At 40.7% G+C, this 57,671-nt stretch carries 50 protein-coding genes and 1 pseudogene; 35 read left to right on the forward strand and 16 right to left on the reverse strand.

The features are described from left to right. The first annotated feature begins 238 nt into the window (after positions 1-238). The 9 genes from A3775_RS06575 to A3775_RS06615 all read left to right on the forward strand — a co-directional run bounded on the left by A3775_RS06575 (position 239) and on the right by A3775_RS06615 (position 10,883). Positions 239-394, forward strand: a complete 156-nt coding sequence (locus A3775_RS06575) for a microviridin/marinostatin family tricyclic proteinase inhibitor (protein ID WP_066379786.1) — start codon at positions 239-241, stop codon at positions 392-394. Positions 395-678: 284 nt separating this feature from the next. Continuing rightward, a complete protein-coding gene (locus tag A3775_RS06580; protein ID WP_066424310.1) occupies positions 679-1,665 on the forward strand; it encodes an MvdC family ATP-grasp ribosomal peptide maturase in 987 nt (328 codons plus the stop codon). A 134-nt stretch (positions 1,666-1,799) separates the two neighbouring features. Next, positions 1,800-2,825: an MvdD family ATP-grasp ribosomal peptide maturase gene (locus A3775_RS06585; RefSeq protein WP_066379781.1), complete on the forward strand. Its 1,026-nt coding sequence runs from the start codon at positions 1,800-1,802 to the stop codon at positions 2,823-2,825. A gap of 241 nt (positions 2,826-3,066) precedes the next feature. Further along, entirely contained in the window at positions 3,067-5,022 is a 1,956-nt protein-coding gene (locus A3775_RS06590; protein ID WP_066424312.1) for a patatin-like phospholipase family protein, read from the forward strand. Positions 5,023-5,194: 172 nt separating this feature from the next. Beyond that, positions 5,195-5,596 carry a hypothetical protein gene (locus A3775_RS06595; protein WP_066379775.1) on the forward strand — a complete coding sequence of 134 codons (402 nt, stop codon included), beginning with the start codon at positions 5,195-5,197 and terminating at the stop codon, positions 5,594-5,596. Positions 5,597-5,770: 174 nt separating this feature from the next. Then, complete coding sequence (locus A3775_RS06600) at positions 5,771-7,792, forward strand: ABC transporter ATP-binding protein/permease (protein WP_066424313.1); 2,022 nt, start codon at positions 5,771-5,773, stop codon at positions 7,790-7,792. 43 nt (positions 7,793-7,835) lie between these two features. After that, the gene (locus A3775_RS06605; RefSeq protein WP_066379771.1) at positions 7,836-8,369 is read left to right on the forward strand and encodes a GNAT family N-acetyltransferase; all 534 of its coding nucleotides are present in this window, start codon (positions 7,836-7,838) and stop codon (positions 8,367-8,369) included. Positions 8,370-8,481: 112 nt separating this feature from the next. Beyond that, positions 8,482-10,221 (forward strand): GUN4 domain-containing protein, encoded by a 1,740-nt coding sequence (locus tag A3775_RS06610; protein ID WP_066379768.1) that lies wholly within the window; start codon positions 8,482-8,484, stop codon positions 10,219-10,221. A 248-nt stretch (positions 10,222-10,469) separates the two neighbouring features. Further along, the gene (locus tag A3775_RS06615; RefSeq protein WP_066424314.1) at positions 10,470-10,883 is read left to right on the forward strand and encodes a hypothetical protein; all 414 of its coding nucleotides are present in this window, start codon (positions 10,470-10,472) and stop codon (positions 10,881-10,883) included. A gap of 11 nt (positions 10,884-10,894) precedes the next feature. On the opposite strand, the gene A3775_RS06620 is transcribed toward A3775_RS06615, so the two are convergent. Both A3775_RS06620 and A3775_RS06625 read right to left on the reverse strand, forming a co-directional pair. After that, entirely contained in the window at positions 10,895-13,999 is a 3,105-nt protein-coding gene (locus tag A3775_RS06620) for a hypothetical protein (RefSeq protein ID WP_231866959.1), read from the reverse strand. 71 nt (positions 14,000-14,070) lie between these two features. After that, entirely contained in the window at positions 14,071-14,868 is a 798-nt protein-coding gene (locus A3775_RS06625; protein WP_066424316.1) for a metal ABC transporter ATP-binding protein, read from the reverse strand. Positions 14,869-14,963: 95 nt separating this feature from the next. Between A3775_RS06625 and A3775_RS06630 the strand changes: the two genes are divergently transcribed. The 4 genes from A3775_RS06630 to A3775_RS06645 all read left to right on the forward strand — a co-directional run bounded on the left by A3775_RS06630 (position 14,964) and on the right by A3775_RS06645 (position 18,685). Continuing rightward, a complete protein-coding gene (locus tag A3775_RS06630; protein ID WP_066424319.1) occupies positions 14,964-15,941 on the forward strand; it encodes a metal ABC transporter substrate-binding protein in 978 nt (325 codons plus the stop codon). A 163-nt stretch (positions 15,942-16,104) separates the two neighbouring features. Beyond that, a complete protein-coding gene (locus tag A3775_RS06635; RefSeq protein WP_066379753.1) occupies positions 16,105-16,452 on the forward strand; it encodes a hypothetical protein in 348 nt (115 codons plus the stop codon). Between the two features lie 296 nt (positions 16,453-16,748). Beyond that, on the forward strand, positions 16,749-18,095 hold the full coding sequence (locus A3775_RS06640; RefSeq protein WP_066379751.1) for a GTP-binding protein: 1,347 nt from the start codon (positions 16,749-16,751) through the stop codon (positions 18,093-18,095). A gap of 311 nt (positions 18,096-18,406) precedes the next feature. Further along, positions 18,407-18,685 carry a Calvin cycle protein CP12 gene (locus tag A3775_RS06645; protein ID WP_066379749.1) on the forward strand — a complete coding sequence of 93 codons (279 nt, stop codon included), beginning with the start codon at positions 18,407-18,409 and terminating at the stop codon, positions 18,683-18,685. Here A3775_RS06645 and A3775_RS06650 read toward each other — a convergent pair. Beyond that, entirely contained in the window at positions 18,682-19,500 is an 819-nt protein-coding gene (locus tag A3775_RS06650; protein ID WP_066379747.1) for a TlyA family RNA methyltransferase, read from the reverse strand. The two genes, A3775_RS06645 and A3775_RS06650, sit on opposite strands and share 4 nt — an antisense overlap. A gap of 61 nt (positions 19,501-19,561) precedes the next feature. On the opposite strand from A3775_RS06650, the gene A3775_RS24055 reads away from it, so the two are divergent. Next, positions 19,562-19,714, forward strand: coding sequence for a hypothetical protein (locus A3775_RS24055; RefSeq protein ID WP_156481573.1), 153 nt, complete (start codon positions 19,562-19,564; stop codon positions 19,712-19,714). Here the strand turns inward: A3775_RS24055 and apcB are convergent. Further along, positions 19,683-20,192 carry an allophycocyanin subunit beta gene (apcB, locus tag A3775_RS06655; RefSeq protein ID WP_066379745.1) on the reverse strand — a complete coding sequence of 170 codons (510 nt, stop codon included), beginning with the start codon at positions 20,190-20,192 and terminating at the stop codon, positions 19,683-19,685. The genes A3775_RS24055 and apcB overlap by 32 nt on opposite strands. 357 nt (positions 20,193-20,549) lie before the next feature. Here apcB and glnA point away from each other — a divergent pair, with 357 nt between their 5' ends. Then, the gene (gene glnA / locus A3775_RS06660; protein ID WP_066379743.1) at positions 20,550-21,965 is read left to right on the forward strand and encodes a type I glutamate--ammonia ligase; all 1,416 of its coding nucleotides are present in this window, start codon (positions 20,550-20,552) and stop codon (positions 21,963-21,965) included. A gap of 103 nt (positions 21,966-22,068) precedes the next feature. Here glnA and A3775_RS06665 read toward each other — a convergent pair whose 3' ends face one another. Then, positions 22,069-22,272, reverse strand: coding sequence for a hypothetical protein (locus tag A3775_RS06665; protein WP_066379740.1), 204 nt, complete (start codon positions 22,270-22,272; stop codon positions 22,069-22,071). 246 nt (positions 22,273-22,518) lie between these two features. On the opposite strand from A3775_RS06665, the gene A3775_RS06670 reads away from it, so the two are divergent. Then, the gene (locus A3775_RS06670; protein ID WP_066379738.1) at positions 22,519-23,577 is read left to right on the forward strand and encodes a class I SAM-dependent methyltransferase; all 1,059 of its coding nucleotides are present in this window, start codon (positions 22,519-22,521) and stop codon (positions 23,575-23,577) included. 450 nt (positions 23,578-24,027) lie between these two features. Here A3775_RS06670 and patX read toward each other — a convergent pair whose 3' ends face one another. From patX to A3775_RS06695, 4 genes are all read right to left on the reverse strand, one after another. After that, the gene (gene patX / locus A3775_RS06680; RefSeq protein ID WP_066379735.1) at positions 24,028-24,258 is read right to left on the reverse strand and encodes a heterocyst-inhibiting protein PatX; all 231 of its coding nucleotides are present in this window, start codon (positions 24,256-24,258) and stop codon (positions 24,028-24,030) included. A gap of 111 nt (positions 24,259-24,369) precedes the next feature. Further along, complete coding sequence (locus A3775_RS06685) at positions 24,370-26,136, reverse strand: FAD-dependent oxidoreductase (protein ID WP_066379732.1); 1,767 nt, start codon at positions 26,134-26,136, stop codon at positions 24,370-24,372. Between the two features lie 90 nt (positions 26,137-26,226). Beyond that, a complete protein-coding gene (locus A3775_RS06690; RefSeq protein ID WP_066424320.1) occupies positions 26,227-27,687 on the reverse strand; it encodes a serine/threonine-protein kinase in 1,461 nt (486 codons plus the stop codon). 118 nt (positions 27,688-27,805) lie between these two features. Further along, positions 27,806-28,882, reverse strand: a complete 1,077-nt coding sequence (locus A3775_RS06695) for an RNA-guided endonuclease TnpB family protein (protein WP_066424321.1) — start codon at positions 28,880-28,882, stop codon at positions 27,806-27,808. Positions 28,883-29,119: 237 nt separating this feature from the next. On the opposite strand from A3775_RS06695, the gene A3775_RS06700 reads away from it, so the two are divergent. The 4 genes from A3775_RS06700 to A3775_RS06715 all read left to right on the forward strand — a co-directional run bounded on the left by A3775_RS06700 (position 29,120) and on the right by A3775_RS06715 (position 34,786). After that, on the forward strand, positions 29,120-29,299 hold the full coding sequence (locus A3775_RS06700; RefSeq protein WP_066379720.1) for a hypothetical protein: 180 nt from the start codon (positions 29,120-29,122) through the stop codon (positions 29,297-29,299). A gap of 65 nt (positions 29,300-29,364) precedes the next feature. Continuing rightward, positions 29,365-30,411 carry a zinc-dependent dehydrogenase gene (locus tag A3775_RS06705; protein ID WP_066424322.1) on the forward strand — a complete coding sequence of 349 codons (1,047 nt, stop codon included), beginning with the start codon at positions 29,365-29,367 and terminating at the stop codon, positions 30,409-30,411. A gap of 179 nt (positions 30,412-30,590) precedes the next feature. Next, positions 30,591-31,871 carry an inorganic phosphate transporter gene (locus A3775_RS06710; RefSeq protein ID WP_369817209.1) on the forward strand — a complete coding sequence of 427 codons (1,281 nt, stop codon included), beginning with the start codon at positions 30,591-30,593 and terminating at the stop codon, positions 31,869-31,871. Positions 31,872-32,476: 605 nt separating this feature from the next. Beyond that, a complete protein-coding gene (locus A3775_RS06715) occupies positions 32,477-34,786 on the forward strand; it encodes a DMT family transporter (protein WP_066424323.1) in 2,310 nt (769 codons plus the stop codon). Positions 34,787-35,562: 776 nt separating this feature from the next. On the opposite strand, the gene A3775_RS24950 is transcribed toward A3775_RS06715, so the two are convergent. After that, a complete protein-coding gene (locus tag A3775_RS24950) occupies positions 35,563-35,754 on the reverse strand; it encodes a hypothetical protein (RefSeq protein WP_066379713.1) in 192 nt (63 codons plus the stop codon). Between the two features lie 419 nt (positions 35,755-36,173). Between A3775_RS24950 and hetR the strand changes: the two genes are divergently transcribed. Further along, entirely contained in the window at positions 36,174-37,073 is a 900-nt protein-coding gene (gene hetR, locus A3775_RS06725; protein ID WP_066379710.1) for a heterocyst differentiation master regulator HetR, read from the forward strand. A 453-nt stretch (positions 37,074-37,526) separates the two neighbouring features. Then, a complete protein-coding gene (locus A3775_RS25365; RefSeq protein WP_369817210.1) occupies positions 37,527-37,694 on the forward strand; it encodes a hypothetical protein in 168 nt (55 codons plus the stop codon). Between the two features lie 181 nt (positions 37,695-37,875). Here the strand turns inward: A3775_RS25365 and A3775_RS06735 are convergent. Continuing rightward, a pseudogene (locus A3775_RS06735) lies at positions 37,876-38,196 on the reverse strand (RNA-guided endonuclease InsQ/TnpB family protein); the annotation flags it as partial. Between the two features lie 344 nt (positions 38,197-38,540). Here A3775_RS06735 and A3775_RS06740 point away from each other — a divergent pair. From A3775_RS06740 to A3775_RS24580, 7 genes are all read left to right on the forward strand, one after another. Further along, positions 38,541-39,035, forward strand: a complete 495-nt coding sequence (locus A3775_RS06740; RefSeq protein ID WP_066379705.1) for a hypothetical protein — start codon at positions 38,541-38,543, stop codon at positions 39,033-39,035. Between the two features lie 241 nt (positions 39,036-39,276). Further along, positions 39,277-39,924: a pentapeptide repeat-containing protein gene (locus A3775_RS06745; RefSeq protein ID WP_197480101.1), complete on the forward strand. Its 648-nt coding sequence runs from the start codon at positions 39,277-39,279 to the stop codon at positions 39,922-39,924. 158 nt (positions 39,925-40,082) lie between these two features. Further along, positions 40,083-40,907 carry an SDR family oxidoreductase gene (locus A3775_RS06750; RefSeq protein ID WP_066424328.1) on the forward strand — a complete coding sequence of 275 codons (825 nt, stop codon included), beginning with the start codon at positions 40,083-40,085 and terminating at the stop codon, positions 40,905-40,907. A 22-nt stretch (positions 40,908-40,929) separates the two neighbouring features. Continuing rightward, positions 40,930-41,865 carry an alpha/beta fold hydrolase gene (locus tag A3775_RS06755; protein WP_197480102.1) on the forward strand — a complete coding sequence of 312 codons (936 nt, stop codon included), beginning with the start codon at positions 40,930-40,932 and terminating at the stop codon, positions 41,863-41,865. A 288-nt stretch (positions 41,866-42,153) separates the two neighbouring features. Further along, a complete protein-coding gene (gene atpD, locus A3775_RS06760; RefSeq protein WP_066379693.1) occupies positions 42,154-43,602 on the forward strand; it encodes a F0F1 ATP synthase subunit beta in 1,449 nt (482 codons plus the stop codon). Between the two features lie 94 nt (positions 43,603-43,696). Then, positions 43,697-44,110 (forward strand): ATP synthase F1 subunit epsilon, encoded by a 414-nt coding sequence (atpC, locus tag A3775_RS06765; RefSeq protein ID WP_066379690.1) that lies wholly within the window; start codon positions 43,697-43,699, stop codon positions 44,108-44,110. A gap of 324 nt (positions 44,111-44,434) precedes the next feature. Then, entirely contained in the window at positions 44,435-44,596 is a 162-nt protein-coding gene (locus A3775_RS24580; RefSeq protein ID WP_197480103.1) for a WD40 repeat domain-containing protein, read from the forward strand. 162 nt (positions 44,597-44,758) lie between these two features. Here A3775_RS24580 and A3775_RS06770 read toward each other — a convergent pair whose 3' ends face one another. Beyond that, positions 44,759-45,058, reverse strand: a complete 300-nt coding sequence (locus A3775_RS06770) for a 30S ribosomal protein PSRP-3 (protein ID WP_015141290.1) — start codon at positions 45,056-45,058, stop codon at positions 44,759-44,761. Positions 45,059-45,213: 155 nt separating this feature from the next. On the opposite strand from A3775_RS06770, the gene A3775_RS25220 reads away from it, so the two are divergent. From A3775_RS25220 to A3775_RS06780, 3 genes are all read left to right on the forward strand, one after another. Further along, positions 45,214-45,339 carry a hypothetical protein gene (locus tag A3775_RS25220; RefSeq protein WP_255363854.1) on the forward strand — a complete coding sequence of 42 codons (126 nt, stop codon included), beginning with the start codon at positions 45,214-45,216 and terminating at the stop codon, positions 45,337-45,339. An 83-nt stretch (positions 45,340-45,422) separates the two neighbouring features. Then, on the forward strand, positions 45,423-46,229 hold the full coding sequence (locus A3775_RS06775; RefSeq protein ID WP_066379687.1) for a TIGR01548 family HAD-type hydrolase: 807 nt from the start codon (positions 45,423-45,425) through the stop codon (positions 46,227-46,229). Positions 46,230-46,492: 263 nt separating this feature from the next. Then, entirely contained in the window at positions 46,493-47,725 is a 1,233-nt protein-coding gene (locus tag A3775_RS06780; RefSeq protein WP_066424330.1) for a DUF4336 domain-containing protein, read from the forward strand. Between the two features lie 34 nt (positions 47,726-47,759). Here A3775_RS06780 and A3775_RS06785 read toward each other — a convergent pair whose 3' ends face one another. The 4 genes from A3775_RS06785 to A3775_RS06800 all read right to left on the reverse strand — a co-directional run bounded on the left by A3775_RS06785 (position 47,760) and on the right by A3775_RS06800 (position 51,184). Further along, entirely contained in the window at positions 47,760-49,013 is a 1,254-nt protein-coding gene (locus tag A3775_RS06785; protein ID WP_066424332.1) for a GTPase family protein, read from the reverse strand. A 288-nt stretch (positions 49,014-49,301) separates the two neighbouring features. Beyond that, positions 49,302-50,033 (reverse strand): DNA repair protein RadC, encoded by a 732-nt coding sequence (radC, locus tag A3775_RS06790; RefSeq protein WP_066379679.1) that lies wholly within the window; start codon positions 50,031-50,033, stop codon positions 49,302-49,304. A 110-nt stretch (positions 50,034-50,143) separates the two neighbouring features. Next, positions 50,144-50,458 (reverse strand): GNAT family N-acetyltransferase, encoded by a 315-nt coding sequence (locus A3775_RS06795; protein WP_255363858.1) that lies wholly within the window; start codon positions 50,456-50,458, stop codon positions 50,144-50,146. A gap of 267 nt (positions 50,459-50,725) precedes the next feature. Beyond that, the gene (locus A3775_RS06800) at positions 50,726-51,184 is read right to left on the reverse strand and encodes an SRPBCC family protein (protein WP_066380066.1); all 459 of its coding nucleotides are present in this window, start codon (positions 51,182-51,184) and stop codon (positions 50,726-50,728) included. 828 nt (positions 51,185-52,012) lie between these two features. On the opposite strand from A3775_RS06800, the gene A3775_RS06805 reads away from it, so the two are divergent. The 3 genes from A3775_RS06805 to A3775_RS06815 all read left to right on the forward strand — a co-directional run bounded on the left by A3775_RS06805 (position 52,013) and on the right by A3775_RS06815 (position 57,632). Beyond that, a complete protein-coding gene (locus tag A3775_RS06805) occupies positions 52,013-55,081 on the forward strand; it encodes a peptidase domain-containing ABC transporter (RefSeq protein ID WP_066424335.1) in 3,069 nt (1,022 codons plus the stop codon). A 66-nt stretch (positions 55,082-55,147) separates the two neighbouring features. Continuing rightward, positions 55,148-56,692 carry an HlyD family efflux transporter periplasmic adaptor subunit gene (locus A3775_RS06810; protein WP_066424336.1) on the forward strand — a complete coding sequence of 515 codons (1,545 nt, stop codon included), beginning with the start codon at positions 55,148-55,150 and terminating at the stop codon, positions 56,690-56,692. Between the two features lie 187 nt (positions 56,693-56,879). Further along, positions 56,880-57,632, forward strand: coding sequence for a peptidylprolyl isomerase (locus A3775_RS06815; protein WP_066424337.1), 753 nt, complete (start codon positions 56,880-56,882; stop codon positions 57,630-57,632). Positions 57,633-57,671 lie beyond the last annotated feature (39 nt).

Raw genomic sequence — 57,671 nt, forward strand, 5'->3', positions numbered from 1 at the left:
CTCTAAAGTATCCTTCTGATTTTGAAGATTTCTAAATTCGAGCCAACTGCATCGGAATGCAAGCAGTATTGGTCATACTGTTTGTTGATGTAGGTGGCTTGTTGTAGCCATAGATGCACTTAATTCTCAACTGTAGAGACTTGAGATTTTACTTGCATCGGAATTAAAGAAGTAGTTTTCAGTTATCAACTAACTGAAAGCTACTCCTAACGATCAACCAATATTCATACATGATACCATGTCTAGCAATAAAATAAGAGGATTAGATATGCAAGCAGTGCCATTTTTCGCACGCTTCTTGGTGGAAGAAGAACCACCACAAACACCAGAGCCAGAGCCAGTTCCCCCACCAATCTGGACTTTAAAGTGGCCTTCTGATTGGGAAGATTCGTAAATAAAAATTAGCAATTATTAAATCTGTTTGTGTTGACTGATGGCTAATAATTGTCATCAGTCATTAGTAAAAGACGTTATCCAAATTGATGTTTGGCTAAGTAAGTTGGTGTAAATAATTTCACGTTTGTAGTAAGGACTTTAGTCCTTGTCTTAGGGCTAGGGCGACTTAATACGAACATAATCACAAGAATTTGACATTGTAAAACCCGTAGATTTATGTATTCTTACTGACTTACTTAGTTACTAACGTCTATTTCTACAATTCAAAAAAGAAAATTTATCATGCACCTATCGCGTAATGTTGTTTTATTAATCACTCATAGTGGTGATTTTTTCACGATAGATAAAGTTGCAGAAGCCGTATTAAAAAAAGGGGCGCAACCATTTCGCCTTGACACTGATAAGTTTCCCCTAGAAGTGCAATTAACAGCACATTTTGAGCAAACTAAAACTTATCACACTATCGAATATGGCGACCAGTCTATCAGTACAGAACAGGTGCAAGCTGTCTGGCTGCGACGGATATGGGAGCCACAACTGAGTGAAAAATTAGCTCCTCAGTTCCGCGAAGCTTGTCTGAGAGAATCAAAAGCGACTTTGGCAGGTTTTTGGGATAGTCTCAGAGAAGCTCGTTGGATAGATCATTTAGAGCGGATAAATGCGGCACAAGATAAATTGCGCCAACTGCGGGTAGCTGCGGAGGTTGGTTTTATCACTCCTCGGACTCTTGTCACCAACAAAGCAGAAGCAGCAAGGGAGTTTTTCCACCAAGTCAACGGCAAGATGGTGAGCAAGTTATTAACTGCTCTTTCCCACAGTATGCAAGCCACCTCTTCTTTTTTTATGTACACCAGCACCGTCAAGGAGGAAGACTTGCGAGATGCTGAGTCACTGCGCTACTGTCCAATGGTGTTTCAAGAGCAAATTCCTAAGCAGTTGGAATTACGGGTGGTGTATGTGAATGGTAAAGCGTTTGTAGGTGCGCTAGATGCCAATGTTTATGCAGGTGCAAAAGCTGATTGGCGTAAACCGGGTGTTGAGGTGGGCGCATGGCAACATCATGAGCTACCTGAGCAACTGCTGCGTCGTCTGCAAGTGTTTATGACTAGGTTTGGGCTGACATTTGGCGCATTAGATTTCATCGTCACACCATCAGGGGAGTATGTGTTTTTGGAAGTTAACCCTGTAGGTGAGTGGGGAATGTTGGAGAGAGATTTGGACTTACCGATAGCGAGTGCGATCGCAGATACTCTACTGCAAACTGAATAATAAGGCACTGACTCCCCGATAAATTGTAGAAACTTACCATACTTAGTCTCTACTTATGCACCCATTCCAGCTAACTTGACAAACAGCCTCTAACACATCGTACTTAAATCAGATTTATTACACAACAGATAATCATGACAGTTTTAATACTTACTTTTAGCAAAGATAACGAAAGCATTCCTCTAGTCATGGAAGCAATCAAGGCGAGAGGCGAAAAAGCTTTTCGTTTTGACACAGACAGATATCCCACCGAAGTAAAACTAGATATTTACTACGGCGATAGGGAACAGATAATTATTACTGATGGTAATCAGCAACTAGATTTGAGTGAAGTAACCTCAGTTTGGTATCGCCGAATGCGCTATGGGCATCAAATCCCCCAATCAATGGATAAGCAATTTAGAGACGCATCAATTAACGAATGTCGCGCCAGTGTCAGGGGAATGATTGCTAGCTTGAAAGCTTTCCACTTCGACAGAATGTCAAATGTGGATGTAGCTAATAATAAACAACTACAGTTGCAAGTAGCGAAAGAAATCGGACTGATTACCCCTCGTACTTTGACTTCCAACAATCCAGAAGCAGTCAAGCGATTTGCCCAAGAATGTCAAGAGGTAGGTATAGTTACAAAAATGCTGTCTTCCTTTGCCATTTTTGACGAGGGGGGACGAGAGAATGTTGTCTTCACCACGCCAGTTACAGATGATGATTTGGCAAATATGGAAGGACTGCGTTTTTGTCCAATGACGTTTCAAGAAAACATACCCAAGGCGTTGGAATTGCGGACAACTATTGTTGGCAAGCAGGTATTTACAGCCGCAGTAGATTCTCAACAGTTGGCAGGATCTACGTTTGATTGGCGCAAAGAGGGGAGAAACTTAGTGAAGAATTGGCAACCCTACAGTTTGCCCAACGATGTAGAGACAAAGCTGCTGCAACTGATGGCGCGGTTTGGCTTAAATTATGGGGCGATTGATATTATTGTCACTCCCGATGGTCGCCATATCTTCCTTGAGATTAACCCAGTAGGCGAATTTTTCTGGATGGAGGTGTATTCACCATACTATCCGATTTCACAGGCGATCGCAGAAATGTTGCTCACTAATAAAAATCAGAATCAATTCACAGTCAACTCCTTGGCAGTCACTTCCAATAGATAGGACTTACGCAAGTATCACACTAAATATCTATATGTCGGGTGCATCAGCCAGCATCAATCCTGCCAATCAACTTATGTTTGCCATCTGACACACCCTACCAATGTGCCAGTTGCGTAACTTCCAATAGATGAGAGTAGCCGCCACCCTGTCTACAACCCCTACTGAAATCAGAAAAAGTTCGTAGTAAGGACTTTAGTCCTTTCTCATTCTTGTCAAGCAGCGATTTGGAGATAAAAATGTTGTGACAAACAAGGTATATACCCAATCAGTTTTGACATTTGATGGTCAGGATGATTATATAAATTTTGGTAAAAATGATATTGGAGGTGTTTTTGCTCAGGGAAGTTCAGCCTTTACAATTTCAGGATGGGTAAAACCTGATCAACTCACAAATCAAGCCACTACTTATGGAACACGCAATGTATTTTTTGCCTGTGCTTCAGACCAATTTAGTGATAATTTTGAGTTTGGCATCAGTGAAGCAGGAAATCTAGATGTTTACATTGATGAGACTCATCAAAAATTTATTAAAACCTTTGGGAATAGAGAATTAACTGTTAAAGAATGGCACTTTTTCGCTATTATTTTTAATCAAGGTCAATTGACCATATATTTAGATGACCATGAATACACAGGGACTTTTACAGGTTCGGCTTTAAATAAAGCCACCAGTGCAGTCACCCTGGGCGGAACGTTACACAATAAAATATTTTTCGCGGGACAATTGGCTCATATTAGTGTTTGGAATTATCCCTGTAGTCAGACGGAAATCCAAACGCATCGCGCTGGGTTGATAGTTGGGAATGAATCAGGATTAGTTGCTTACTGGAAATTAGACGAAGGGGAAGGAAAAACTGTTAAAAACCAGACGGGAAATAGTTATAAGGGAAATTTGCGTGGTAATCCCACTTGGGATTTAGCAAATATTCCATTTGTGAATATTTCACCATCCGTGAATCAAATGCAACCACCAGAACCACAGACATCAGAACAACAAGAATTACCAACAACTATTGAAGACATCCAGCCAAATGAAGAAATTACAACCGAGCTAATTAGCGCAAGTGAAATTTCACTGAATATTCTCCCACCAGAACCACCAACATTAGAACAAGAGGAATTACCAACAACTATGAACACAACAGCCAATACTAAATATAAAATACTTGCCATTGATGGCGGCGGTATTCGTGGTATTATCCCGGCAATTATCCTAGCAGAAATAGAAAAGCGCACACAAAAGCCAATTTTTAGTTTATTCGATTTAATTGCTGGGACTTCTAGTGGAGGAATTCTTGCACTGGGACTAACTAAACCGAAATTAAATTTAGATGAACCTGATAGTCCGATAGTTGCTGAATACAGTGCAGAGGATTTGCTGCAAATATTTACCGAATATGGGGCGGAAATATTTTACGAACCATTTTTTGAAAAAGTTCTCGGCCAGCTAGAAGATATATTTGCCCAACCAAAATATTCTTCTGAGGGACGAGAGGAAATTTTACAGAAATATTTTGGTGACACTCCTCTAGAAAAGAACCTCAAAGAAGTTTTTGTCCCTAGCTACGATATTGAGCAGCGAATTCCGGTATTTTTTACGAATAAAGCTGAAAAACAACAGACTGAATCGCGCAAGTTTCGTAAGTTATGTTTAAGTTTTACAGTCACAGATGCGGCTTTAGCAACGAGTGCTACTCCTACTTATTTTGCTCCCCATCGGATTCCTACTTCCCATAATACCAACGGCTTTTATACTTTAGTTGATGGTGGATTAATTGCGAATAATCCAGCCCATTTAGCTATGTTAGAGGCGCAAATTAGTAGACAAGAAAACCAACAAACTCTTAATACTGAAGATATCTTCTTACTGTCTTTAGGTACGGGTTCACTAACGACTGTCTATCCTTACAAAGAAGTGCAAAATTGGGGACTTCTGCAATGGGCGAACCCACTTTTAAATATGGTACTGGATGGTGGTAGTGAAGTAGTAGCCGGAGAATTAGAAAGACTGTTTGAGACTGGAAATACAGCCGCTACAAAGTCTTATTATCGGTTTCAAACATTCTTAAATGGGGAACTGGAAGCAATAGATAACCCCAGACCTGAAAATATACGTCAGTTGCAAGCAATCACCAATAGATTGATTGTCGAAAGAAGTCAGGAAATCGATGAATTGTGTAGTCTGCTGACTAGCTAAATATGAGAGCGACTTTGATACCCATTCCTCACATTAGCAAGAGATAGCAACCGGAAAACCTCAAGCTAATCTTAATTTCTTGATTAAGAATTAAGTATGAAGAATGAAGAATTGGTATTAGTAGTTTTTAGTGATGTTTAACCAAATAATGTCAGGATTTTAGGTAACTCAAATGGACGAAATCGTTAAAAAACTTGCTGGTTTAGGTCTTCCTGGTATACTGCTGGTGATTGTCACGGCTGCATCAGGAGGAATAGGTAGTTCCGCCGCCGTTGTAGCTGCTCTGACGGGTTTAGGCGGCCCCTTTGGTTTGATAGGAGGTTTAGGCGTGCTTGGTTTAATAGCCTCTGTGGGGGATGTGATAGCCGGATATGGAATTGAAGCTATTCTTTTGAACATCTATGCAGAACGGAGCAAAACCGAATCTGTGCGCTATCTGCTCAAAGAAATTAAAGATTTACCGATTACGGATGAGCTAAAAGCCAAATTGAAAGATCAACTAAGTCCAGAAATCAACACCGAGCCTGAAGAAGTTCAGCCACCAAAAACTATTGAAATTGTGGAAGAGGAATAATCACACGGTGACATTCGATGATATTCTAGGTCGAGTGTGATGACTTTAGCGATATATCGCACCCAAAAATTTTAATAAGCGAAAAAATGGCCTCTGAGTCTGATTGTAGTCTCAAAGGCCATCATGCCAATTTGATAATTTTCACTTTTTTAAAAACGACTATATATCTAGAAAATGTCAACTCCAGTTGTTAGTGATCAAAGCACAAAGAACCCAGTTGCAGTATTTACGCAATTTTGGGAGGATATCAAGGTAGTCGCTCAACCTTATTGGTATCCCACAGATATAAGCGGACGAGCATTTGCAGAGGTAATTCGCTCGTGGGGAATGCTCGCTCTTTTAATATTGTCCATTACAGCAGTTGTAGCGATAAGCGCGTTAAATAGCTTCTGGAATCGCTATGTACTGGATATCATTATTGAAGAGAGAGACCTGACTAAATATCTGAATACTTTGTGGGTTTCTTGCTTGGCTCTGGTAGTGACAGTTTTATCGGTAGGAATTTCCAAATATTTAAGAAAAAGAATTTCTCTCGATTGGTATATTTGGCTAAATAATTACACTGTAGAAAAATATTTGAGCTATCGAGCTTATTATAAAATAAATTTTCAATCTAATATTAATAATCCAGATCAACGACTAGCCCAAGAGATAGAACCAATTACCAGCAACGCCTTAAACTTTTCAACGGTTTTTTACGAAAAAGTGCTGGAAATGGTAGCTTTTTTAGGGATTCTATGGACTATTTCGCCACAAATTACAATATATCTAATTATTTATACAATTGTAGGGAATATAGCTGCTGTTTATTTGACGCAAAAACTGAATAAGATTAATCAAGAAGCACTGGAATTTAAAGCTGATTTCAATTATTGTCTGACTCATGTGAGAAATCACGCGGAATCGATAGCTTTTTTTCAGGGAGAAGCGGAAGAATTAAATATAATTAAACGCCGATTTGATAATGTGATCAAGAATGCGGAACGCAGACTGAGTTGGGAAAGAGGACAGGATATTTTTAACCGAGCTTATCAGTCTGCTATTGGTGTGTTTTCGATGTTCATCCTCACACCGTTATTTATTCAAGATAAAATTGATTATGGCGAAATTAGCCAAGCAAGTTTAGCTTGTATGATGTTTTCTAATGCTCTGGGACAATTAATCACTGAATTTGGGGCTTTAGGGCGGTTTTCTAGTTATGTTGAACGGTTGGCGGAATTTTCAGATGCTTTAGCAGAGGTGATTAAACAACCAGAGAATGTCAGCACTATTCAATTCATCGAAGACAAGCATTTAGCTTTTGAGGGTGTGACGGTACAAACACCAAATTATGAAAAGCTGATTGTAGAAGATTTATCAGTGTCGGTGGAAGCGGGACAAGGGTTATTGATAGTCGGGCCGAGTGGTCGAGGTAAAAGTTCTCTGCTGCGGGCGATCGCTGGTTTGTGGAATGCGGGCAGTGGTAAGTTGGTCAGACCGCCCCTAGAAGAAATGTTATTTTTACCCCAACGTCCTTATATCATTTTGGGGACTTTGCGCGAACAGTTACTTTATCCGCATACTGACCGGAAAATGAGCGATCGCGAACTGGAAGACATTCTACAACAAGTAAATCTACAAAACTTACTCACCCGTGTAGAAGGCTTAGATACAGAAGTGCGTTGGGAAAATATCCTGTCCTTGGGAGAACAACAACGTCTAGCTTTTGCACGCCTCTTAATTAGTCGTCCTAGCTTCACCATATTAGATGAAGCCACCAGTGCTTTAGATTTAAATAACGAAGGTAATTTATATCAACAATTACAAGCAACGCAAACAACTTATATTAGCGTTGGACATCGAGAAAGTTTGTTTAATTATCATCAATGGGTATTAGAACTTTCAGAAAATTCACAGTGGCGACTCCTCCCGGTGGAAGATTATCGACGACAAAAAGCCATCGTTATTAATGTAAATGAAAACCCTCAAATCACCATAGATACTTACCCTAAAAAAGAACTCGAAATCATCCCACAAACATCAGCAACAATAGCCACAATTGTCGGGCTTTCTCATAAAGAAATACAGTCATTAACCGACTATTCCCTGTCCACAGTTAGAAGCAGGGCTAGCTTAGGAAAGCCTATCACTACAAAGGATGGCATGACCTACAGATATAACAAAGACCCAAAAGTATTAAAGTGGCTGAAAGAATAGCAGCTATTGAGAATTTGGCAATGCAAATTAGGAACCCAAAAACATGGATAATATTGTCACCACAAGATTAAATTTATTACCCTTGAAGCTGGAAATAATCCAAACTGCAATTACAGGTAATGCTGAATTAGCATCAGTTCTAGGGGTAAAAGTTTTACCCAATTGGCAAGATGAAGAGTTTCTTCATGCTTTGCCAGAACTTGTAGATATACTATGCAAAAATCCGTTACAAGCTGCATGGGGCTGGGGAAATTTAGTCATTCATCAAGCCGAAAATACGCTCATTGGTCACGTTATGGTGAAAATTATCCCAGATTCTACAGGTTCACCCACAGGTGCATTAGAAATTGGCTATTACATCGCCCCATCATATCGACAACAGGGATACGCAACTGAAGCCACAAAAGCGATAGTAGATTGGGCATTTTGTCAACCAATTGTGCAAAGCGTGACGGCTGGATGCGATGTAGATAATATAGGCTCAAAGCGGGTACTAGAAAAAATTGGAATGCAAATGATAGCATCACGGGGTAATATGTTGATATGGAAATTAAGCAAAACAGTGACCGTTCAATAATTATGTTTTGATACCTACTAACCATAGGTTGACTTAAACCTATAACAACAATCTCAAGGTGGAGAAATGAGCAATAATTTAGCGGCTACTCATACTTTTTAAAATCAGGGTGATGCTAACTAGAAAGCAAAGACAACTTCTTAATTATGAAAATGTTAAGATTTATGAAATAACTTATAAATTACCCATTGTAAAAAATCGCAAATTAAAAAAAGTTCAAAAAAGAATTATAGAATGTCAAATACTAATTAAAGAAGGAATTAAATATCATTCCTATCTTTGGGGACTAATTAGACGAAAACAAGAAATTAGTCAAGGACAAATTTTTGCGGAAATCAAATTTTTAGTCAGAGATTATACCCAAATAATTGATTTTTTAGAAAATTATACAGCTAGTTATCAAGATTTTTTATTACAATTTACAGATAACTGGAAAAATTTGTTTACCCAAAAATATCTAGAAATTAAAAAAATTAACGCAGAACGAAACAAACTAGAAATAAAAAATCAGCATAATCCGCAAATTATTGAAAAATTACAACGGGAACAACAAGAAAACATCAAATCAATTTTACTTTTAAGTCAAACTAACTTGTTAATGTTAGAAAAAGTAAAATTGCTGAGTGCAGGAATTAAAAATTTAGCGGAAGACACAAAAATTCAAAAACAAAGTATTCAGAGAATCGTTAAAGATTTAGATGTATATCAAGAAATTTATGAATATCAAATAAAAGCGACGAAAATCAGGCAAGAAATCGCCAAAATAGCCGAGACTGCACTCAATTTAGAAAATTATTTACAAGATTACTTTAATCCTTTTCAATCCTTAATCGATGAAGTCGTCAAAATCGATGCTAATTTTTACGCAACTGTTGGAGAAATTCAAAATTTAGCCAATAGTAGTTTAAATTCGCAGGCGAATTTATTACCGTTAGCTGACACTAACACAACTTCAGAAGAATTACTTGATTTATTAGTGGCTAGTTATGAGAAAAGAGAGAGATTAAACGATGCTTTCTTACAGTCACAATTATTAGATTTATCTGTTGATAATTTTGATTTGATCAATGACGGCATGACGTTAGATAGAGCGATTTACTTAATATCTAATTATATGTCTACTCAACTGGTTGATCAAAGAAAAATATTAGGGATAGCAGAGACAGATGTTGTTTCTCCCCATTCTCCCGTTGTGGATGAACTGGGGAATAAGAAATGGGAAGATTTAGTGAGGGAAGACTCACCGCGCCCATTGGAACAAACAAAATTAGTAGAATTAAGTAATGATGAGATTAAGTTTAAAAAAGAAATAAAAACCAGCCACCAGATAGATTATAGTCTCCTGCAAAACCTGCTTGCACAGTCTGAATGGCAAGAAGCGGATATTGAAACGGCTAGATTAATGTTACAGGTGATGGGAAAGAGTTATTGGAATGAAGTTTATCAGGAAGATATTCTAAATTTTTCTTGTCAAGCATTCCATACCATTGATCAACTGTGGAAACAATACAGTCATGGTTGTTTCGGGTTTAGTGTTCAGCAAAGTATCTGGGAAGAAATGGGGGGACAAGTAGATTATGAAACAGACAAGAAATTAGGCGATCGCCTGGGTTGGCGACAACAGGGAAAATGGTTAGAATATGACCAACTAACTTTTAATTTGTCCCCTCAAACACCCATAGGACACCTACCCGTCAAATGGTTACACTATGACGAAGATATTTTTGAATTATACCCCAATTCATCAGCCGAACCCTTATCAATGGGTGCATGGCGAGTTGGTTCTTGGTTAATTTGGCAGATGCACTTATTTTTTACTCGTGCCAAAATTTGTAATGAAAATTGCTCATGAGTTACAGGGACTTTCAGCTAAATGAACCACAAAATCAACTTTCAAAACCTTGTAGAGACGTTGCATGCAACGTCTCTACAGTCATGCAACGTCTCTAAAGTATAGTCTAATTAGCCCACAAATGCTGTAATTGTATATAGTGTTTTCTCATCTAATAACTTACCAATTTATCTGCGTCCATCTGCGTCCATCTGCGTTTAATTCTAACTGATTGCTATATTTCTCAATAACAAACAACAGTAGAACCAATGAATAACATCAATTTGTTGTCCGATACTGAAATAGAGAAGCTACTTTTGGGAAAATGGCGTTTTGACACAGATAGCGAAAAAATTTTCCTAGAATTTAGACAGGATATGACCTATGAACAAACCAGAATCCAAACGTTTTTGTTATCTAAACCAAAAGAATATATAACAGGTCATAAATTTACTGGTGTCTGGCACGTCAATGAGAGCAAGTTGTGTCTAATTGTCAAAAATCTGCCAAAGTCCATGCTCAATTTACATTTATCAGTATTATTTAAAGTTTCTGTGGCAGATATAGTAGCAAGTTTCATTTCTCTGTTTGTCTGCGAAAGTTATCAAGTTGTCAAAATTGATAGTTCTACATTCATCATCCAAGATGGAAAGCAGCCAATTATCGGCACAAAATTAAATTAGATTAAATTAAATTACATCTTGTTATCTGACGTTTTGCGACTTTTTAACTTTATTCCTAAAACTTTTAAAATCGCTCTTTTATTGTAGACATTAATTGAGCTTAACTCGTTACCTAACAGATAACAACTACCCGAAATCCTCACAGCATTGTATAATCCATTCTCGGCTTTGTTCAGCGTTATCTTGGCATTTTTCTGGTTTTTCGCGCCTTTGAGGATAAAAATACCTCCAAAATTGAAGCAGCCAGACGCAGTTAATTGATTACTATTGACACTGGCATTGATATCAGCGAAATCGTAACCTAAAAACTTAAGATTACCCTCTATACTGGCAGAATTATTGATATTACCATTATCCCCTGTGGTGAGAGTGACTGTAGCACCATTGAAAGCTACAATGCCAAAATTGAAATTACTGCTAGCTTGAAAACCACTTTCATCAAGGTTGATACTTAACGAAGTAAATTCTTTACCTAAGAGGGTAATATCGCCTAAACCCAAAAGCTTTTGATGCGTCAAGTCAAGATGGAAATTCGGAACATTCAATTTCATCACATTCCCTAAACTAAGAGAAGCATGATCAATGGTGACACTCTCAGGGTTAAATGATAATATCCCCTTACCCAAAGATTGATTAAAAGCAGTAATATTAGCTGTTCCCGTCGCACTTTGATTTTTTAAATTTACTGTGAGTAAATCAACCTCAACGGTGAGGAAACCAGCTAAATTCAGCTTAGTATTCTTTAGCGTCACACTATTGCTAGTCACATCAAAGGTAATACCTACTAAGGTATTTCCCAAAACGGAAATTGTTCCTGAACCACTACCAATTCCTGATTGATGTTCTATACTCAGGTCATCAACATCAATAGTTAAGAGATTAGCTAAACTCAAGTCAAAGTCTTTGAATATAGCATTAGTCGGGGTAATTTGAAATTCTACATTAGCAACTTGATTGTCGAAAATCTCAACATAACCATCACCCGTGAGATACTGGTCATCAGGTGTTACCTTCAAGGCTAAATCTAAACTATCGTCATCTGTTCCGGTAATTTTCAAAAATCCTAAATCAATCTCTGGAACTTTTAACGAACCTTCAATTTTCCGAAAAGTTTTATCACTTTGAAGAATTAAGATGGCTTCATGTCCCCAAGCGGTCATCTTACCATTAATTTCTAAACCTTCTGATACAGGTTGACCGGCAATTGTCGTTGAGAAAGGAACAAATTTAATTAAAGGGTTGAGTTCTCCGTTATCATCGCTATCAACGGATGTGATATTTAAGTCGAGAAAATTATTTAAAAAATCTAATGCTTTGTTAACTACATCAATTGAGGAATTGGCTTGTTTAAGTACAAAACCTGAAACTGGCCCTTGCCATAAATCTATTAAATTAATTGGCTGATTAGTTGTTAAAATAAACGCTAATTTTTCCGGGTCGTTAGTATCTATCAAGAATGCAACTGCAAGGTCTATTTTTTCCCATCTCAAATCCCCAATAAAGCCAAAGTTATCAAAATAAGGAGGTAAATAAGTTCCTCCTCCCTGAAAACCAACATTACGCAGTTCAGTTCCTACCAACCCATAGGGATTATACCAAGAGTTTTCGCCTTGTTGAGAGAATAATCCGGTTAAAGATTCGGGTTCGAGAGAAAGTTTACCACAGAGGTATAACGTAGGTTCATCATCTTGTGTAGGGTCGTAACCTTGAACCGCCAAATTTCCAGTTAATCCAAAACTGGGTTCTAAATCAACCCCAACATCTAACCCAATCAGCAGATTACTAAAAGTAGCATTAAATCTGTCAATAGAAAATAGCTGTACATTGCCTTGAATATTACCAGTTAAACTGACAAAGCCACCAGGATCAAAGCTAATCAGCACTCCTAAACAACCAACATCTAATTTATTTTGAATAAAATCGCCGAAATTAGTATTGAGTTGGGTAAAATTAATATCTCCGATAAAGTTGAACCCTCGGCAGAAATTAATCCGACCTAATTTTTCATGCTTGTAAGCATAGCCAATGTTAGTTATAATTAATTCGGCATTGGTTAACTGCAAATCCTGAATTACAGGAATTTCATTTGTTAAGGAACTAAAATCAATATCGCTAGGCAATTGATAATGTAATGTAGTTTGGTTGCCAAATGTCAACGCCAAATTTTGGTTATTAAGTATTCCTTTAAAACTAATATCCACACCTCGCTTATTTTTAATAATTCCCAATTTTGGGGCAGATATGGTTAGTTCAGGATTGCCAAAAATGCCGCTAATCATGCCATTAATGGCGGTTTCCATGTAGGGAACAGCAGCATCAATACTAAAGATATCTTCTAATTTTAGCTGCAAATCATTGGCAATGTTTAAGTAAATTCCTGTCGGCGATAAAATTAAACCTACCTGTTCTAAAGACTCTAGTTTTGATTTCAGCCCATCAGGTAAGTTAATTCCTGCCAAATTGTTGAATAAAGTAGTAAGATATTCTGGATTCAGTTCGGGAATGATAACTTGATAGGAAATACTTTGATTTCCCAATACCTGAATATTGATGGTAGGATTAGCAACTATAAAAGCACCAATAGCCGCCTTGACTTTTTTTAAAGCTAAGTCAGAACATAAATGCTTGACAATTTCCTGAATATCAATTTCTCCCACGCAGTGGAAATTTATCAAGTCATTGCTGAGTTGAATTTCCAGACTATCTAGTTGACTAAATATATCTTTGATAAATTTGGGTAATTCAGAAAAGCTATCTAATAGTGTAGCGGCTTCGGTTGGGGATACTTGGGGAATATTAATATAAAAAATTGGATTACTGGTTTGAAAATCTTGAATGGTAATAATTGAATTGTTAATCAGGGGTAAATGAGTAGATATATTTAAGGTTTGCGTCAGACTGGCTAGTTTTGGTAGAGTTGGCCATAACTGGCTAGACTGTATGCTTTCTAAATAAGCTAGGGTAATGCTACTTTCTGAGATGTTTTGCAGGATGATGGGTGGTAAAGTTTCATTTTTGGGTTCAATGATGGATTTTTTTAGGGCTGAGGAAATTTTATATTTTTGGGATTTTAAATGTACAAATAATTCTTGCCATGATGTAAAAGTGTTAGACATATAGTACAACCTAGTTTTGCTAGTGGTTGATAGGTTGGGAATAAGGACTAAAGTCCTTACTACCAACATATTTAGGCTGCATCAGAGAAGTACATTACCTTGCCACCATAAGCACAACGCAGATTTTCTTCTGTGAGTACCTGTTGTCTCGAACCTGTGGCGATGAGTTCGCGGTTGAGTAAGATTAAATCATCAAAGTGGCTGATAGATTCGCCTAAGTCGTGGTTAACTACCAGCACAATTTTATTAGCTGACGCTAATTGATGAAAAACATCAAAAATTACTGCTTGCGTTTTTTGATCTATACCCACAAACGGCTCATCAAAACAGAAAATTTCGGCTTGCTGTGCTAAAGCACGGGCTAAAAATACTCGCTGTTGCTGTCCCCCGGATAATTGTCCTATGGGGCGATCGCTTAATTCTATCATCCCTACGCGCTCTAATGCACTTTTTGCCACCTGACGACTCACATTAGAGAAACTACGCAACCACCCAGTCTTTTTTACTCGCCCCATCATCACTACATCCCACACTGTCGCCGGATAAGTCCAGTCAATTTGACTACGCTGGGGAACATAAGCCACTTGTTGTAATTGCTGATTTAGGAGTTTCCCTTGATACAACACTCTCCCACTACTAGCGGGAACTAAACCTAACATCGCCTTCATTAAGGTACTTTTCCCCGCACCGTTAGGGCCAAAAATCCCAGTCAGTCGTCCCGGTTTGACAATACAGTTAATATCCCGCAAAGCTTCCTGTGTCCGGTAGTGTACCCCTAGATGGGCAATGTTAATATTTGTTGTGGCTGTCACAGTATTAACCCTTACTAGATGGGAATTACCTTCTAAAGAAAAATCAGCAGTTCTCATGGTGTCATTTCCGAGACAGGGACAAAAATGAAAAGAATATGAAAATATAGTATCGTAAAAAATGAGAAAAATATGAAAATTAAGATAACAAGTTTATGACAGCAATCACTCACTCAAAAGCGGGAGATTACGGTAAAGCAATCTGCGGTGTTTTTGTGGCACTTTTGATACAGGGATGTACTCAAGTAAACTCTAACAGTACCGCCAACGTGACGGATGGTAAACCGCAAGTAGTAGCAACAAACACCATCATTGCTGATTTAGCTGATGAAGTTGGGGGTGAAGAAATTCAGCTAACTGGGATACTGCAACCCGGTGCTGATCCTCATGTATACGAACCAGTCCCCGCAGATAGTAAGTTGTTGGAAGAAGCAGACTTAATTTTGTATAACGGCTACAACTTAGAACCGGGACTGATTAAATTAATGAATGCGTCTGGAGGGAAGGCGCGAAAATTAGCGGTGGGGGAAGTTGTCAAACCGTTACAATTGGAAGAAGGAAAAGGTGAAGTAGTTCCAGATCCCCACGTTTGGGGTAGTGCAGAAAATGCGATCGCAATGGTAAATGCCATCCGGGATGAGTTAATTAAATTATCACCGGAAGATAGGGAAAAATTTACGCAAAATGCAGATCAACTCACACAAGAATTAAAACAACTGCATAGCTGGATTAATCAACAAATTCAAACGATACCCGCAGATAAACGCCAACTGGTGACAACACACGACGCTTTCCAATATTATGGCAGAGCTTACGGACTAGCGATCGCTGGCACATTAATCGGAATTAGTACCGAAGAACAACCCAGCGCACAAACAGTACAGAAATTAGTAGAGTCCATTAAAAAAATTGGTGTCCCCGCTATTTTTGCCGAAACTACAATTAACCCAGCCTTAATTAAAACCGTAGCACAAGAAGCAGGTGTGAAATTACCGGCAAATCAACTTTACTCCGATTCCATTGGCGTAAAAGGTAGTGATGGTGATACCTACATCAAAATGATGGAGTCAAATACCCGAACTATTGTAGAAGCATTGGGTGGTAAATATACACCTTTTCAACCAAAGAAATAAATAGAAAGTTAGAGGTTATATTTCATAACCACGAGTTTAAATATAACCTCAGATATGTAATTTTATTTTTGATAGATAACTCTTTCCAGAGAAAGACACAATTAAATAGAATATTTTTTAAATTGTAAGAGTAAAAGCAAAAACTATATTTTTATAAATCACCATGACTAAAGCAGGAGACAAACAAAATAAACAAACAGAAGAAATTAGACAACCAGTCAGTGAAGATTGGCATTCTCGTGAAGAACCCAACGTTAAAGAAAGAAACTTAACAGCCAACCCAGGAGATAAAATTTCTGAGCAGCCGCAATCAATAGAAGAGAAAGCCAAACAAGTGGCTGTAGATGTACCAGACATCACAGGCGATCAGATTACAGTCCCGACTTATTTTGTCGTCGAATATCCAGATGGTGAAAAGAAAGCACTGCACCATGTAAAAGATGCAGAAGAAATTTCTGATGTCATTCGCCAAGCCAGAGTAGACGAAGAAGGAAATCGGACTTGGTGGTAATCGTTCATAGCCGGAATTAATATGAGGCGTGATGCTGTTCGCGTCTCAATTTTATAATTATTAACTAGAGCAAATTTGTCCGTATATATTAACTATCAATTACAGCAATATTTCAGGTAAACGATTCACAAAATCAAATTTCAAACCTTGTAGAGACGTTTCATTAAAACTCCGCGCTCCTCCGCGTTTACCTCCGCGCCCCTCTGCGTTTCAAAAAAAACCACCAACACCTTCTCTCATATACCACAATAGAAACATAACCCCTTGTTTCTCAAAACTTGAATCAACCCAACTCCGTGCGTAACCTGCAAGAAACCCACCTCAACCGCGCCCGTGCTAGTCTGAGACAAGCACTGTCTTGGTATGGACATCTTCGCAAATCTGGACAACTCTCAGCCAACCCAGAATTAGCAGCCTTAGTCAAACCAGAAATAGAAACCTTAACCTCTACCCTCAGCAAACTCGACTCCAACGTGATTAGAATAGCCGCCTTTGGCTTAGTGAGTCGGGGAAAATCAGCAGTATTAAACGCCTTATTAGGAAGCAAAATCTTACAAACAGGCCCCCTCAACGGTGTAACTCAATGGCCGCGTTCAGTGCGCTGGCAACCAGGCGGTAAAGTCATAGTAGAATTAATCGACACCCCTGGATTAGATGAAATTCAAGGGGAGTCACGCGCCCAAATGGCAAAAGATGTAGCGCGTCAAGCTGACTTAATCTTGTTTGTCGTGTCTGGGGATATTACCCGCACAGAATATCAGGCACTTTTGGAACTACGCCAAGCACAAAAACCCCTAATTTTAGTATTTAATAAAATCGATTTATACCCAGATACAGACAGGGCAGCTATTTATAAAAATTTACAACAACTAGGTGCAGCTAATCCCCAAGCCAAGCCTTTATTACCTGATGAAATTGTCATGGTAGCGGCTGAACCCGCAGCAATGGAAGTGAGAGTTGAATGGCCTGATGGCAGTGTAACTTATGAATGGGAAACTCCACCGCCCCAGGTAGACGAACTCAAAGAAACTATTTTAAATATACTGAATCGGGAAGGGCGATCGCTCCTGGCTTTAAATGCACTCATTCAAGCCAGAGAAGCGGAAGCAGCCATCGCTCAAAAAACTCTCGATATCCGCGAACAAGAAGCAGAAGATATCATCTGGCAATTTACTAAATATAAAGCCTTAGCAGTTGGGTTAAATCCTATCGCTGTTTTTGATATTCTCGGCGGAACAGTCGCGGATTTAGCTTTAATTCGGGCGTTAGCTAGATTGTATGGTTTACCGATGACTAGCTATGAAGCCGGGAAAATTTTCAAAACAATTTTATTGAGTTCCGGCGGGTTATTATTGGGAGAATTGGGTAGTGGTTTTCTATTAGGAATAGGTAAAAGTACAGCCGCCTTAACCAGTGGTGATAATCCGATCAATATTACTGCTTTTACTGGAACTGCGATCGCTCAAGCTGGAATTGCCGGTTATGGTGCTTATGCTGTCGGGAAAGCCGCACAAGTCTATCTAGAAAAAGGCTGCACTTGGGGTCAATTCGGTGCTAGCACCGTGATTCAAGAAATTCTCTCTCAAGTTGACCAAAATACAATTCTGTATCGGTTGCAACAAGAATTAGGCATAAAATATTGAAAATATATGAAAATATTTGCTGAATTGTTGCTGTTATTGATATTTTGTCAATTTGTATCAAATTCCTCTGATAATTGGTCTAAAATCTGATTTTCAGGGCAACATAAAAGAAAAGGCAGGTATTAGCTCAGAAGTGAATCTACCCATGTATTTATACCTGTTTTTATGACCAGAGAAAAGCAGGAATTCCCCATCAGATGTGTTGAAAATCAGGACGGTGTTCCACACTGCATCTTTTGGGAAGCCTTTCTACACTGGGAGTAGAAACTCCTAATTACATTTTGATCGCAGTAAACAGAGGCGAAAATATCATGACAGCAACATTTAACTTCACCCCCAATAGTGCTAACTCTAACCACAATGGGGGGACAGATTTAGAAAAAGCTATTTTAGCAGCGATCGCCGAAGCCCGGATGACCTGTGAGCAAACTGGCGAAGATTCTCCTAATTGCGCTGTCGCTTGGGATATTGTAGAAGAACTACAAGCCGAAAAATCCCATCAAGCAGAAGCCATCAAATACAGAACCTCTTTAGATGAATACTGTGAATTACATCCAGAAGCATTAGAGTGTCTGATTTACGATGTTTAAGGCTTTTGAAAATCAGCAGCAGCCAATAACGTCATTTGTTGAATTGCAATTAAATCAGGCGGTGGGATTTCACTGTCCATTTTTAACCATAACAGGTATTCGATATTTCCCGCCGGGCCAGTAATGGGCGACCAAGTTAAGCCTTTGTATCGCCAACCTAATTCAGCAGCGACGCGCAACACCTGGAAAATCGCATCAGCTTGGTCATTCGGGTCACGCACCACACCTTTTTTACCCACACGAGATTTTCCCACCTCAAACTGAGGTTTGACCAGTAACACTGCTTCGCGAGGGGGTTGAGTGAGTCGCCAGACAGCTGGCAAAATCTTGGTTAAGGAAATAAACGAGACATCCACCACCGCCAAATCAGGAATTGGGTCATCTTCCCGATATAAATCCCCTGGTTGTAGTTGCCGTAAATTGGTACGTTCGCGCAACACCACCAGGGGATTATTTCGTAAACCCCAATCAGTTTGACCGTAACCGACATCAATACCGTAAACTAATTTTGCCCCAGCTTGCAGTAAACAGTCAGTAAAACCGCCTGTAGAGATTCCCCCATCCAAACAAACACGCCCGGTGACGGGAATAGCGAATAAATCTAAAGCCTTAGCGAGTTTATCACCACCACGGGAAACGAAGCGCGATCGCTCCTTAATCTTAATTTGAGCCGCCGCATCAACTTCTGTCCCCGGCTTATCAATCACCTGTTCATTAACCGTCACTTCCCCCGCTTGAATTAGCCTCTGTGCTAACGCGCGAGAATTACATAAATTTAACTCTACTAATAAAGTATCAAGTCGCTGTTTAACCAATTAAATTGACTCTCCTGCTGATCTTAAGCTTCTAACACACTTAATCAATAAGTTTTTATTTATGTTAATTTCACTACAATTGCTAGGATGGCGAAAAAAGCGATCGCTTCTGAACATAGCCAAGAAAAGAGGCGATCGCTATATTAAACTATCTAACAAACATCTTGACAGCCTTAACCAGCCTACACATCTTGCTCGCTCAACTCACGAGTAATGTGGTCAAAAGGCTCATCCACAAAAGCAGTATTGCTCACACCCGCAGCAGCCACTTGTTCCTTCACCAAATCCTTGAGAATCTGCACACCACGCACCGTAGGCGCAATGGGTACACCTAGAGAATTGTAAGTTTCCCGTAGACCTTGCAACACACGCTCATCTAAAACATTGGTATTCCCAGCCACCAGCGCATAAGTAGCGTAGCGCAAGTAGTAATCCATATCTCGTAAACAAGCAGCGTAACGACGAGTTGTATAAGCATTCCCACCAGGACGAATCAACTCTGGTAATTCCTCAAACAACTGAGAACCAGCTTGCTTCACAAGAGCAGCCGCATTCGCATTAATTGCCGCCGCCGCTTGTACACGCGCTGTGCCACTTTCAAAATAAGATGTCAAGCTATCAATCGCATTCCGGTCAAAATAACGACCAGTTACGTCATAATTCTTAATTAAAGTTGTTACCGCGTCACGCATTCCTTCTTCTCCCAATCATTGCTATCTTGGTTTGATATTTATTTGGCTGCACTTACGCACCAGTAAAGTTTTGTGCTATTAAAAGTAGGTTCGGCACAAAAACCCTATATCCATTATTTAAGGATTCTATGCCAAAGTTGACCCCACTGAGATTAACTTTCCCGTTTTGTGCAGATGTCGAAAGAAAGGTTAATATTACCTGTAATCCAGACAATCTGTAGCAAAGACTACAAAATTCTTTAATGTTTAGAATTTACGATATTTCAGGTGTGTCACAACTTTGTTCCGCTCAGTAGGGTTAGGATGCTTTGGCAGATTCTGGTTTTACGTTAAGAAATTGGCAGAGAAGGAGTAAAAATGACAACCCCACAAGAAGTCTTGAAAATGATTCAAGACCAAAACATCCAGATGATTGATCTGAAATTCGTCGATACCCTCGGCACTTGGCAGCACCTCACCGTCTACCAAGACCAGATTGACGAAAGTTCATTCTCTGATGGTGTACCCTTCGACGGTTCCAGCATTCGGGGTTGGAAAGGCATCGAAGAATCAGACATGACAATGGTGTTAGATGCCAAGACCGCTTGGATCGACCCATTCATGGCAGAGCCAACACTCAGCATCATTTGTAGCATCAAAGAACCTCGTACTGGCGAATGGTATAACCGTTGCCCACGGGTTATTGCTCAAAAAGCAGTAGACTACTTAGTTTCTAGTGGTCTTGGTGACACCGCCTTCTTTGGCCCTGAAGCTGAATTCTTCATCTTTGATGATGTCCGCTATGACCAAACTGCCAACGAGGGATACTACCACCTCGATTCAATTGAAGGCCGTTGGAATTCCGGTAGAAAAGAAAGCCCCAACCTCGGTTACAAACCCCGCTTCAAAGAAGGTTACTTCCCAGTCGCGCCCACAGATACCTTCCAAGATATGCGGACAGAAATGCTGTTGACGATGGCAAAACTAGGTGTGCCTATTGAAAAGCATCACCACGAAGTAGCCACCGGTGGTCAGTGTGAGTTGGGCTTCCGCTTTGGTAAATTAATCGAAGCTGCCGACTGGTTGATGACCTACAAATACGTCATCAAAAACGTAGCTAAGAAATACGGCAGAACCGTTACCTTCATGCCCAAACCAGTGTTTGGTGATAACGGTTCTGGGATGCACACCCACCAGTCTATTTGGAAAGATGGTAAACCTCTGTTTGCCGGTGACAAATATGCTGGTTTGAGTGACATGGCATTACACTACATTGGTGGTATTCTCAAACACGCACCAGCACTGTTAGCACTCACCAACCCTTCCACCAACTCTTACAAGCGTTTAGTACCTGGCTATGAAGCTCCTGTGAACTTGGCTTACTCCCAAGGTAATCGTTCCGCTTCTGTTCGCATCCCATTATCTGGCACTAACCCCAAAGCCAAGCGTTTAGAGTTCCGTTGTCCAGACGCAACTGCTAACCCCTACTTGGCATTTGCAGCTATGCTGTGTGCTGGTATCGATGGCATCAAGAACAAAATCGATCCCGGTGAACCTTTAGATAAAAATATCTATGAACTCTCTCCAGAAGAACTGGCGAAAGTTCCTTCTACACCCGGTTCTTTAGAACTAGCGTTGGAAGCACTGGAGAATGATCACGCTTTCTTGACAGAATCAGGCGTATTCACTGAAGACTTTATCCAAAACTGGATTGATTACAAGCTAGCTAATGAGGTTAAGCAGTTACAACTGCGTCCTCATCCTTATGAGTTTTACCTCTATTACGACGCTTAATTAATACCTGTTTGCCATATTCCAGAGATAAAATCGGCCACCCTTGGGGGTGGCTTTTTTTCTCTGGTTTTCGCAACATAATTCTCAAATTTGTGAATTTTGCCTAGCTCATAGCCGCATTGCTACGACCGTAAATCATTCTGGTAGTTGGGTCAATCTTGCCTTGAATTGGGTTCCAGTAGTGAGATGCTTCTTCCGCCGGAACACCGATTTCTTGTGCAGCACGCATCAGCATCGATTGTTGACGATTCTTGATTTGCTGATATTGGCGCATCATAATCGCACGGGATTTTTCTTGAATAGACATAACACTCCCTCCAGATGGTTTTAAAAATATATGTTGGATTAATCTTTGTCTCTCTATTAATCAATCTAGCAAAAATTCTGTAACATACACTACTAAATGCGGTTTTTGTAATAAAACTTAAAATTTGAGATATTAAGTTAATCTGATTACCCGTTTTCAGAGGAAACCTTTCCCAAAGCAGATGAATTTTTTGTTAAGATTTATTAAGTTTAACCTCTAAATGTAATAAATACTTAAGTCATTGCCATGTCTGACACTTTGACTAAACTCACCTATCAAACGTTTCAACAGGGTAAAAATTACTTTAGTCTGGCTCATAAAACATTAGCTACGCAGTTAAGAGACGTACTTTATCCCACACTCCAGCGAAAGATTAAACCCATTCCCACGCAGCTTTTACTCCAACTGCGCGAAAAAGTGAATCAACTTTTAGAAATAGACTGGCAGGATGCACAACAAGGTGTGTATCCTGAAACTCTACTGTTTGATAATCCTTGGGAAGAGTTTTTCCTTTACTATCCCCTGATGTGGCTAGACTTACCTCAGATTTGGGAACGGATTAAACAAAAAAAATATCAAGATTTTGCGCCAGAAATAGACACAGAGGGTTATCCGAGCTATTATGTTCAAAACTTCCATCACCAAAGTAATGGCTACCTGAGCGATTTGTCAGCCAATTTATATGACTTACAGGTAGAAATTCTCTTTGGCGGAACAGCTGATCCTATGCGTCGGCGAATTCTAGCTCCGCTTAAACAAAGTTTAGCAGCCTTTAATTCTGTTACAGCAAAACAAATACGGGTTTTAGATGTAGCTTGTGGAACTGGACGCACTCTTCGGTTGATTCGGTCAGCTTTACCGCAAGTATCATTATTTGGGACAGACTTATCGCCAGCTTATTTACGGAAAGCAAATCAGTTACTTTCAGAAATTCCCGGAGAATTACCGCAACTTGTACAAGCCAATGCGGAAGAGTTGCCTTATTTAGATAATTATTTTCATGCTGTAACTTCTGTATTCCTTTTCCATGAATTACCAGCATCAGTCCGTCAAACTGTAATTGACGAATGTTATCGGGTGACAAAACCAGGAGGAGCTTTTATTATTTGTGACTCAATTCAGAGGAGTGATGCGCCTGATATGGCTGAGGTAATGGATAATTTTTCAGGTACTTTTCATGAACCCTACTATCAGCACTACACCACTGACAACTTAGTAGAACGTTTAGAAAAAGCAGGGTTTGAGAATATCGAGATTCAAGTCCATTTTCTGAGCAAGTATTTTATTGCTCATAAACCAAATTAAGGGATTTCCTAATGAACTACCTCTGGCTGAAACGGGCTTTATACAGGGGTAGTTCATATATTTTAATTTAGGTAAATCACCTATAATATCATGTCCGGCTAAATACTTGTCATTACGAACGTAGCGATAGCGAAGAGAAGTAATCCCACAATTCAGGTGATTGCGTCGTTTCACTTCGTTGCACTCGCAATGACATATCGTAAGTCATTAAGCGGACTTGATATAAATTACCAATGTGGATGAGATTTTGAAATCAAATCAACAGTTACACATTGTTTTCAAGAATGGAGATTCTATGATTCCAGGTGGCGAATTCCTGGGTGCTGGTAATGCCAGATTAAAAAGTTTTTTTGTGCTTAAAGAGTTTGTTAAAAAGGTTGAACAGTTTTTGAATTTGTTTGTTCAAGATAAATATTGATATTACCACACACAGGCGTTAAACCGCAATTACTACATATTAACAAGGCTATTCCCTTGGGATTCAATTAAATTCCTCCGTCCACTACCACGAACAGGTTTAGCACCTTCTGGCAGATTACGCTGAGATTTAGGTCTGAGTGAAATCATATCTGGCGAATTAGCCGAGGGGAGGAGGGAATTTTGATTGACTATTTTTTGGTAATCAACAGCTAGTGAACCAAACACCAGACTAGAAATTAAAAAAGTAACAGCAGCACGCATCACAGACATCTCCTTGTGAACTTTCTTAACTACTGCTACTGATTTCTATGGAATAAGTCCGGACAAATTTTAAAAAAAGTAGTGCTTTTTACTGAAAAAAACAGAAACAGTCTATAATGCCAGCTTTTCAACTAATAACCAGTTACCAGCTTGATTTATGCGACCCCAAACAGTCAGCTGTTGCTTATCAGTTAAGATTTGCATCTGCGCGTCTATATGCGATCGCCAGGTGACAAGCTGCCAAGTCTGCCCTACACTAGCAGCAGGAGCAGTCACAGTGAAACGATAATCTTGCGGATTGACAATATCCAGAACGCCTGTAAAGCAGTCAGTTTCCCCTGTTAACGCCTGATCAGAATCAGAGTGGTCATACTCATCCACAGATGAAGCGGGACAATTACCACTTGGGGGGTAGACTTGAGGTTCATTTAAGTAATACAATTGCCATTGCTGCCATTCTGGATGATTAGGCAGAAGATTAAATAGAGGTATGATAGCCGCAGGTGCTTGCTGGTCTTGTAATAAAGCCGCTTGCAAAGCGTTTACAGGTAAATCTCGTGGCTGACAATTCAACTCTACACACATAGCAGCAGCCATTCCCGCCGCTTGACCAATACCCAAAACTACGGGTTGTAATCGAGTTGCGCCATTGGCAATATGAGAAACAGAAATATTCTTTTCACAAACTAATAGTCCATCTGTGGTAGCGGGAACTAGACAACGGTAGGGAATAGTGAAAGGTGTTCCCGTCCAACGTCCTCCCCAACGGATCGATTTTGGTTGTAGTGGCAAATTGAAGTTGGGATAATGATGGTCGTTGGCGTAATTACCAAGAGCAATGGCATCTGGGAATAAAGCTGCTACCCTACCCCCGGCGACTGGTAAAATATCCTGTTCTCTAATTGTGGTCAGTCCTACCAAGCGGCGACTTTCTCTAAAATAAGGATGCAGGGCAAAGGCTGGATAATCATGAGGAAAAACTTGCTCTGCTAAACCATAGCGGCGACCAAGCTGATTTTGAATAAAATGGGCGAAATTTTGGCTGTGCCAACGACATTCTTGTAAAAACTCACTCTTAGATAGATTAGACTCGATTAATCGTCCTACTCCTTCAGCGTAATCATTACCGCATATCGGCCAGTTAATCATAAATAGATTGCCCGGCAAGCGTCCATAATTCAAGAATTTCTCTGCACCGTAGTTTTCCCAAGCTCCAACAAACAACGCCGGATCATAATTAGGGGACGGGGGAATTTCTGGGGCGACATCTGCGCCAAAATCTTGCATCACTACTACCCAAGTGGGTGCTTGTACGGGATATTTGCTGGTGATATCGTTAAACTCAAGGGGTGCGCTGGGTTCTTGCCATTGCGATCGCAATTCCCAACCCCAACGGTAAGGTATCTCTGCTAAGGCTAATAAATCTCCTAACTCTGTACCGTCAAGAATCACTTTGGCTTGCACAGTAAAATCTGCAAACCGCACACCAGTAATACAGTTGTCTTGCTGTAAAACTTCTAGTGGTATTTGTCCAGAAATCCAATGCAGATTTGTTAATTCGCGTACCCAATTAGCAAAAATTTCTGCTCCTACACGGGGATCATAGCTAAAAAAGCTCACCCAACTGTTATTTAGTCCTCCTGGCTGTTTTTGCTGCAATTCCCGCAAAAATGCACCCCATAACCCGGTTTGAAAGGCTATGAGTTCGTTACCGTCTGGCGCAGATACTCCGGCTGAGGTGAGCATTCCTCCTAACCAGGGAAATTCACTCACGAGGATAGTTTTAGCACCCCGTCGTGCTGCTTGGATAGCCGCAGCTGTTCCTCCTGTTCCACCACCTACGACTAAGATATCGGCTGTGTATGTTTGATGTGTCATGTTTTAACCTCTCTGGATTTTTGGATTATGAGAGGTTATTATTGCTGATTTGAGGTTGATTTTTTTGAACGCGGAGGTACGCGGAGGGTTTTAGGAGTTTTTGGGATTTTTTAAGAGGAAAACTAATATTGCTCCTGAAATAATGCCGCCTATCCAACCAAATAAACTATTAACTAAAATCCACCAGCCTGATTGTTCAACATATCGCCGCAGTATCCACCATTGGATGATCCCTACTATGGGGCCTACTAAAAGTAGGGAATATTCGGGGTAAGCACCGCTTAGGAGAAGGGAGATACAAGTACCTAATGTAGTTCCTAATAGCCACGACTTTTCTGAGATGGGTATGTGTCGTCTTAGGACTAATAATTGCATATAAGCTACTGTTAAGCCCATTGTTATGGCTACAGTTTGATAAGTTAGGATGTTACCGAAGATAGGTTCTACTATTGCATAGGCGATCGCTGCAAAAATAAATCCTCCTATTAAACCCATGACATTCACTAACACCCATTGCAAATAAAATCCTAGTCCGATGTTTGGGTGTTGGGTAGATACCGCCGGTGCAGGAGATACAGAGGGTTGCGGAATTTCTTGACGATATTGTTCTGGAACTGTGGGCGGTGGAGAATACAGGGTAGGCTCAACATTAATCGGTTGCTGTTGTGAGGGTTCAACAGGTAGCGTTGGTGTATGTTCTGGATGCGCTGTTGTCTGTGTTGGTGCGTAAGGACTGCCCAATTGCTGTACAGATGCTAAAGCTTCTACTGCCGACTGGTAGCGTTGCCGAAAGTCGTAGCGTACCATTTTGTCTAATACTTCTGCTAGGGCTGGGCTGATTTGTACCAAGTGTCGCCAGACAATTTCTGCTGTTTGTACATCTTCTTCTAATTGATGGGGCATTAATCCTGTTAAAGCTTGAATGCCTATCATTCCGACTGCGTAAACATCACTACTTAACCTGGGGCTACCCCGACTCTGTTCACTGGGCATATAACCAGCTGTCCCAATACCTACAGTCATTTTAGTTACGCCTTCGCCAGTTACTACCTGTGTACTAATTTGTTTAACTGCGCCAAAGTCAATTAGTACAACTTTGCCGTCACTATTACGGCGGATCAGGTTTGGTGGTTTGATGTCTCGGTGAATGACTTGATTTTGATGGACAAAGGCTAAGGGTTGTAGGATATTTTGCAACAGGGAGATAGTATAGGCTTCGCTCAGTCGTTTTCCGGGGGTGAGTTCATCACTGAGGGGATGCCCATCAATAAATTGTTGCACGAGAAAGAATTCCTCGTTTTCTTCAAAGTGCGCCAATAGTTGGGGTATTTGGTCGTGGTTCCCTAACTTATGTAGTAACTGTGCTTCTGATTGAAACAACCGCCTAGCAACCTGTAATGTCATCGGATCGGTTGCCATTGGTTTAAGTTGTTTGACTACACACAGACTGTTGTAAAGTTTTGTGTCTTCGGCAATAAAGGTTTGACCAAAACCACCAGCACCCAAGACTTTGGTAATTTTATAGCGTCCGTCTAATAACTGACCCAACATAAAGGCGATCGCACACAAGAATGTCTGTATTTTAACTGCTATATAAATATTAGACAAAGCTAGATATTTATTTCTTACTTCATCGGGAGCATGGGAGCAGTTATCCCTCAGTAAGCTTTCAAGGTTTAGCCAACCTCGATATATTAATTGCTGCGTTTAAATCCCTGTCTATTGAAAAACCACAATTTTCACAATTGTAAGTTCTTTGCTGAAGTGGCATATCTTGAATATGCCCACAATTTGAACAGGTTTTACTAGATGGATACCATGTATCAATAATGATTATTTCACAGCCAAATTTTTTAGCCTTATATTCCAACTGCCGTTTAAACTCATAAAACCCACAATCAGCAATTACTTGAGCTAATTTATGGTTAGATAACATCCCCGAAACATTTAAATATTCGATAACTACTTTGGCGTGGTTTTTGCATAAATAAGTAGTTATTTGATGAAGGGTGTTTTTTCTTAGGTTTGCTATCTTGGCGTGGTGTTTAGCTAGCTTGATTTTAGCTTGATTACTATTGCTAGAACCTTTAACTTTTCTAGCAAGTTTTCTAGAAAGATTTTGGAGCTTCCTTAAATGATATTTATAGTGTTTTGGGTTGGGAAACACTACTCCAGTTGATAAAGTTGCTAATTCCTTAACACCTAAATCAACTCCTACTACATCATGCTGTTTTTCGGTTATTTCAGTTTCTTGCTCATAAGCAACAGAAACATACCAACTATCAGTGATTCTAGATATGGTAATAGCTTTACAAGCTGTATGAGGTAAACCTTCGTAAGTTTTAACCCATCCAATTGTGGGTAATTTAATTGATTTACCGCCTACGGGGATAGGTTTACCACTAGCATCTATTGTAAAAGAATCATCTTTCCCTTTCTTTTTAAATTTTGGATAACCGCTTTTACCAGCAAAAAATCTATCAAATGCTGCTCCTAAATTATCAAAAGCATATTGAGTTATCTTTTGACAAATTCCCTTTTGTTTAATCCATGTAAATTCAGGTTTTACATAATTGTTAAAGAATTTTTTGAGCAGATATTTATTGGGTTTTAAGCCATCTTTAACAAAACTATTCCAAGTAGCAATACCCCAATTGTAAGTAAATCTAGCAATACCAGCGTGCTTACTCATTATTACTTTTTGAGATTTGCTCAACTTAAGTTTTGTTTTAATGGCTAAAAGCATTGCTAGTTTTTCAACACTTAATTTCTTTCTTGTCTGAGTTTGTTAGCTCCTGTACAGCTTTGTTAATAGCTTTCTGAAGATTTTTCTTTATTTCTTGAGAATATTCTTTTAGCTGAAAGTTTAACGCTCTTATCCCATCGTTGCCAGGTTTTAACCGATACTCCAATTTTTTCAGCAAATTCATACTGCTTAAACATAAAAATACCTGTATAATTATATATTTATGTATAGGTGTATATGTTTGTCTATTTAATTGTCAACTTCGATGACTATCCAGAAACAATGGTTGAGGTATTGCGGGGACAGTCCCAAAATTACAAAAAAACTCCCCTCACTTTGATTGAATTACTTAAATGTCTGAGTAAACAGATACTAGAATTTACCAGCAAGGTTTTATCGTCGGAATTAGAAATTTAAAACTTTATAGCTTAACGTAGGCGAGAAATGTTAAATCTAGTAACGTTGAGCGGTGAAAAATCAACGTGAAAGCACAGGTATTTAGAGGTGTAAATCAACTTTCCTACGAAGAAGTCCCCGTACCGAGTCTGGAAGCAGATGAAGTTTTGGTACAGGTGCAAGTAGTCGGTCTATGTCAGTCAGATATTAAAAAAATTCGTTATCCTCTCTATGAACCACCGCGCATTTTTGGACATGAAACCGCCGGCACGATCGCCGCAGTCGGTTCAGATGTGGTAGGTTGGCAAGTAGGACAACGGGTAGCAGTTATGCACCATATCCCCTGTATGCGTTGTGCTTACTGCATGAATGATAATTTCTCTATGTGCGATGTTTACAAAAACATCTCGACAACAGCAGGGTTTAACCCCAGTGGTGGCGGTTTTGCTGAGTATGTCAAAGTTCCTGGTCATATTGTGCAGAATGGTGGGTTAATCCCGATCCCCGACGATATTAGTTTTGAAGAAGCCAGTTTTGTCGAACCTACCAACTGTTGTTTAAAAGCTGTCAAAAAAGCCCAAATTGTCCCCGGACAAACGGTATTGGTAACTGGTGCAGGGCCAATTGGCTTAATGTTTGTGATGTTGGTGAAGTATTTCGGGGGCAAAGCGATCGCCACTGATTTATTACCGTCTAGAATAGAAAAAGCTCTCAGTGTCGGTGCAGAAGCCGCTTTTGATGCTCGTGATTCCGATTTAGCTGCTAAAATTCATAGTCTCACTGGTGGACTAGGTGTTGATGTCACACTATTAGCTGTCCCCAGTGATAAAGCTTTTTTTCAAGCCCTTGATTGTACCCGTAAAGGCGGCAAAATCCTATTTTTTGCCGAATTTCCCGACGAGGTAGAAATTCCCATTAATCCCAATATTCTCTACCGTCGCGAAATCGACTTAATGGGTAGCTATAGTTCCTCCTATCGTCTGCAAAATCTGGCGGCAGACATTGTATTTAATCGTCGCATCGATGTGCAAGCTTTAATCAGCGATCGCTACCCATTACAAGATTTATCAGCAGCCGTAGACCAAGCGATCGCACCTACGCCAGAAACTTATAAAATCCTCATTTATCCTTAAGTTGGAGACTGGGGACTGGGGACTGGGGGGATGAGGAGAATAAATTTTACCCAGTTGTCAACTGTCAACTGTCAACAATCAACAGTCAACCATCCCCATTTTGAATTTTGAATTTTGAATTTTGAATTTTGAATTTTGAATTTTGAATTTTGAATTGGTCTGACCCCCTGCCCCCCTATATGGAAATATCGATTACATTACTGATAGTAGCCATACTAGCCTTCTATGTAGCTTGGAATCTTGGAGCTAACGACGTTGCCAATGCAATGGGAACTTCTGTTGGTTCCAAAGCTATTACTCTCAAGCAAGCACTAATTATTGCGGGAGTTTTAGAATTCACTGGTGCGGTTTTATTTGGTCATCAAGTGACAGCTACCCTAGCAACTAAAGTAGCCAAACCAGATTTATTTGCAGCTACACCCCAAGTTTTAGTTATTGGGATGTTGACAGTATTGATTTCTTGTGGTATGTGGCTACAAATTGCCACAACACGGGGTTTACCTGTATCCTCATCCCATGCGGTTGTCGGTGCGATCGCAGGTTTTAGTTGGGTAGCTTTAGGAGTCGGGGCGATTGATTGGTCAACAATTGGTTCAATCACTATTGGTTGGATTTTAACACCAGTTATCAGTGGAGCGATCGCCGCTTTATTTTATAGTCAAATCAAACACTGGATTTTGGATCAACCACAGCAAATTCAACAACTACAAGAGTGGATACCCTGGTTAAGTACAGTCCTCATTGGAGTATTTGGGGTAATTGTTCTACCTCTGTTCACTCAACCCATCAACAATTTTTTAATTGCACAACTGGGAATTCACATCCCACCCCACGACATCCCCCTGGTAATAGGTGCAGTCGCCGCAGTTGCACTGACTATGATTAGTTGGCGACAGTTAGAAGAAGCGGAGGAAGAAAAGCCTTTACCCAGTCCCCAGTCCCCAGTCCCCAATCCCGAATACCTATTCGCCCGCTTTCAAGTCCTCAGTGCTTGCTTTGTGGCGTTTGCACATGGTTCTAATGATGTGGGAAATGCGATCGCACCTGTAGCAGCGATCGTTTATATTGATCACACAGGCCAAGTACCCACAAACAGCATGACTATTCCCTTGTGGATTTTAATCCTAGGTGGTGCTGGGATTGTCGCCGGTCTAGCCGTCTGGGGTAAAAAAGTAATTGCTACTATCGGCGAAAATATTATTTCCTTACAACCCAGTAGTGGCTTCTGTGCTGAACTTGCCACCGCCACCACTATTTTACTCGCCTCCCGCCTGGGTTTACCTGTCTCCACCTCTCACGCCCTAGTTGGTGGTGTAGTCGGTATTGGACTGGTACAAGATATAAATTCCGTGAAATTCCAAACCCTCAAAGGTATAGCCGCAGCTTGGCTAGTGACTGTTCCTGTGAGTGCAGTTCTCAGTGCTGTGATCTTTAATATCGCGCGCATATTCTGGCTGTAAATATCAATTCTCGTGATGTGTCATGTTTAACTATTATCTTTGCTAATTTAACTGCGCCCATATCTACTGAAATTACAAAGTTAAGAAGTATTTTGCCAAAATGGCAATTAATTAATTAAAATGTTTGGTATGGGATGATTTTAATTTCAGTACGACCAACTCCATCATCCCAATATCAAAGATAGAAACTGTTCTCCTAGCTACATTTCTGAGCAATTTTCCCTAAATATAACAAATTAAACAATTCTCTTGTACTCAGGTACTGACTTGCAATAAGCTGATAATTAGTATTGCTACAAAAATAATAAGTATTTATATTAGGTGAGTTATTTTATTGTGCAGAAAATCTCACTTAGGCACTGAATAATGAACTCAGACTGATGCTATTCAGGTGTGCGACATTGAAACAAACTCAGTGTAATCGGCTGTGAGTAAATTTATATGCTTACCAACACTGAGTTAGCCATGACCAAATGAATTTGATATCCGTAAATGCTGTTAAAATTTTTGAGTTTATCTGACACAATCGGTGGAAATCAGAATGAACACTCAGCAAATTCACACAAAGCAGCTTTATCGTCAAGGTGTATAGAGGTTAGAAGCTAATGGGGCGATTTGAAAAGCGGCCAGACAACCCACGAGTCCGAGGCGAAATATCTAGAGCAGCAGAAACAGCTTTATGGGCTGTTGTGGAAGATTTAGAAAGTCTCCAGCAAAATTTACTCAGATCATTACAAGAAGAAATTAAACGGTTGCAGTCTGAAAAAGACCGTTTAACAGATGAAATTCACCAGCTGATCGAAGAAAAAGAACATTTACAAGAAGTCCGGCGAATTACTGAGCAGCAGGTGTTAATCCGTCAATTGTCAGAAGCTCTAGCCAAGCATATCTGTTCCCAACTGCAATCATCGCTAGCAGCTATCACTAGCCAAACAGAGCATCAAATTGCAGCACTCAAGTCAACTCAAAGCATTAACCCTGCTCATGAGAACTCTCAGGAAGCTGAAAAAATCCTAGGTACTCTGGATGATAACCTGACGATCGCCTTTAATTCCCTACAACAAGAACTCAAGAACTATCAAAACAATCTTTCCCAGCAGTTGTCTAGGATGTACAGTCAACAGCAGGAAGGAGAAAAGATTCTAGATGATTTTATTGATCAAATGCGTGAGGGATTGACAAAAACCATCCAAGAAACCTCTCGCATAGCAGCAAAAGTGTCACCCCCTACAGTATTGCAACCTGGGGAACTGCCACCGTCTAATTCTGCGCCAGTGGTAAGTGTATCACCACCAACTGTGTTGCAACCTGCTGAGTTACGTCCTTCAACTCCTCAACAAACACCGTCATCTGTAGAGGAAGATGAACACACTCGCACTGAGTCAGTTCCTACTCTCAGGGAAAAGTCTACTCAGAGTCACACCATCAGCCAGTCTGCCCCCACATCACCATCACCAATCATTGTCTCACCATCGGCAGACCAGCCTTCAGAATCAGTTACAAGCAAGACTACAATTTCTTCAAACAGCGAAACTAACACACCACCAGTTACAGAAACACCCCCAGAACCAATTTCTGTACTTCATAACCCACTATCTCAAGCACCAGAAACAAAACAAGTTCCTGAACCAATTTCTGTACTCAACCAGGAAACCTCTAGCAGCCCGGCGCAATCTTCATCTACTCCCACTACCGCTAAGGAACCGATTTCTGTACTCAATCAGGAAACCTCTAGCAGCCCGGCGCAATCTTCATCTACTCCTACTACCGCTAAGGAACCGATTTCTGTACTCAACAGAAATTTATCAGCCAGTCAGACATCTCCAGCACCAGCATCACAACCACGCCGGGGATCAACTCCACCTCCAGCATCTCAAAGCCCCAGAAAATCTGGTTTATCACCTATCCAAATCGGCTTTTTGTTGATTGTGTCCTCTACAGTGATGTCATCGCTGTATAACGTCGCCATCAAGGGGATGTTTTATAAAACATCTCAAATGTCCACAGGGTTGGTGTTAGAAGGTTTAATCTCGCCTACTGTGGGGAATATTATGTTAATTCTCACCTTACGCTTGATGGTGGTTGTACCACTGATGATGCTGTTAGCTCCCATGATGCACCCCCAAGTTTGGCAAGATTTACAAAATATTAAGGAATCTTTTGGGAAAAATCGCTCGAATACTCGTGTGAAAAAACAAAGCGATTTGCAATTGATCATTGCTAGTGGTTGCTTTTTGTTTTTATCTCAAGTTTTAATTTACCTAGCTATTGGTCAAGTTGCTACAGGCACAGCGATCGCACTGTTCTTTATTTACCCGCTCATTAATGTCATCTTATCTTGGTTACTGCTGCGCGATCGCCCTAGTAAATTTCGTACCATCGCCCTCGGCGCAATTTTCTGCGGACAATTGCTAGTCTTTGCTGGACTTACAACTACTGGGATCGGCAATAATATCTTCGGTGGGTTCACAGCAATTGGGGCTGGAGTCGCTTTCGCTTGCTACTTACTACTCACCAGGGTGTGCGCTGCCAAAATACATCCAGTGTCTTTGACTTTCATTAACTTCGCCACCATGTTAGCTTTGAGCTTTGTATTTTTGATGTTACCTTTACCAAACACTTGGAATTTAGCAGTTGACCCGTCTAAGATACTAGAGATTGTTTTAACTGCTGCTATTTTGGGTGTATTAACTCTCTTGGGATATGTATCCAATCACATTGGAGTTAACAAACTAGGTGCATCGCGTTCAGCTATTATTGGTGCTGGTGTACCTATCTTAACTGTAATTTTTGCCGGATTGATGCTGCAAGAGAGCCTGAGCATCGTCCAGATTTTCGGAGTTTTATGCGTCACTTTTGGTGCCGCAGCTTTTAACTTCGTCACCAAGCGAAATCAAACTCAATCACCCGGTTGAAGAAACTCGAATGCACCACAGTAGTCAGCCTAGACCAAAAAGGTAAAAGTAACTAGCTAAAAAATCATTGCCTCTATCAGTCAAGTTTCACTGTTCTCAAGCAAATTATCCTACCGTAAAACTTTAACCAAAGATTTTACGTTGCCACTGGCAGAACATCTCTGCTTTTTTATCACAGGAGTGTTCTCAAGTTCAGTTACAAATTACTCTTTTTTCTCGATTTCACAAAAAACTGTTAACAACAACGATATCAACAACACAGCATAGCTACAGCAGGGAACAGGGAACAGGGAACAGGTTTGAAAGTCTCTTGGCATAAAGCTTTGTTCATAAAATTTGTACCTCATTTATCCCAAATCTGCTGTAAAATATACAGCAATCAATGGGGGTCAGGCGAGTCAGAATCAAAACTGTTTTGATATCTGGCTTTGATCCCTAAGCATGATATGTTGTTTTATCGCCAACTACTGTAGATCCCACTAGCAATCAACCAAAAATATTTAGGATAAATTGATATAATCACGGTTTACAACTGAGATGGTTTTCAGTTAAATGTCATCAAATCATGACTTTAAGAATTGATAGATCCAGGGATAATCATAAATTTTTTCAATATTAAGCCAAAAAAAATTAAGAATAGATTAATTCATACAATTTAAATCAAATGACAACTGAATATGGAATATCATGTTGTGAGGAAATAAAAGCAATTGCAAAGCTGCAAGTAAGATTATCTGCCTGATTTAGCATCTATGACCTTCGCGCCAACCAACTGCCTAGACTGCAACGAAATCAAAGATAGTTGCAGGTTGCATGGTAGGTAACAACGCCTTTTGAATTATATGAGCGTTAACTGGGTTGGTAGGTGACTTTCTCATCATATTCGGCTCTGTTACCTCTGGAAATATATGTATTAGCAAAAATATCCAGAGTCGGAAAGTTACCGTTAGTATCGAGGTTCTGGTCATAGACTCCAGTAATCTGTTTTTGCTCTCCGAGCAACCCAAGAGTTAAGACAGAAAAAATGTAGTGAGATTAGCAAAAAAGAGGATGACTGGATAAAGGACACAGACAATCCGGATACTGTCAAAAGTCCTTGTAGGTTACTTATTAGAACCATTATATAGTTCGCTACTAACTGATAAGGCTATCATGGAGAAAATTTGGCAGGTAATTGGCGATTTTTCGGTAAGATACAGGGATAAAGACAGTAACAACCATGTTACTGGTTATTAGAAATTACAGCGTGGAGGAATCAACACTTTGGCTACTAATTATCCTTTAGCAAGACCATAATATACATTCTCAAGGGAAGAAAACACCTTCCTTAAGGCGTAGACCTACTACTTTTTTAGACTAATAAGCGTGCTATTCAACTATTTGTAATATGAGTAATGACATCGATCTGATCAAACGTCTTGGTCCCAGTGCAATGGATCAGATCATGCTATACCTGGCTTTCAGTGCCATGCGGACAAGCGGGCATAGACATGGGGCGTTTTTAGATGCAGCAGCGACAGCAGCTAAGTGTGCCATATACATGACATATCTAGAGCAGGGGCAGAACCTACGCATGACGGGGCATTTGCACCACCTAGAGCCGAAACGAGTCAAAATTATCGTTGAGGAAGTCAGACAAGCTCTGATGGAGGGCAAACTGCTGAAGACGCTGGGTTCTCAAGAACCTCGCTATCTAATTCAGTTCCCCTATGTGTGGATGGAAAAGTTTCCTTGGCAACCAGGGCGATCGCGCATTCCAGGCACAAGCCTTACCAGTGAAGAGAAAAAGCAACTAGAGCAGAAACTACCCAGTAATCTCCCAGATGCTCAGTTAGTCACCTCCTTCGAGTTTATTGAGTTAATCGAATTTTTGCATCGGCGATCGCAAGAAGACTTACCACCAGAACATCAAATGCCGTTAAGTGAGGCTTTAGGAGAGCATATTAAACGTCGTCTGCTCTACTCTGGCACAGTGACACGCATAGACTCACCTTGGGGAATGCCCTTTTACGCTCTAACTCGTCCATTCTATGCCCCAGCAGATGAACAAGAGCGCACCTACATCATGGTAGAAGATACCGCCCGATACTTCCGCATGATGAAAGATTGGGCAGAACGCACACCCAATGTCATGCGCGCTGTAGAAGAACTGGATATTCCGCCAGAGCGATGGGATCAAGCAATGGAAGAACTGGATGAAATCGTCCGCGCTTGGGCAGATAAGTATCACCAAGCAGGGGGTATTCCCATGATTTTACAGATGGTATTTGGCAAAAAAGAGGACTAATCACTCAGGGAATAGAAAGTTTTTCAAATGCTTGTGAATTAAAACCATAATTTGGCCGAACATTGATTGTTTCAACTACCATTCAGCAGAAATTCTATATCCCGATTGCTACTAATATCAACTGCTCATCCCAATCATCACTCCTTGGTGTCAACCAATGCCTGCTGCAACCTTTTCCTGAGCGTAGAAGAAGGTAGGTAAGTAATTTTGCTTTTTGATTTTAGTCAACTGCTGTCTGATGTTTGCTTGTATACACTTTTTGCTTGTCTTTGTCTTTTAGACGTAAGATGAACAGAATTGTTGCATCAAACATTCCACACTTGACTCTTAGACAGGATACCAACAAATACCTTGATGATCTCACCTTCCGCTCAGGAAAAGTAAAAATTTTACCCAAAATTGTTGCTAGCCCGGCTGGAAAATCAAACGAACATAACTCATATAAGCTGGGTTTTGCAAGCGGCTCAAGCCCTCACTACAAACCTTCACGCTGCACAACAAATAGGGGTAGGTTCTGCACCCACCCCTGTTGTTGCCGATATTTTACGCCCAACGGCTAAGGCTACGGGTTTTAAACTAGCAACTAAATTTACCGAAAATTTGGGTTTGAGGTTCCCCTAACTTCTAGTTAGGCTTTTTGGTATAATTGAATTGTCTCAGGTAGAATATCCGCAGATACAGGACGACTCAATTGTTGAGTGAAATACGACAGGTCGGGAAATAATCAAGACAACTCGGTGGCGAAAACGAGTCTAATCAAAGCTAGCTAAATCAACAAAGTAGCACCAACCAGAAAACAAAAGTTAGAACATTCTTGGCTAGTGCCGTTTGGATTTACAGCTATTACTTTCAAACCAGCATTTTCGGCTTTGTTTGAAAGTATCATTATAAACTGCCCCCATCCGGCATCATTAACGCTTTTAGCCAATTTTGTTTGAGCTAGTCCTTTGATATTCAACTTTTCAACAGCTATGACATCATAGTTGCCTAGCAATGCTTTAGCTGTCTTGAAGTGGAAATCTCTACGAGTATCAGCAACTTTTTTGTGCTGCTTACCGAGTTTTTGGATAGCTTTTTTACGACGATTAGAACTTTTGTTGCGTCTAGACACTTTACGCTGTGCCATCATCCCGCCATTCATCTCACGCTGCACTTCGTGTCAGACGTGGGGCTTCTGTCGGTTCAAGCTAAAAAAGCTAATGTATGCCTTATGTGAAGATAAAGATAACAGATTGATTTGGTAGCGTCAAGACCAGCACAACGTCGCAAAAAAGCGATAAACTCATTACAAATCTGGGAGGCAAAGTTTGTTGCTTATCTAGCTGGAGATACCAGATTTATCTATTTGTGTTGTGGTGTGGGTGATGAGGATGATCAAAAACTAGACGGAAAAATTCTAACGCTGTACTAATTTTAACCTACTTGTGCATCTGTCTAATTAACTCTTAAGCACAACCTAGTTTGATTATGCCCAGGTCTAAAATCTTCTCTGAACCTTTTGATCCTCAAGGTGTTTATCCCTGTCCAGTCTGCCGGGTAGGTAAGATTTCTCACATCCCATTGATGGAAGCGATGGGTTGCGATTTCTGCCACGAAATCTTTACTGTTAATGTGGAACAACAACAGATTAAGATGCCTTCTCGACAACCTCCTTTGATGTGGCGGTGGAATGGGTTGAATTGGTCAGAGGTGCAGTTAGAAGGTGTAGAACTAGGTTGGGGTTATGGCTTGGCAGCAATTAGTTTTATCTTTCTACCCACATTTTTAATTGGTATAGTAGCTTATTATTTCCCTCCTAGTTCTCATGATCCTATTAGTTGGTTGCCATATATTTGGACAATATTAACTTTTTTATCACATTTATCAATTATTATTTGGATTTTTATAGAAGTTTATCAAATACCAATATCGGCATATTGGCGAGCCATTAATAGATGGAGAAACCGACAGATAGAAAGATAATGCAAAAATGTAGAATTCACAACTGAGAATTTTACAGATCAAAAGGAGTAGAGAATTTTTGTATAAAAGGTTATTGATAGCCTTAGCAGGTTGCGATAGGCTGAATATAATCTCTGAGTGCTAACTTTTTACCGTAGAATAAAACTGTACAAATAGTTACTACGGTGCTGCCCAGTCCTATTTAAATATATGGAGGGCTACATTTGTCTGAAAATAATTTGATTCTCCATTAACACATCTTATGAGCGATCTGGAGCGGTATTATAGGGTATTGGAATTAGAACCAGGAGCAAGCCTGGAGGAAATTAACCAAGCTTATAAAGATTTGGTGTTTGTATGGCATCCAGATCGTCTACCTAAAGATAACACCCGCTTACAACAGAAAGCACAAGAAAAACTCAAAGCCATTAATGAGGCGCGTGATAGGTTGCGCTCTTTAAATGGTAAGCATCAACATATTCATCATTCTCCCAAACCTCAACCGAAAAAAACAGCACCGAAAAACTATCAGCCACCCAACCCAAATCCAGATTTGAGTGGTAAAGATTTCAGCAGAGCTAATCTCAGTAATCGAGATTTATCTGGCAGGAATCTCAGTTATGCTAACTTAAGCGGTGCGAATCTCAGTGATACCTTCATGCACAAAGTTAATTTGAGAGGTGCAGATTTATCAGAGGCTAATTTATTCCGAGCCAATTTACTGTTAGCTGATTTGAGAGAGGCTAATTTACGTGCTGCCAACCTCATTGGTGCTGATTTGAGTGGTGCTGATTTGCGTGGTGCTGACTTAACAGGGGCGCGAATTCGCTCAGGCGATCGCCTACTGGTAAAATTAATAGGTGCTAACTTAGCCGGTGCAATTATGCCTGATGGTGTAATTCATCGTTAAGTAGTCATTAGTCATTAGTCATTGGTCATTAGTCATTAGTCATTAGTCATTAGTCATTAGTCATTGGTCATTAGTCATTGGTCATTAGTCATTAGTCATTAGTCATTGGTCATTAGTCATTCTCTTTTTTATCGCCCGTCCCCCATTCCTTAATTAGCATGAATATTACAATTATTGGCTGTGGTTATGTTGGTTGTGCAATTGCTAAATATTGGCAGCAAAACTCATCTTTTGTTGTTACCGTCACCACCACTACACCTGAGCGTGTTCCCACATTACAAACATTAGCTGACAAAGTTATAGTAACTAAAGGCAATAATTTAGAGGGATTAACATCAGCACTACAAAATCAAGATGTTGTTTTGTTAAGTGTGGGTGCAAAAGGTGCAGATGTCTATGAAGAAACTTATTTAAACACTGCTAAAACTTTAGTTTCAGTTTTAGAACAAAATTCTACAGTTAAACAACTAATATATACAGGCAGTTATTCTGTTTATGGTGAGAGGAATGGCGAATGGGTAGATGAAGAAACCCCACCTCAACCTAGCAATCGTAACGGAGAAATCCTGAAAGCCACAGAAGACACTTTACTAGCAGCATCTAGTGAAAATCTCCGCGTTTGTATCTTGCGCTTGGGCGGAATTTATGGTATAGACAGAGAACTGATGAAAATCTTTAGCCGAGTTCCTGGTACAACCCGCCCTGGTAATGGTAGTGATGTCACCAACTGGATTCATTTAGATGATATTGTGGCAGCTATAGAATTTGCTAGACAACACCAATTACAAGGTCTTTATAATTTAGTAGACGATGCCCATCTCACCAGTAAAGAATTACTCGATACTCTATTAGCAAAATATAATTTACCTCAAGTAACTTGGGATGATACAACTCAGAGTAACCGTCCCTATAATGCTAAAGTTTCTAATGAAAAAATCAAAGCAGCCGGATATAAGTTAATCCATCCTCAGATGATTTTTTAGTAAACAGTAAATCTTAGGAAATATGCAATTATCTCCATCTACCCAGTTTTATACTTGGCAGAATTATCGCTGTGCATATACAGTACATCAACATAGCAATTCTCAGCCTGACAGCATTCCTTTATTATTAGTTCAGCCCATTGGGGTGGGGTTATCAGGAAAATTCTGGCAACGTTTTTGTGATGAATGGTTGAATACAGGTAACAAGAATATAATTTATAATCCCGATTTATTAGGATGTGGTGAAAGTGATAAACCTCGTGTAGTTTATACTTCTAGAGATTGGGCAAATCAGTTAAGATACTTTTTACAAAATGTTATTCAAAAACCTGTAATTTTAGTAGTGCAAGGTGCTTCATTACCAATAGGACTGGAATTAGTTCAACAAGAATTAAATTTAATTGCTGGTTTGGTACTTTCAGTACCTCCATCTTGGCCTTTGATTAGTAAAAAGATACCAGCATGGCGACAAAAACTATTGTGGAATATTTTTGATTCACCAGTTGGTAGTGCTTTTTATCGCTATGCACGCACTCCTAAGTTTTTGAGTTCTTTCTCTACTCGTCAACTGTTTGCTTCAGCCGATGCTGTTGATCAAGAATGGTTAAATACTTTAGTTGCAGGTGCAGTTAACCCAGACAGTCGCCACGCAGTATTTTCGTTTTTAGCTGGATTTTGGCGAGAAGATTATAGGAGTGTAATGGCTGCTATCCAGCAACCGACGCTGGTAGTGATGGGAGAAGCAGCATCTAGTATTAGCAAAGAAGGCGAAACAGAAACACCTGACGATCGCTTGGCTGAGTACCTAGCTTGTTTACCGCAAAGTACAGGGGTGAAAATACCAGGGCGAAATGTTTTACCTTATGAGTCTACTACGGAATTTGTGCAAGCGATCGCTTCGCCAATATCAAAGGCGATCGCCGAAGGCTTAAGCTTCGCTTATCGCACCCTTTATTAGTCAATTATCCTAAGCGGTGCAGATACAGCAATTACCCACCTTGCTGCCCTAGCTGCTAGTGCAGCATTACCTTAATTTCGCCTCTAGGTTTTAAAACTTCAGAATCAATTTATGATTAACAATTGGGTCATTCAATCAAGCTGGTGGGAAGAAAGTCAGCGAACTGTTTTTTAAGGAATTGCTAACGGAACTCTGTCCCCCTCCGGTGCTACAGTTAAAGATGACATTGCATAATCTTATGTCTTGTAAGACCCATTCTGAAATATAGCTTCAATCATTAGGCGCAGCATGGTCACCACCGCAGAAAAAACAAACATCGGTTACATTACCCAAATCATTGGTCCGGTTGTAGACGTAAAATTTCCCGGCGGCAAATTACCGCAAATCTACAACGCCTTGACCATCAAAGGCACTAACGAAGCTGGACAAGAAATCAACCTGACCATCGAAGTACAGCAACTTTTGGGCGACAACCAAGTTCGCGCCGTTGCTATGAGTTCTACCGATGGTTTAGTGCGTGGTTTGGAAGTTGTTGATACAGGCGCACCCATTAGCGTACCCGTTGGTAAAGCTACCCTCGGTCGAATTTTCAACGTCCTGGGCGAACCCGTAGACAACCAAGGGCCAGTCAATAACGAGGAAACTCTACCCATCCACCGTTCCGCGCCTAAGCTAACTGACCTAGAAACCAAACCATCCGTATTCGAGACAGGGATTAAGGTCGTTGACCTGCTCACCCCCTATCGTCGTGGTGGTAAAATTGGTCTGTTCGGCGGTGCAGGTGTGGGCAAAACCGTGATCATGATGGAGTTGATCAACAACATCGCAACTCAACACGGTGGCGTGTCTGTGTTCGCTGGCGTGGGAGAACGTACCCGTGAAGGGAACGACCTCTACAACGAAATGATTGAATCTGGGGTAATCAACAAAGACAACCTCAACGAATCTAAGATTGCTCTCGTTTACGGTCAAATGAACGAACCACCCGGAGCGAGAATGCGCGTTGGTTTGTCTGGTTTGACAATGGCAGAATACTTCCGGGATGTGAACAAGCAAGACGTATTGCTGTTCGTTGACAACATCTTCCGGTTCGTACAAGCTGGTTCTGAAGTATCCGCACTGTTAGGTCGGATGCCTTCTGCTGTAGGATATCAGCCAACCTTGGGTACTGACGTAGGTGAACTGCAAGAGCGGATTACCTCCACTACCGAAGGTTCTATTACCTCAATTCAAGCTGTATACGTACCTGCGGACGACTTGACCGACCCCGCACCAGCAACCACCTTTGCTCACTTAGATGGTACAACTGTACTATCTCGTGGCTTGGCAGCTAAGGGTATTTATCCCGCAGTAGATCCTCTGGGTTCTACTTCTACCATGTTGCAACCCAACATTGTAGGCGACGAACATTACAACACTGCACGCGCTGTACAAGCAACCCTACAACGCTACAAAGAATTGCAGGACATCATCGCTATCTTGGGTCTAGATGAATTGTCTGAAGAAGACCGTCTCACCGTAGCACGGGCGCGGAAGATTGAGCGTTTCTTGTCTCAGCCTTTCTTCGTAGCGGAAGTATTTACCGGTTCCCCTGGTAAGTACGTGAAGTTGGAAGACACCATCAAAGGCTTCCAGAAGATTCTATCTGGTGAATTGGATGATCTGCCAGAGCAAGCCTTCTATTTGGTAGGCGACATCAACGAAGCGATCGCCAAAGCTGAAAAACTCAAAGGCTAGAAATTAGTCATTAGTCATTAGTCATTAGTTATTAGTGCAAAGCTATTTGACTAATGGCTGTTGACTGTTAACTGTTGACCCTTGACTTGAAATTATGACCCTAACTGTCCGTGTAATCTCCCCAGATAAAACAGTGTGGGATGCTGAAGCTGATGAAGTGGTTTTACCCAGCACTACCGGTCAGCTAGGTATCTTGAGTGGACACGCGCCACTGTTAACCGCACTGGATACAGGTGTATTAAGAGTACGCCCTAACAAAAGCGCAGATTGGCAAGCGATCGCTCTTTTAGGTGGTTTCGCTGAAGTTGAAGAAAACGAAGTGACTATTCTGGTGAATGGTGCTGAACGTGGCGACAGCATTAACCAAGAAGAAGCTCGTGCTGCTTATAGCCAAGCTCAAACAAAATTGAACCAAGTACCAGCCGGCGATCGCCAAGCTCAAATTCAGGCTAATCAAGCCTTTAAACGCGCTCGCGCTCGCTTTCAAGCTGCTGGCGGTTTGGTTTAAAGGTACGGTAAGTAGATTATTTTTTAGGGTGGGCTATTGGCTCACCCTATTTTGTTTAGATGGAGTTTTTTTAAACGCGGAGAGAAGTATGAGCGGCGGCTACCGCCGTAGACGCGCAAGCGGCTTGTCGTAGACATCATAACTTCTCCTAACGGAGACGCTGCGCGTAGCTTGCTTCCCCGTAGGGGTACGGTGGGAACGCGGAGGTAAACGCGGAGGGGAGGCAGCGCGTTGGGCGGGTTTCCCGACTTAAAGCGACTGCCGTCGCGCGGAGTGTGAAGAGTTTGTACTTAGAGGTAAAAGTTACACTAAGTTTAAGAAATCTTGCTCGGTTCGGATGAAGTGATACTTGATCAGGATATTGCCAACCAGTCAGATCAATTGTTTTTAGAAAGACAAAACCGCCCGTGTGATACCTTGCTAGCAACACTAACAGGACATACACGGGCAGTTTTAGCGATCGCTTTTAGTCCAGATGCTCACTAAAATTCTGTCCACAGGCGGCGATGATAACACCATTAAATTGTGGAATGTTCACACTGTTGAGTCTTGAGTGCTGAGTTGCGAGTGCTGAGTGAAGAATGATATTTTTCCTCTATCCCCAGTCCCCAGTCCCCAGTCCCCAGTCCCCAGTCCCCAGTCCCTTAATCAAGCACTACCTGTGAAGGCAACTTCAGGGAATTTTAACTGTGCTTCTGCCATCGGACGGTTTCTACCTTCCTCTTGCCAGTAGTTAATCACTTCTGTTGCCTTGTTGAGCAACTCTACGCGATCTATATCAGAAATCCAGTGTTTAGATTCGAGTTCTTTCTTTAACTCTTCCCAGGCATCATTTCTAGGCCAGAAAAAATACTTAGTCAAAGGGCTTGTACCTTTGCCTACAACTTGATCAACTGCTAGGGCAACGTTCTCGTCTAGCCAAAGAATTTTCAAAATGAACTTGGACAATTATACCTCCGGGGAATCTCCGGCTACTAATTACTAAGTTTGCGATCGCTTATTTTAACCTAATACTCAGTCACTTGACAAAAGAGGTTGGAGAATTGGGTATGGGGAATGGGGCATTTTAGATATTAGGGATGATTGTATAGATAGAGATAATTGTGAATAGACCTGATTTTGAGGATTTGGAAATTTACCGACTGGCTGAAAAGTTGGCTAATGTGATTTGGAAGAAAGTCAATAAATGGGATAATTTCGCTAAAGATACAGTTATCTCAAATCCATAGGCAATAGAAATTAGAGCCTAGAAACTTATAGGCATAAAGCAAGAGCAGGAAATACTCCATACCCCATGCCCCATTCCCCGATTATGAGTAAAAACTTTTCAGCAAAAGCGATCGCTATATTTGATATTGATGGTGTTATCCGCGATGTGGGTAATTCCTATCGTCGGGCATTAGCAGACACGGTAGAATATTTTACTAACAGTGCTTATCGTCCTACATCCTTAGAAATTGACCAACTCAAATCAGAAGGCATTTGGAATAATGACTGGGAAGCATCCCAAGAATTAATTTATCGCTACTTTGCCAGTCAAGGACAGCCCCGCGAACAATTACAACTAAATTACGACAGTATTGTTGCCTTTTTTCAATCCCGTTATCGTGGTTCAAATCCCGACAATTGGACGGGATATATTTGTGATGAACCCTTATTATTACAAAAGAGCTACTTAGAGCAATTGACACAAGCGGATATAGCTTGGGGGTTCTTCAGTGGTGCAACCCGTGCTTCTGCTACCTATGTTTTAGAGAAACGTTTGGGTTTACAGTCTCCGGTATTGATTGCAATGGAAGATGCACCCGGTAAACCAGATCCTACAGGACTTTTTGCCACCGTCAACAAGTTAGAGAATGAATTAGAGGCAACATCAACAGTCATCTACGTAGGTGATACCGTGGCGGATATGTACACTGTAGGTAAAGCTAGAGAACTGAAGCCTCACCGGACTTGGATTGGTGTGGGTATTCTACCGCCTCATGTACAGGAAACCACAGCCCGCAGTGAGGCTTATACACAAAAACTACTCACAGCAGGTGCAGCAGTGGTTTTAAGTAATGTTGAACAGCTCACTTCAGATAAAATTCAGGAATTATTACTACAACAAAAACAGTAACAGGACTTACGCAACTGGCATATTAGTAGGGTGCGTCAGTTATCAAACATACGTTTATTGACAACATTGAAACAGTCTGACGCACCCTACAAGATATATTTAATGTGACTGGCATATTAGTAGGGTGCGTCAGATATCAAAAATACATTTATTGAAAACATTTAAGCAGTCTGACGCACCCTACAAGATATATTTAATGTGACACTTGCGTAAGTCCTAAGTAAAAATAGTTTGAGTCTTGGGAATTGGGAGGAAGTCGCGGAGTGGTGCATGACGAACTGGCAGAAAATTTAGACAAGATCACTCAGAAAGATTTTACCTGGCCTTTCTGGTTTACTTTGCCACTTTACCCTTACGGTAAGCGGCGAACACTGCGTCAAGAGGTGATTAAAGACACTATCTGGACTTTTGACCAGATGCAGGGCATTTTTTACGTGATTGTCCCGATTCGCATGACTGTAGTCAAGTTAGATGCGGGGGGACTGCTGGTATATGCGCCTGTTGCACCGACTCCTGAATGTATGAGGCTGATGAATGAATTAGTGGCAGAACACGGAGATGTGAAATATATCATTCTGCCCACAATTTCCGGTTTAGAACATAAAATCTTTGTCGGCCCTTTTGCTCGATTTTTTCCGCAAGCACAGGTATTTGTAGCACCTAATCAATGGAGTTTTCCGCTAAATTTACCATTAAGTTGGTTGGGTTTACCTGGTAGACGCACTTCTGTACTACCAGCAGATAGCAGTCAAGCCCCCTTTGCTGATGAATTTGATTATGCCATATTAGATACTATTGACCTTGGCCCTGGCAAATTTGCAGAAGTCGCATTTTTCCACAAGCGATCGCACACTTTATTAGTCACAGATACGGTGATTTCCGTCCCAGAAAATCCCCCAGCTATAGTTCAGTTAGATCCTTACGCCTTATTATTTCACGCTAAAGATCAAGCCTCAGATATCGTTGCCGATAACCAAGCTAATCGCCGTAAAGGATGGGAGCGCATCACCTTATTTGCTTTGTATTTCCGTCCCAGCGTGTTAGAAGTACCCAAATGGGGGGAGGTATTCCGTGAGGCTTTCAAAGCCCCTGACCGGTCATATAAAGCTTATTTTGGCTTGTTTCCCTTCAAATGGCGCAACGATTGGCAGCGTTCGTTTCAGGCGGTGCGGGGGGATGGGCGTTTATTTGTCGCACCCATATTACAGGCGTTAATTCTCAACCGCGCACCTAGAGAAACGATTAATTGGGCTGAGAAAGTAGCCAGTTGGGATTTTCAATGGATTATTCCCTGTCATTTTGACGCACCAATTAAAGCTGAACCATATCAGTTTCGCCAAGCGTTCTCTTTTTTAGAAAAACAACCGGCTGTGAGTGCTGGTTTATTTAGTAGTGATAGTTATCCTTTACCAGAGGCAGATTTTCAACTGCTCAGACAGATTGATCAGGGTTTAAATCAAAGTCGAATTGTACCACCACCAAAGGAGAAAGTTTAGCAGTAACAGCCTATTTTTGGACAGCAAAACCCGATTAACCTTTGATTCCTTTAAACCGTTCTTTTGCTTTCTCAAACGCCTCTTGCATTACAGACTGAATTTCTTGAGGGTTGGGTTTATTACCACCCATTAAATCACCAAAGTAAACACAGGCTGTTTCCCCTAAAGACCAAGTATAAGCTGCTGCCCAAGAAGCTGCGATCGCACTACCAAAACCTGGTACAAATTTAATTAACTCCCTTCCAATAGCTTGGGCTAAAAAACCACCGGCGATCGCACTCACAATACCACCAGCTTGAGATGGTGACAAGTTCTGTCCATAAAGTTTACCTAATAGCGTCACCATCGAGACTTGCAAAGCAGTCAATACAGGCATTGTAGCAAAGGGTAATGGTACAGCCGCCACAGTAGCCGCCATCACCGCAAATGATAAGGTGTAACGTCTACCCACATCTCGGTAAATATTCCCCAATTTCTCAGCCGCTTGCTTATCTAATAACTGATAAATTGCCTGTGCTTCTGCTTCGGGAAGTAATTCAGCTAGATTATCCCTGAGTGCTTCCAAGCCGTAAAAGACCGGATGATAACCATCTTCTTCTAAAGTAAAGTCAATCAGAAGCGAGCGATCGTATAATCCAGCAAAGGCTTCTTGAATCCCAGTATACGCCCGGTTTAGCTCCTCATAGTCTGGCGGATAAGCCGGATGATCCGAAACACTGGGCGGATAAATTTCATGTAAGCAGGTAACAGCTAATAAACAGGGAACTTCTGGATATTTCTCACGCAACTGTTGAGCAATTTGGCGGAGTGTATCAGTGGCGAAGTCATTAATTTTTACTGTTAAAATTAAGACTCTAGCGCGTTTAGTTTCCTGTTGTAAATCTCCTACCAACTCTTGAATAATCGCCTCTGTTTCTTGGCTAATATCACCTAGTCCTACTGTATCAGTAAAAATCAGTAAAGGTAGATCATTAGAAGGATAAGCATAACGTTCAGTGTGTTGTGTGTGGGGACGATATCCCTGTCCAACAATTTCCGCCGAAACCCCTGTTAGTCCCCGGACAATGGAACTTTTACCAGCTTGCGGCTTACCAATTAACAAAGCTTCTGTAGTTGGTAGTTCTTGACGGACTTTCTCTAAAATTTCGGTAATTTCAGTTTCGCTGACGCTAAACCATTGCGCTACTGTTTGTTTAACTTGGTCTACAGGTAAGCGTTGGATGACATTTTTGCCTGTCTTGTTCCAGACATTAGTTAGGCGATTTTTCCAAGAGTTCGGTCTAATCATTGCGCCATTGTTCGGTTCACTGAACTTTTAAGAACTGGATGATTACAGTTCTTCCACTACAATTGTGCCGTTAACTTATTGACATTCACCATCGATTTATCGATAGTGATACTAGCGGATGTAGACTATAAATTAATCTGACTTTTCGCGGAATCTGGAAAACCCCTCTCCAAACCTCTCCCCTACAAGGAGAGAGGCTTTGATTTTTCCCCCTTCCCTAGTAGGCAAGGGGGTTAGGGGGTTAGGTTTCACGTTAGCTTTTCCACATAACGTGAAAAGTCAGATAAATTAATCCCCTTGGGGGTATTCATTCCATAAGGTGGTAATTTCGCGCAAACTTTGATGATTACCATTGCCTAAAATCAAATGGTCTAATAACGGTATTCCTAATAATTGCGCCCCTGCTAATAATTGGCGCGTTAATTCTATATCTTCTGGGCTGGGTTCTAAGTTACCAGAGGGGTGATTATGGGCTATTATTGCCCTGGTTGCACCTTGGCGAATCACTTCTCGAAAAATCTCACGGGGAGAAGCTAAGGTTTCTGTGGCTGTACCGATGGTAATCACTTGTGTACCCAGTAGGCGATTTTTCACATCTAATAACAACACAGCAAAACGTTCTTGGACTTGCCACATTAAATCTTGACTCAACGCCGCAGCCGCAACAACTGGGCTATCAATGAGAGTACGCTCTGAGGGACGGGATTGAAAAGCGCGTTTACCTAATTCAATCCCAGCTAAAATAGTAGTGGCTTTTGCCGGGCCAACTCCTGGTATTTGCATTAATTCGGCGGGTGTGACTTCTCGCAATACTGCTAAAGGGTCACGTTGATGTTGACCCAACTGTTGTAAGATATATTGTCCTAACCCGACGGCGGAAAGTTTGCCTGGCCCTTGCCCAGTAGCTAAAAGAATTGCTAATAACTCGGCCGTGGCTAAAGTTTTTGGGCCATAGGTAATTAATCGTTCACGGGGACGCTCATTTTCTGGGATGTCAGCAATTCTTAGGCAATAGGTCATAAAACAATTAAAGAATAGTCATAGTAGATACAACTATTTTTATTTATGCCCTGTTTGCGATCGCAATTATCTTAACTTGAGCAAATCTTTAATTTTCTGTTGCATCAAGATTAATCTTGCTTAAACAAGACTAATCCGAACTTCTCACCAGTGGGATGAAAACCAATTCCTCGGTATGCTGCTTGTGCGGCTAGATTTTCTGGACTGGTGAACAGGATAGCACGGTGAACACCTTGCGATCGCACCTCTAGTAATGAACCAGCTACCACACATTTAGCGTAACCTCTACCCCGCAATTGTGGCGGTGTCCAAACTCCGCCGATTTGCACCACATCAGGTAAACGTCCACTAAAGGCAGAATATGCAACCGGCTGATCTTCTGCGACTAACACCCAATGGTTAGCTGTAGCTTGATGCGCTTCCAGATTTTCACGGGAAGTGGTTCGTAAATCTGGGGTTGCTAATAGTCATTAGTCATTAGTCATTAGTCATTAGTCATTAGTCATTAGTTATTAGTCATTAGTCATTAGTCATTAGTCATTAGTCATTAGTTATTAGTCATTAGTTATCAGCTATTCTCCCTCATCCCCCTCATCCCCATTTCCCAAGGATTCTTTAATTTTGAATTTTGTAGGCGTAAGCCTTCCCGTAGGGTATTTTGAATTTTGAATTTTGAATTTACTTGTCTCCCCCTACACCCCTCTACTAATCTGTACTTCTTCAGCGACTCGCTTCAGACGGCGTAATTGGGCTTGCATATCTTCCTTTGTCCAGTTGGCGGCGAAGGAGTTAAAACCCCAACTAACTAAGGGGTTGGGAATATTAAACTCAAAGCGGTTGACTAGCAAAGTTCCGCTTTCGGTGGGTTGACATTCCCAGCGATCGCGTCCTTGAAAAAATCCCTGAAATTCCCACACGACTAAACCTGGTTGACGTTCCACCACTACACTGTTTAAAGTCGGTTGCAGTAGTGGTATTTGAATCAAAAAGCGGCTTTTACTACCGATATCCGTACTCCAAGTTTCACCCACAGGTTCGCAACGCAGCACTGGGTTAAGCCAACGGTGCATCAAAGCTAAATCTGTAATACAGCGTTCTACTACTGTGGCTGTAGCATTAATTTGAATTGATTGCTCAAAAATTTGGGACATTCTCAATGTTTTAGTTGGTGGTAGCTGCATTTAGGATATTTTGACACTTCCCAAGGCTTTTAGCCGTGGGATTTTTGCTCAAGAATTCCATTGTTTTGCCAATTTGGCTGATTTTAAGGCAATATATCCGACTCTTAAAATGTTGCCAAATTCATAATTTTAGGGACTTCTAGATAAAAAAATCTCTAAAATGTAGGGTGCGTCAGTACGAGAAACCCTAGCTATACCAAGAAAATATACTACTGACGCACCCTACTAACAGTCGATAGGGATAATTTATTTTTTGGTGTTCCTTTAACACTAGCATTGCTCACATTTGGCACTATCAAATTCATTGTATTTTCATTACTCAGTATGTCAGCAAAACCCTTGATTTAACGTGAAAATATGGCAAAGTTATGTAGCTTTATTTTATGTCTTTTTATGTCGCTAGCGTTGGGATGAAAAGATGCAATATATAAAAACACTTTTAGCCAAGATGGCATTAATTTATCAGCATTATATTGACTTTATTCAGAAATGTTTTATTGTCTTTAAGGAGTTAACTATCAGCCCATAGATGCAACATTGTTGCTTGGTCTAACAAAATACATATAATAATTTTTTATCAAAATTTACTTTATTTTTCCAACAAATTATTTATATGTATTTCATAAAATCTAAATTAATTATCCGATAAAATACCCGAATAATTGAATAATTAATTTTTGGACTCCCTTGAGTTTTTCTCTGCTAAAAGCCAGAAATTTCAATTCCTGAGTAACTTAGAAACAGAGAAAACAGAAATTATAATTTTTAATTATCTGATGCTTTCTGAGAGGTGAACAAGTGCAAACCGCGTTTTCCAAGTATCAGTTAAGTGAAGATATTACTTCATTTTTTGGTGAAAAGCTTTCTGAATCAGACCTGGAAAGCTGCTTAACAATGGTAGAGGTTTTAGACCCACCTGTTGCCAAACAGTTTTGGCAATTAGCCAACGCAGAACCAGGAATTTATATGGTCTTGGCTGGTAAAGTCAGGTTGTTGGATTATGCTGATAATTTAATTACAACTCTCACTAAAGGAACTGCATTTGGTGAAGCAACTTTATTCTCACAAACAGATTGGCAAATTTATACAGCTAGAGCGTCAGATGGGCTGAAATTATGTTACATTTCTGGCGAAATCCTGCAAACTTTGATGCTGAAATATCCCAGTATTCGCTCGCGTTTATTTGCTCATGCTGAAGTTTGGGATTTATTACTAACTTATTGTGCCAAGACACCCCAGCGTCCGATATCTGTACCGGGTATTCTCAAAGCATTATTTTTATTTGAGCGTTACGATTTGGAAGTTGGGCAAGTACCGGCAGAACTTTATCAAAATTCTCAGTGGTGGTTAGTATATCGAGGCGAACTGGCAAATGCAGAAGGACGCAAGCTAGTAGCTGGAGAAATGCGCCTGATTCAACAGCAGAATTGGCAAGTCACACAACCCGCAATTGTATATGTACTGAAAAACTCTCACTGGCAAACGGCGGTACAACATTGGCCAGAATTGGGATTATCTATCAATTTAGAAGCATCTGCTACTAATAATACTGCGCGAAAACCTCGCCAGAGTCGGTTGCAAGCACCCGACATGAGTTTGAACCGGAAAGTTATTCCGTTTCCGATGCAGACTGCACAACAATCAAAGCCAGAAAAACCACGCCCTTACTTTCCGAGTCCGAAAGTCAAAATTGGTCATTGGTGGAGAAATTTTGCTCAACGCTATCCCTTTTACGCCCAACAAAGTGCGGCAGATTGTGGTGCGGCTTGCTTGGTGATGATTTGTAACTACTGGGGTAAGCATTTTAGTCTGAATCGCTTGCGCCAGATGACGAACATCAACCGTAATGGCGCATCCTTAACAGCCCTAGCAACAGCAGCAGAAAGCTTGGGTTTTGCTGCTCGTCCTGTCAAAGCGAGTTTAGATAAATTAGCAGAACAACCTCTACCTGCGATCGCTCACTGGGAAAACAAACACTTTATAGTTGTCTACAAAATCACTACACAACAAGTGATTGTCTGCGATCCCGCCATCGGTCAACGTAGTCTCACCAAGCAAGAATTTCTCGCAGGTTGGACTGGTTTTGGTTTACTACTACAACCCACAGCCCGGCTGAATGATACTGAAGAGGAAAATACCAGCGTCTGGAAGTTTTTTCAATTACTCAAGCCTCACTATGGAGTGTTGTTAGAAATATTCATGGCTTCCGTAGTGATGCAATTATTTGGGCTAGTCACTCCAGTATTTACCCAGTTATTGCTAGATCGTGTGCTTGTGCAACGTAGCGTTGTCACCTTAAACGCCGTTGGTTTAGGGATGATTATTTTTGGTCTGTTTAACATTACCATGAACGGAGTGCGGGCATATCTGCTCAGTCACACCGCCAATCGGATCAGCATCTCTTTACTGGTGGGTTTTATCCAGCATACCTTCCGCTTACCTCTTTCCTACTTTGAGTCGCGCTACGTGGGGGATATTGTCTCACGCATCCAAGAAAACCGGAAAATTCAGCAATTCCTCATTGGTCAGACACTATCAGTCATTCTGGATATGCTGACCTTGGTCATCTATCTAGCCTTGATGTTCTGGTATAGCTGGCAGATGGCATTATTTGTACTATTGACCGTTCCACCATTTTTTATTCTGGCACTGGCTAGCACAAGTATCCTCCGTCGCATTTCTAGAGAAGTATTTAATGCTGGGGTAGAAGAAAACAGCTATATTATCCAATCTCTCACAGGCATTCGCACAGTTCGCTCCTTGGCAATTGAACAGACAGTACGTTGGCGTTGGGAAGAACTGCTGAATAATTTGGTTAAAAAAGCTTTCAATGGTCAAATAATTGGGATTCGCCTCTCGATGATCAGTGGTGCAATCAATACCTTTGTGAGTGCAGCACTGATGTGGTTTGGTGCATGGCAAGTGATTCAAGGAGAACTCTCCATTGGTCAATTAATGGCTTTTAATATGTTGGTGGGTCACGTTTTGAGTCCTTTCCAACGACTCTCACAACTGTGGAATCAACTTCAGGAAATCCTGATTTCTACAGAACGGATTAATGATGTCTTAGAGGCAGAACCAGAAGAAGATTTACAACATCAACTCCGCACACCTTTAGGTAGAATTCGCGGTCATATTCGTTTTGAGAATGTTACCTTCCGCTATCACTCAGAAAGTGAGACTAACGTGCTGGAAAATATCAGCTTTGAAATCCAGCCTGAGCAGATGGTAGCGTTAGTAGGGCGTAGCGGTTCTGGCAAAACTACCCTGAGTAAGTTAATTTTGGGTTTATATCCGCCCACAGAAGGGAAAGTGTTGATTGATGGATGTGATGTTACAAGTATTGCCCTGCGATCGCTCCGTTCTCAAGTAGGTGTTGTTGACCAAGATACCTTTTTGTTTGGTGGTACTATTCGGGAAAACATTTCTATAGCCCATCCAGAAGCCTCTCTAGAAGAAATCATAGAAGCCGCAAAATTAGCTGGTGCAGATGAATTTATTCAGAAACTACCAATGGGTTATGAATCCCAAATTGGTGAAGGTGGTGGGATGCTATCTGGTGGACAACGCCAACGTCTAGCGATCGCCCGTGCGCTGATGGGAAATCCTCGTTTATTGTTATTTGATGAAGCTACCAGTCACCTAGACTCGGAAACAGAAAGGATTATTCAAAACAACCTCAAAACCATTCTCAAAGGGCGCACCAGTGTGATCATTGCCCACCGTTTGTCTACTATCCGCAATGCAGACTTGATTCTCGTTTTGGATCGGGGTTTATTGGTGGAAAGCGGTACTCACGAAGAATTAATTGCGAAACAAGGTCATTACTATTACCTAAATCAACAGCAACTCTCAAAAGTCGGTTGATTGTAGTTTAGTCATTAGTTATTAGTCATTGGTCATTAGTCAACAGTCAACAATCAACAATTATCTATGCCTCATGCAACTTCCGAAACTGTGAATCAGTATGTAAGTCCTCAACAGACTCAGGAACTTACTCAATTTCAGGAGCAAACAGAAACACCTAACGACAGCGAAGGTTTATATTATGGTACTGAAGCATTACTGGATGCTTTACCAAGGTTATGGACACGCCTTGTTTTATATACATTAGTCGGCTTTGTGTTCATTGCTTTACCTTGGGCTAGCTTCTCTAAAGTGGATGAGACAGGAAGCGCAAGAGGACGACTAGAACCTGAAGGTGCAACCCAAAAATTGGACTCTCCTGCTGGTGGCAGTGTCAAAACTGTGATGGTGAAAGAAGGCGACATTGTAGAAGCTGGACAGGTGTTGTTGGAACTGGAGGATGATATTTTACGGACTGAACTGCAAGAAGCACAAGCAAGACTATCTGGTTTACTCAATCAACAGGCGCAGTTGGATGTAATCATTAACCAAATACAATTAACGCTGAACGTTCAGGAACAACAAAACAAGTCTCAAGCTTTAGAAAAAATGTCCCAGGTTAACCAAGCGCAACAAAATCTGGAATTAAGGCAGAGTATTCATAGCCTACAAAAGTTAGAAAAACAAGCATTAGTCAATCAAGCACAGCAGCAGATTCAGGCGGCGCAAAATAACCTCAATTCGGCTCAGGAAAGGCTAAGTATAGATTCTAGGCAAGTGGAACGCTTTAACCAAATTGTTAAAGATGGTGCGGTGTCTGTCACCCAAATTGATCAACTCAAAAAAGAAGAACAAGAAAGCAAGCGGGTTTACAAAACAGCGCAATCTGATGTTAAACAATCACAATTGCGCCTAACTGAAGAGATGAGTCGTTATCAGGCGACAATGAGTCAGTTGGAGTCTGATATTAAGCAAGCCCAACTTCGACTACAAGAGGCAGAAAACAGCTATCAAAGCATTCTGCAAGCTGGTAAACTGGCTGTATTGAAGATTCAGGAACAACTCAAAAATTTAGAACAACAAGTAGTAACGGTGCGATCGCAAATCGCCCAAACTCGCAGCCAAATCCAATCCTTAAAGTTGCAGATGCGTCAAAGAGTAGTACGCGCACCTATTGATGGGATGATTTTTGAGTTACCCATCACTAAACCAGGGGCAGTAGTACAACCAGGGCAAAGAATTGCTCAAATTGCTCCTAAAAATGCAGAATTTGTACTTAAAGCCCAAATACCCAGTCAAGATAGTGGTTTCTTGAAGGTGGGAATGCCAGTCAAAATCAAGTTTGATGCTTATCCTTTCCAAGAGTATGGCATTGTGCCAGGTAAAGTTACTTGGATTTCTCCCAACTCTAAAGTTAGTCAAATACCCCAAAGTCCTGGAGAAACTTTTGAATTAGAAGTTACTCTACAGCAGCAGTATATCCAAAATCGTGAAAAACCGATTCGCTTAACTGCTGGTCAGACGGCAACTGCTGAGGTAATTATTCGCCAGAAACGAGTGATTGACTTTGTTCTAGATCCGTTCAAGAGACTGCAAAAAGATAAATTAGAACCTTATACCAATTCTCTATGAAGTTGCATCAAATAAATAATGTAGAGACGTTGCATGCAACGTCTCTACACCACAGAATAAAGTGCATCTTCATGAAGAAAGGGTATTAGTCACGTCGCTACGCTCCGAATTCAAAATTAAAAATTCAAAATACCCTACGGGAAGGCTTACGCCTACAAAATTCAAAATTAAATACCCCAGGATGATTATGACAATCTCAAGTTTGAATATTGATAGTTCAGAGATTATTCAGCATCTCAAGATATCGTACCAACTGCCAGAGATTTTACAGGCGATCGCATCCCAAAAAGTGATTGCACAAGCAGCAGAGGAAGCCGGAATTACCGTCACACCAGAGGAGATACAGCAAGCTGGGGATAACTTCCGCTTAACTAAGAAGCTAGTCAAAGCCCAAGATACATTGACATGGCTAGAAAAACACCATCTTTCTGAACATGATTTTGAAGCATCAATCTGCAATCAAATCCTCGCTAAGAAGTTAGCTAATCATCTCTTTGCTTCTCAAGTCGAAAAGTTTTTTTATCAACACCAACTAGATTATGTCACGGCTGTTACATATCAAGTCATATTTGATGATAGAGATGTGGCTTTAGAAATCTTTTATGCCATAGAAGAAGGTGAAATCACTTTTCCAGACATTGCGCGGATGTATATCAAAGAACCAGAACAGCGTAGTATGTATGGTTATCAAGGTGTGCAACACCGTAAAGATTTTCGTCCAGAGATTGCAGCTATTGTCTTTGCTGCAACACCGCCACAAATTATCAAACCTATTACGACTCCTAAAGGAGTGTATTTAATTTGGGTAGAAGAAATTAATCAAGCTACATTAAATGAAGATTTACGCGAAAAAATCATTACAGAATTGTTTTCCGAGTGGTTAAAACAAAAAACACAAGGCTTAAAAATTTTCACTCAACTAAAATCAGATGCTAATTAGCAGCCTGAGCAGCAAATTTTCAACAAGTCTTGACTTAGT

This window comes from Anabaena sp. 4-3, assembly GCF_001597745.1.
Classification (GTDB): Bacteria; Cyanobacteriota; Cyanobacteriia; order Cyanobacteriales; family Nostocaceae; genus Trichormus.

What these genes read in the sequence shown, in the direction of transcription:
- A3775_RS06575 (WP_066379786.1), top strand. Translation starts at nt 239, where the DNA reads ATGTCTAGCAATAAAATAAGAGGATTAGATATGCAAGCAGTGCCATTT.
- A3775_RS06580 (WP_066424310.1), top strand. Translation starts at nt 679, where the DNA reads ATGCACCTATCGCGTAATGTTGTTTTATTAATCACTCATAGTGGTGAT.
- A3775_RS06585 (WP_066379781.1), top strand. Translation starts at nt 1,800, where the DNA reads ATGACAGTTTTAATACTTACTTTTAGCAAAGATAACGAAAGCATTCCT.
- A3775_RS06595 (WP_066379775.1), top strand. Translation starts at nt 5,195, where the DNA reads ATGGACGAAATCGTTAAAAAACTTGCTGGTTTAGGTCTTCCTGGTATA.
- A3775_RS06600 (WP_066424313.1), top strand. Translation starts at nt 5,771, where the DNA reads ATGTCAACTCCAGTTGTTAGTGATCAAAGCACAAAGAACCCAGTTGCA.
- A3775_RS06605 (WP_066379771.1), top strand. Translation starts at nt 7,836, where the DNA reads ATGGATAATATTGTCACCACAAGATTAAATTTATTACCCTTGAAGCTG.
- A3775_RS06610 (WP_066379768.1), top strand. Translation starts at nt 8,482, where the DNA reads ATGCTAACTAGAAAGCAAAGACAACTTCTTAATTATGAAAATGTTAAG.
- A3775_RS06615 (WP_066424314.1), top strand. Translation starts at nt 10,470, where the DNA reads ATGAATAACATCAATTTGTTGTCCGATACTGAAATAGAGAAGCTACTT.
- A3775_RS06620 (WP_231866959.1), bottom strand. Translation starts at nt 13,999, where the DNA reads ATGTCTAACACTTTTACATCATGGCAAGAATTATTTGTACATTTAAAA.
- A3775_RS06625 (WP_066424316.1), bottom strand. Translation starts at nt 14,868, where the DNA reads ATGAGAACTGCTGATTTTTCTTTAGAAGGTAATTCCCATCTAGTAAGG.
- A3775_RS06630 (WP_066424319.1), top strand. Translation starts at nt 14,964, where the DNA reads ATGACAGCAATCACTCACTCAAAAGCGGGAGATTACGGTAAAGCAATC.
- A3775_RS06635 (WP_066379753.1), top strand. Translation starts at nt 16,105, where the DNA reads ATGACTAAAGCAGGAGACAAACAAAATAAACAAACAGAAGAAATTAGA.
- A3775_RS06645 (WP_066379749.1), top strand. Translation starts at nt 18,407, where the DNA reads ATGACAGCAACATTTAACTTCACCCCCAATAGTGCTAACTCTAACCAC.
- A3775_RS24055 (WP_156481573.1), top strand. Translation starts at nt 19,562, where the DNA reads ATGTTAATTTCACTACAATTGCTAGGATGGCGAAAAAAGCGATCGCTT.
- apcB (WP_066379745.1), bottom strand. Translation starts at nt 20,192, where the DNA reads ATGCGTGACGCGGTAACAACTTTAATTAAGAATTATGACGTAACTGGT.
- glnA (WP_066379743.1), top strand. Translation starts at nt 20,550, where the DNA reads ATGACAACCCCACAAGAAGTCTTGAAAATGATTCAAGACCAAAACATC.
- A3775_RS06665 (WP_066379740.1), bottom strand. Translation starts at nt 22,272, where the DNA reads ATGTCTATTCAAGAAAAATCCCGTGCGATTATGATGCGCCAATATCAG.
- A3775_RS06670 (WP_066379738.1), top strand. Translation starts at nt 22,519, where the DNA reads ATGTCTGACACTTTGACTAAACTCACCTATCAAACGTTTCAACAGGGT.
- patX (WP_066379735.1), bottom strand. Translation starts at nt 24,258, where the DNA reads ATGCGTGCTGCTGTTACTTTTTTAATTTCTAGTCTGGTGTTTGGTTCA.
- A3775_RS06685 (WP_066379732.1), bottom strand. Translation starts at nt 26,136, where the DNA reads ATGACACATCAAACATACACAGCCGATATCTTAGTCGTAGGTGGTGGA.
- A3775_RS06690 (WP_066424320.1), bottom strand. Translation starts at nt 27,687, where the DNA reads ATGTTGGGTCAGTTATTAGACGGACGCTATAAAATTACCAAAGTCTTG.
- A3775_RS06695 (WP_066424321.1), bottom strand. Translation starts at nt 28,882, where the DNA reads ATGCTTTTAGCCATTAAAACAAAACTTAAGTTGAGCAAATCTCAAAAA.
- A3775_RS06700 (WP_066379720.1), top strand. Translation starts at nt 29,120, where the DNA reads ATGTTTGTCTATTTAATTGTCAACTTCGATGACTATCCAGAAACAATG.
- A3775_RS06710 (WP_369817209.1), top strand. Translation starts at nt 30,591, where the DNA reads ATGGAAATATCGATTACATTACTGATAGTAGCCATACTAGCCTTCTAT.
- A3775_RS06715 (WP_066424323.1), top strand. Translation starts at nt 32,477, where the DNA reads ATGGGGCGATTTGAAAAGCGGCCAGACAACCCACGAGTCCGAGGCGAA.
- A3775_RS24950 (WP_066379713.1), bottom strand. Translation starts at nt 35,754, where the DNA reads ATGACCAGAACCTCGATACTAACGGTAACTTTCCGACTCTGGATATTT.
- hetR (WP_066379710.1), top strand. Translation starts at nt 36,174, where the DNA reads ATGAGTAATGACATCGATCTGATCAAACGTCTTGGTCCCAGTGCAATG.
- A3775_RS06740 (WP_066379705.1), top strand. Translation starts at nt 38,541, where the DNA reads ATGCCCAGGTCTAAAATCTTCTCTGAACCTTTTGATCCTCAAGGTGTT.
- A3775_RS06745 (WP_197480101.1), top strand. Translation starts at nt 39,277, where the DNA reads ATGAGCGATCTGGAGCGGTATTATAGGGTATTGGAATTAGAACCAGGA.
- A3775_RS06750 (WP_066424328.1), top strand. Translation starts at nt 40,083, where the DNA reads ATGAATATTACAATTATTGGCTGTGGTTATGTTGGTTGTGCAATTGCT.
- A3775_RS06755 (WP_197480102.1), top strand. Translation starts at nt 40,930, where the DNA reads ATGCAATTATCTCCATCTACCCAGTTTTATACTTGGCAGAATTATCGC.
- atpD (WP_066379693.1), top strand. Translation starts at nt 42,154, where the DNA reads ATGGTCACCACCGCAGAAAAAACAAACATCGGTTACATTACCCAAATC.
- atpC (WP_066379690.1), top strand. Translation starts at nt 43,697, where the DNA reads ATGACCCTAACTGTCCGTGTAATCTCCCCAGATAAAACAGTGTGGGAT.
- A3775_RS06775 (WP_066379687.1), top strand. Translation starts at nt 45,423, where the DNA reads ATGAGTAAAAACTTTTCAGCAAAAGCGATCGCTATATTTGATATTGAT.
- A3775_RS06785 (WP_066424332.1), bottom strand. Translation starts at nt 49,013, where the DNA reads ATGATTAGACCGAACTCTTGGAAAAATCGCCTAACTAATGTCTGGAAC.
- radC (WP_066379679.1), bottom strand. Translation starts at nt 50,033, where the DNA reads ATGACCTATTGCCTAAGAATTGCTGACATCCCAGAAAATGAGCGTCCC.
- A3775_RS06800 (WP_066380066.1), bottom strand. Translation starts at nt 51,184, where the DNA reads ATGTCCCAAATTTTTGAGCAATCAATTCAAATTAATGCTACAGCCACA.
- A3775_RS06810 (WP_066424336.1), top strand. Translation starts at nt 55,148, where the DNA reads ATGCCTCATGCAACTTCCGAAACTGTGAATCAGTATGTAAGTCCTCAA.
- A3775_RS06815 (WP_066424337.1), top strand. Translation starts at nt 56,880, where the DNA reads ATGACAATCTCAAGTTTGAATATTGATAGTTCAGAGATTATTCAGCAT.